The sequence below is a fragment of the Roseisalinus antarcticus genome, assembly GCF_900172355.1.
Classification (GTDB): domain Bacteria; phylum Pseudomonadota; class Alphaproteobacteria; order Rhodobacterales; family Rhodobacteraceae; genus Oceanicola; species Oceanicola antarcticus_A.
In genome coordinates this window covers 1-52,786 of sequence record NZ_FWFZ01000020.1, presented here as the reverse complement: position 1 = coordinate 52,786, position 52,786 = coordinate 1, and the positions used below count along the sequence as shown (strand labels likewise).

At 65.2% G+C, this 52,786-nt stretch carries 67 protein-coding genes, 1 tRNA gene and 1 pseudogene (1 of these 69 cut by a window edge); 17 read left to right on the top strand and 52 right to left on the bottom strand.

Annotation, left to right across the window (positions count from 1 at the left end; translation table 11 throughout):
- Window positions 1-550, bottom strand: partial view of a Gfo/Idh/MocA family protein gene (locus tag ROA7023_RS16240; protein WP_085880091.1) — the 5' portion only. It extends 377 nt beyond the left edge of the window; 550 of the gene's 927 nt are visible here — the first part of the coding sequence; its start codon is at window positions 548-550; its stop codon lies beyond the left edge, outside the window.
- Entirely contained in the window at window positions 550-2,292 is a 1,743-nt protein-coding gene (gene araD, locus ROA7023_RS16235; protein WP_085880090.1) for an L-arabinonate dehydratase, read from the bottom strand. Before araD ends, ROA7023_RS16240 begins: the two co-directional genes overlap by 1 nt.
- Before the next feature lie 210 nt (window positions 2,293-2,502).
- On the opposite strand from araD, the gene ROA7023_RS16230 reads away from it, so the two are divergent.
- The gene (locus ROA7023_RS16230; protein WP_085880089.1) at window positions 2,503-3,423 is read left to right on the top strand and encodes a LysR family transcriptional regulator; all 921 of its coding nucleotides are present in this window, start codon (window positions 2,503-2,505) and stop codon (window positions 3,421-3,423) included.
- 13 nt (window positions 3,424-3,436) lie between these two features.
- On the opposite strand, the gene ROA7023_RS16225 is transcribed toward ROA7023_RS16230, so the two are convergent.
- Entirely contained in the window at window positions 3,437-4,003 is a 567-nt protein-coding gene (locus ROA7023_RS16225) for a TetR/AcrR family transcriptional regulator (RefSeq protein WP_085880088.1), read from the bottom strand.
- 129 nt (window positions 4,004-4,132) lie between these two features.
- On the opposite strand from ROA7023_RS16225, the gene ROA7023_RS16220 reads away from it, so the two are divergent.
- From ROA7023_RS16220 to ROA7023_RS23915, 5 genes are all read left to right on the top strand, one after another.
- Window positions 4,133-4,591 carry a (2Fe-2S)-binding protein gene (locus ROA7023_RS16220; protein ID WP_085880087.1) on the top strand — a complete coding sequence of 153 codons (459 nt, stop codon included), beginning with the start codon at window positions 4,133-4,135 and terminating at the stop codon, window positions 4,589-4,591.
- Between the two features lie 5 nt (window positions 4,592-4,596).
- Entirely contained in the window at window positions 4,597-6,837 is a 2,241-nt protein-coding gene (locus ROA7023_RS16215; protein WP_085880086.1) for a xanthine dehydrogenase family protein molybdopterin-binding subunit, read from the top strand.
- Between the two features lie 209 nt (window positions 6,838-7,046).
- The gene (locus ROA7023_RS16210; RefSeq protein WP_234992269.1) at window positions 7,047-7,481 is read left to right on the top strand and encodes a hypothetical protein; all 435 of its coding nucleotides are present in this window, start codon (window positions 7,047-7,049) and stop codon (window positions 7,479-7,481) included.
- Between the two features lies 1 nt (window position 7,482).
- Window positions 7,483-7,812, top strand: coding sequence for a hypothetical protein (locus ROA7023_RS16205; RefSeq protein WP_085880085.1), 330 nt, complete (start codon window positions 7,483-7,485; stop codon window positions 7,810-7,812).
- A gap of 409 nt (window positions 7,813-8,221) precedes the next feature.
- The gene (locus ROA7023_RS23915) at window positions 8,222-8,878 is read left to right on the top strand and encodes a hypothetical protein (protein WP_143535597.1); all 657 of its coding nucleotides are present in this window, start codon (window positions 8,222-8,224) and stop codon (window positions 8,876-8,878) included.
- 192 nt (window positions 8,879-9,070) lie between these two features.
- Here the strand turns inward: ROA7023_RS23915 and ROA7023_RS16195 are convergent.
- The 4 genes from ROA7023_RS16195 to ROA7023_RS16180 all read right to left on the bottom strand — a co-directional run bounded on the left by ROA7023_RS16195 (window position 9,071) and on the right by ROA7023_RS16180 (window position 12,790).
- Window positions 9,071-9,147 (bottom strand) — tRNA-Arg (locus tag ROA7023_RS16195).
- 72 nt (window positions 9,148-9,219) lie between these two features.
- Entirely contained in the window at window positions 9,220-10,623 is a 1,404-nt protein-coding gene (locus ROA7023_RS16190) for a sensor histidine kinase (RefSeq protein WP_085880083.1), read from the bottom strand.
- A gap of 16 nt (window positions 10,624-10,639) precedes the next feature.
- Window positions 10,640-12,055, bottom strand: coding sequence for a dihydrolipoyl dehydrogenase family protein (locus tag ROA7023_RS16185; RefSeq protein ID WP_085880082.1), 1,416 nt, complete (start codon window positions 12,053-12,055; stop codon window positions 10,640-10,642).
- A 3-nt stretch (window positions 12,056-12,058) separates the two neighbouring features.
- Window positions 12,059-12,790 (bottom strand): TVP38/TMEM64 family protein, encoded by a 732-nt coding sequence (locus tag ROA7023_RS16180; RefSeq protein ID WP_085880081.1) that lies wholly within the window; start codon window positions 12,788-12,790, stop codon window positions 12,059-12,061.
- 337 nt (window positions 12,791-13,127) lie between these two features.
- Here ROA7023_RS16180 and rpmH point away from each other — a divergent pair, with 337 nt between their 5' ends.
- The 3 genes from rpmH to yidD are packed head-to-tail and all read left to right on the top strand — an operon-like array spanning window position 13,128 to window position 13,925.
- Complete coding sequence (gene rpmH / locus ROA7023_RS16175; protein WP_085880080.1) at window positions 13,128-13,262, top strand: 50S ribosomal protein L34; 135 nt, start codon at window positions 13,128-13,130, stop codon at window positions 13,260-13,262.
- Window positions 13,263-13,317: 55 nt separating this feature from the next.
- Window positions 13,318-13,707 carry a ribonuclease P protein component gene (gene rnpA / locus ROA7023_RS16170; RefSeq protein WP_085880079.1) on the top strand — a complete coding sequence of 130 codons (390 nt, stop codon included), beginning with the start codon at window positions 13,318-13,320 and terminating at the stop codon, window positions 13,705-13,707.
- Window positions 13,704-13,925 (top strand): membrane protein insertion efficiency factor YidD, encoded by a 222-nt coding sequence (gene yidD, locus ROA7023_RS16165; RefSeq protein ID WP_085880078.1) that lies wholly within the window; start codon window positions 13,704-13,706, stop codon window positions 13,923-13,925. The genes rnpA and yidD overlap by 4 nt, the downstream gene beginning before the upstream one ends.
- 68 nt (window positions 13,926-13,993) lie before the next feature.
- Here yidD and ROA7023_RS16160 read toward each other — a convergent pair whose 3' ends face one another.
- Window positions 13,994-14,551 (bottom strand): DUF3833 domain-containing protein, encoded by a 558-nt coding sequence (locus ROA7023_RS16160; protein WP_085880077.1) that lies wholly within the window; start codon window positions 14,549-14,551, stop codon window positions 13,994-13,996.
- Between the two features lie 102 nt (window positions 14,552-14,653).
- Here ROA7023_RS16160 and ttcA point away from each other — a divergent pair, with 102 nt between their 5' ends.
- The 7 genes from ttcA (at window position 14,654) to ROA7023_RS16125 (ending at window position 21,874) form a co-directional block, all read left to right on the top strand.
- Window positions 14,654-15,520, top strand: coding sequence for a tRNA 2-thiocytidine(32) synthetase TtcA (gene ttcA, locus ROA7023_RS16155; protein ID WP_085880076.1), 867 nt, complete (start codon window positions 14,654-14,656; stop codon window positions 15,518-15,520).
- A 144-nt stretch (window positions 15,521-15,664) separates the two neighbouring features.
- Window positions 15,665-17,131, top strand: coding sequence for a putative bifunctional diguanylate cyclase/phosphodiesterase (locus tag ROA7023_RS16150; protein ID WP_159458548.1), 1,467 nt, complete (start codon window positions 15,665-15,667; stop codon window positions 17,129-17,131).
- Window positions 17,132-17,357: 226 nt separating this feature from the next.
- A complete protein-coding gene (gene yidC, locus ROA7023_RS16145) occupies window positions 17,358-19,148 on the top strand; it encodes a membrane protein insertase YidC (protein ID WP_085880074.1) in 1,791 nt (596 codons plus the stop codon).
- A 110-nt stretch (window positions 19,149-19,258) separates the two neighbouring features.
- Window positions 19,259-19,906, top strand: a complete 648-nt coding sequence (gene yihA / locus ROA7023_RS16140) for a ribosome biogenesis GTP-binding protein YihA/YsxC (protein ID WP_085880073.1) — start codon at window positions 19,259-19,261, stop codon at window positions 19,904-19,906.
- Between the two features lie 30 nt (window positions 19,907-19,936).
- On the top strand, window positions 19,937-20,812 hold the full coding sequence (gene argB / locus ROA7023_RS16135; RefSeq protein WP_085880072.1) for an acetylglutamate kinase: 876 nt from the start codon (window positions 19,937-19,939) through the stop codon (window positions 20,810-20,812).
- A 5-nt stretch (window positions 20,813-20,817) separates the two neighbouring features.
- Window positions 20,818-21,363: a ferredoxin gene (locus tag ROA7023_RS16130; protein ID WP_306372499.1), complete on the top strand. Its 546-nt coding sequence runs from the start codon at window positions 20,818-20,820 to the stop codon at window positions 21,361-21,363.
- 10 nt (window positions 21,364-21,373) lie between these two features.
- Window positions 21,374-21,874 carry a SixA phosphatase family protein gene (locus ROA7023_RS16125; protein WP_085880071.1) on the top strand — a complete coding sequence of 167 codons (501 nt, stop codon included), beginning with the start codon at window positions 21,374-21,376 and terminating at the stop codon, window positions 21,872-21,874.
- Between the two features lie 7 nt (window positions 21,875-21,881).
- Here the strand turns inward: ROA7023_RS16125 and ROA7023_RS16120 are convergent, their stop codons facing one another.
- From ROA7023_RS16120 to ROA7023_RS15955, 34 genes and pseudogenes are all read right to left on the bottom strand, one after another.
- Entirely contained in the window at window positions 21,882-22,238 is a 357-nt protein-coding gene (locus tag ROA7023_RS16120) for a VOC family protein (protein ID WP_085880070.1), read from the bottom strand.
- Window positions 22,239-22,285: 47 nt separating this feature from the next.
- On the bottom strand, window positions 22,286-23,083 hold the full coding sequence (locus tag ROA7023_RS16115; RefSeq protein ID WP_085880069.1) for an amino acid ABC transporter ATP-binding protein: 798 nt from the start codon (window positions 23,081-23,083) through the stop codon (window positions 22,286-22,288).
- A gap of 10 nt (window positions 23,084-23,093) precedes the next feature.
- A pseudogene (locus ROA7023_RS25190) lies at window positions 23,094-23,750 on the bottom strand (amino acid ABC transporter permease); the annotation flags it as partial.
- 1,237 nt (window positions 23,751-24,987) lie between these two features.
- Complete coding sequence (locus ROA7023_RS16105) at window positions 24,988-26,196, bottom strand: amino acid ABC transporter permease (protein ID WP_085880067.1); 1,209 nt, start codon at window positions 26,194-26,196, stop codon at window positions 24,988-24,990.
- 167 nt (window positions 26,197-26,363) lie between these two features.
- Window positions 26,364-27,383 carry an amino acid ABC transporter substrate-binding protein gene (locus ROA7023_RS16100; RefSeq protein ID WP_085880066.1) on the bottom strand — a complete coding sequence of 340 codons (1,020 nt, stop codon included), beginning with the start codon at window positions 27,381-27,383 and terminating at the stop codon, window positions 26,364-26,366.
- A gap of 201 nt (window positions 27,384-27,584) precedes the next feature.
- The gene (locus ROA7023_RS16095; protein WP_085880065.1) at window positions 27,585-28,295 is read right to left on the bottom strand and encodes an ATP12 family chaperone protein; all 711 of its coding nucleotides are present in this window, start codon (window positions 28,293-28,295) and stop codon (window positions 27,585-27,587) included.
- Window positions 28,292-29,338, bottom strand: coding sequence for an RluA family pseudouridine synthase (locus ROA7023_RS16090; RefSeq protein WP_085880064.1), 1,047 nt, complete (start codon window positions 29,336-29,338; stop codon window positions 28,292-28,294). The genes ROA7023_RS16095 and ROA7023_RS16090 overlap by 4 nt, the downstream gene beginning before the upstream one ends.
- On the bottom strand, window positions 29,335-29,712 hold the full coding sequence (gene crcB / locus ROA7023_RS16085) for a fluoride efflux transporter CrcB (protein ID WP_085880063.1): 378 nt from the start codon (window positions 29,710-29,712) through the stop codon (window positions 29,335-29,337). The genes ROA7023_RS16090 and crcB overlap by 4 nt, the downstream gene beginning before the upstream one ends.
- 31 nt (window positions 29,713-29,743) lie before the next feature.
- A complete protein-coding gene (locus tag ROA7023_RS16080) occupies window positions 29,744-31,057 on the bottom strand; it encodes a replication-associated recombination protein A (RefSeq protein ID WP_085880062.1) in 1,314 nt (437 codons plus the stop codon).
- A 44-nt stretch (window positions 31,058-31,101) separates the two neighbouring features.
- On the bottom strand, window positions 31,102-31,704 hold the full coding sequence (locus ROA7023_RS16075) for an autoinducer binding domain-containing protein (protein WP_234992268.1): 603 nt from the start codon (window positions 31,702-31,704) through the stop codon (window positions 31,102-31,104).
- 338 nt (window positions 31,705-32,042) lie between these two features.
- Window positions 32,043-32,465, bottom strand: a complete 423-nt coding sequence (gene rplQ, locus ROA7023_RS16070) for a 50S ribosomal protein L17 (RefSeq protein ID WP_085880060.1) — start codon at window positions 32,463-32,465, stop codon at window positions 32,043-32,045.
- A 119-nt stretch (window positions 32,466-32,584) separates the two neighbouring features.
- Window positions 32,585-33,601, bottom strand: coding sequence for a DNA-directed RNA polymerase subunit alpha (locus ROA7023_RS16065; RefSeq protein ID WP_085880114.1), 1,017 nt, complete (start codon window positions 33,599-33,601; stop codon window positions 32,585-32,587).
- Between the two features lie 114 nt (window positions 33,602-33,715).
- Window positions 33,716-34,111, bottom strand: coding sequence for a 30S ribosomal protein S11 (rpsK, locus tag ROA7023_RS16060; RefSeq protein ID WP_085880059.1), 396 nt, complete (start codon window positions 34,109-34,111; stop codon window positions 33,716-33,718).
- Between the two features lie 15 nt (window positions 34,112-34,126).
- Complete coding sequence (rpsM, locus tag ROA7023_RS16055; RefSeq protein WP_085880113.1) at window positions 34,127-34,495, bottom strand: 30S ribosomal protein S13; 369 nt, start codon at window positions 34,493-34,495, stop codon at window positions 34,127-34,129.
- A gap of 244 nt (window positions 34,496-34,739) precedes the next feature.
- Window positions 34,740-35,132, bottom strand: coding sequence for a hypothetical protein (locus ROA7023_RS16050; protein WP_085880058.1), 393 nt, complete (start codon window positions 35,130-35,132; stop codon window positions 34,740-34,742).
- A 77-nt stretch (window positions 35,133-35,209) separates the two neighbouring features.
- Complete coding sequence (locus ROA7023_RS16045) at window positions 35,210-35,623, bottom strand: hypothetical protein (RefSeq protein WP_159458547.1); 414 nt, start codon at window positions 35,621-35,623, stop codon at window positions 35,210-35,212.
- 104 nt (window positions 35,624-35,727) lie between these two features.
- A complete protein-coding gene (locus ROA7023_RS16040; protein WP_085880056.1) occupies window positions 35,728-36,375 on the bottom strand; it encodes an adenylate kinase in 648 nt (215 codons plus the stop codon).
- Complete coding sequence (gene secY / locus ROA7023_RS16035; protein ID WP_085880055.1) at window positions 36,372-37,742, bottom strand: preprotein translocase subunit SecY; 1,371 nt, start codon at window positions 37,740-37,742, stop codon at window positions 36,372-36,374. The genes ROA7023_RS16040 and secY overlap by 4 nt, the downstream gene beginning before the upstream one ends.
- 103 nt (window positions 37,743-37,845) lie before the next feature.
- Complete coding sequence (gene rplO / locus ROA7023_RS16030) at window positions 37,846-38,319, bottom strand: 50S ribosomal protein L15 (protein WP_085880054.1); 474 nt, start codon at window positions 38,317-38,319, stop codon at window positions 37,846-37,848.
- Between the two features lie 201 nt (window positions 38,320-38,520).
- Entirely contained in the window at window positions 38,521-39,696 is a 1,176-nt protein-coding gene (locus ROA7023_RS16025) for a glycosyltransferase (protein ID WP_159458546.1), read from the bottom strand.
- Between the two features lie 186 nt (window positions 39,697-39,882).
- Window positions 39,883-40,665, bottom strand: a complete 783-nt coding sequence (locus tag ROA7023_RS16020) for an MBL fold metallo-hydrolase (RefSeq protein ID WP_085880052.1) — start codon at window positions 40,663-40,665, stop codon at window positions 39,883-39,885.
- 226 nt (window positions 40,666-40,891) lie between these two features.
- The gene (rpmD, locus tag ROA7023_RS16015) at window positions 40,892-41,080 is read right to left on the bottom strand and encodes a 50S ribosomal protein L30 (RefSeq protein WP_085880051.1); all 189 of its coding nucleotides are present in this window, start codon (window positions 41,078-41,080) and stop codon (window positions 40,892-40,894) included.
- Window positions 41,081-41,083: 3 nt separating this feature from the next.
- Window positions 41,084-41,659 carry a 30S ribosomal protein S5 gene (rpsE, locus tag ROA7023_RS16010; RefSeq protein WP_085880050.1) on the bottom strand — a complete coding sequence of 192 codons (576 nt, stop codon included), beginning with the start codon at window positions 41,657-41,659 and terminating at the stop codon, window positions 41,084-41,086.
- Window positions 41,660-41,846: 187 nt separating this feature from the next.
- Window positions 41,847-42,206, bottom strand: coding sequence for a 50S ribosomal protein L18 (gene rplR / locus ROA7023_RS16005; protein WP_085880049.1), 360 nt, complete (start codon window positions 42,204-42,206; stop codon window positions 41,847-41,849).
- An 11-nt stretch (window positions 42,207-42,217) separates the two neighbouring features.
- A complete protein-coding gene (gene rplF / locus ROA7023_RS16000) occupies window positions 42,218-42,751 on the bottom strand; it encodes a 50S ribosomal protein L6 (RefSeq protein ID WP_085880048.1) in 534 nt (177 codons plus the stop codon).
- 10 nt (window positions 42,752-42,761) lie between these two features.
- Window positions 42,762-43,154 carry a 30S ribosomal protein S8 gene (rpsH, locus tag ROA7023_RS15995; RefSeq protein ID WP_085880047.1) on the bottom strand — a complete coding sequence of 131 codons (393 nt, stop codon included), beginning with the start codon at window positions 43,152-43,154 and terminating at the stop codon, window positions 42,762-42,764.
- 13 nt (window positions 43,155-43,167) lie between these two features.
- Complete coding sequence (gene rpsN / locus ROA7023_RS15990; RefSeq protein WP_085880046.1) at window positions 43,168-43,473, bottom strand: 30S ribosomal protein S14; 306 nt, start codon at window positions 43,471-43,473, stop codon at window positions 43,168-43,170.
- Between the two features lie 13 nt (window positions 43,474-43,486).
- Window positions 43,487-44,050 carry a 50S ribosomal protein L5 gene (gene rplE / locus ROA7023_RS15985; protein WP_085880045.1) on the bottom strand — a complete coding sequence of 188 codons (564 nt, stop codon included), beginning with the start codon at window positions 44,048-44,050 and terminating at the stop codon, window positions 43,487-43,489.
- Complete coding sequence (gene rplX, locus ROA7023_RS15980; protein WP_085880044.1) at window positions 44,050-44,355, bottom strand: 50S ribosomal protein L24; 306 nt, start codon at window positions 44,353-44,355, stop codon at window positions 44,050-44,052. Before rplX ends, rplE begins: the two co-directional genes overlap by 1 nt.
- Entirely contained in the window at window positions 44,356-44,724 is a 369-nt protein-coding gene (gene rplN, locus ROA7023_RS15975; RefSeq protein WP_085880043.1) for a 50S ribosomal protein L14, read from the bottom strand.
- Window positions 44,725-44,801: 77 nt separating this feature from the next.
- Window positions 44,802-45,032, bottom strand: coding sequence for a 30S ribosomal protein S17 (gene rpsQ, locus ROA7023_RS15970; RefSeq protein ID WP_085880042.1), 231 nt, complete (start codon window positions 45,030-45,032; stop codon window positions 44,802-44,804).
- A gap of 3 nt (window positions 45,033-45,035) precedes the next feature.
- Window positions 45,036-45,242 carry a 50S ribosomal protein L29 gene (rpmC, locus tag ROA7023_RS15965; protein WP_085880041.1) on the bottom strand — a complete coding sequence of 69 codons (207 nt, stop codon included), beginning with the start codon at window positions 45,240-45,242 and terminating at the stop codon, window positions 45,036-45,038.
- Window positions 45,243-45,380: 138 nt separating this feature from the next.
- Window positions 45,381-45,986: a hypothetical protein gene (locus tag ROA7023_RS15960; RefSeq protein WP_143535596.1), complete on the bottom strand. Its 606-nt coding sequence runs from the start codon at window positions 45,984-45,986 to the stop codon at window positions 45,381-45,383.
- A gap of 48 nt (window positions 45,987-46,034) precedes the next feature.
- Window positions 46,035-46,655 carry a 2OG-Fe(II) oxygenase family protein gene (locus tag ROA7023_RS15955; RefSeq protein WP_085880039.1) on the bottom strand — a complete coding sequence of 207 codons (621 nt, stop codon included), beginning with the start codon at window positions 46,653-46,655 and terminating at the stop codon, window positions 46,035-46,037.
- 133 nt (window positions 46,656-46,788) lie between these two features.
- Between ROA7023_RS15955 and ROA7023_RS15950 the strand changes: the two genes are divergently transcribed.
- On the top strand, window positions 46,789-47,514 hold the full coding sequence (locus ROA7023_RS15950; protein ID WP_234992267.1) for a lysozyme family protein: 726 nt from the start codon (window positions 46,789-46,791) through the stop codon (window positions 47,512-47,514).
- 120 nt (window positions 47,515-47,634) lie between these two features.
- On the opposite strand, the gene rplP is transcribed toward ROA7023_RS15950, so the two are convergent.
- From rplP to ROA7023_RS15900, 10 genes are all read right to left on the bottom strand, one after another.
- Window positions 47,635-48,048, bottom strand: coding sequence for a 50S ribosomal protein L16 (gene rplP / locus ROA7023_RS15945; RefSeq protein ID WP_085880037.1), 414 nt, complete (start codon window positions 48,046-48,048; stop codon window positions 47,635-47,637).
- A gap of 12 nt (window positions 48,049-48,060) precedes the next feature.
- Window positions 48,061-48,777, bottom strand: a complete 717-nt coding sequence (gene rpsC / locus ROA7023_RS15940) for a 30S ribosomal protein S3 (protein WP_085880036.1) — start codon at window positions 48,775-48,777, stop codon at window positions 48,061-48,063.
- Entirely contained in the window at window positions 48,777-49,157 is a 381-nt protein-coding gene (gene rplV / locus ROA7023_RS15935) for a 50S ribosomal protein L22 (protein ID WP_085880035.1), read from the bottom strand. Before rplV ends, rpsC begins: the two co-directional genes overlap by 1 nt.
- A 3-nt stretch (window positions 49,158-49,160) precedes the next feature.
- Complete coding sequence (gene rpsS, locus ROA7023_RS15930) at window positions 49,161-49,439, bottom strand: 30S ribosomal protein S19 (protein ID WP_085880034.1); 279 nt, start codon at window positions 49,437-49,439, stop codon at window positions 49,161-49,163.
- Between the two features lie 3 nt (window positions 49,440-49,442).
- Window positions 49,443-50,285: a 50S ribosomal protein L2 gene (gene rplB / locus ROA7023_RS15925; protein ID WP_085880033.1), complete on the bottom strand. Its 843-nt coding sequence runs from the start codon at window positions 50,283-50,285 to the stop codon at window positions 49,443-49,445.
- A 159-nt stretch (window positions 50,286-50,444) separates the two neighbouring features.
- On the bottom strand, window positions 50,445-50,741 hold the full coding sequence (locus ROA7023_RS15920) for a 50S ribosomal protein L23 (protein ID WP_085880032.1): 297 nt from the start codon (window positions 50,739-50,741) through the stop codon (window positions 50,445-50,447).
- Window positions 50,738-51,355: a 50S ribosomal protein L4 gene (gene rplD / locus ROA7023_RS15915; protein WP_085880031.1), complete on the bottom strand. Its 618-nt coding sequence runs from the start codon at window positions 51,353-51,355 to the stop codon at window positions 50,738-50,740. The genes ROA7023_RS15920 and rplD overlap by 4 nt, the downstream gene beginning before the upstream one ends.
- Window positions 51,352-52,212, bottom strand: coding sequence for a 50S ribosomal protein L3 (gene rplC / locus ROA7023_RS15910; RefSeq protein ID WP_085880030.1), 861 nt, complete (start codon window positions 52,210-52,212; stop codon window positions 51,352-51,354). Before rplC ends, rplD begins: the two co-directional genes overlap by 4 nt.
- 16 nt (window positions 52,213-52,228) lie before the next feature.
- Window positions 52,229-52,540, bottom strand: a complete 312-nt coding sequence (gene rpsJ, locus ROA7023_RS15905; protein WP_085880029.1) for a 30S ribosomal protein S10 — start codon at window positions 52,538-52,540, stop codon at window positions 52,229-52,231.
- A 153-nt stretch (window positions 52,541-52,693) separates the two neighbouring features.
- Window positions 52,694-52,786 (bottom strand): EF-Tu C-terminal domain-related protein (locus ROA7023_RS15900; protein WP_143535595.1); only part of this gene is annotated, 93 nt, incomplete at its 5' end.

Below are 52,786 nucleotides of genomic sequence, written 5' to 3'. Positions count from 1 at the left end.
GCCGCGGAAAGATCGCGGTCAGCACGGACAGGGCATTGATGCCGGGATCGAAGACGCCGAGGCCGCCTGCGTCCCAGATCCACTCCTGGCCGGGATGCCAGCGGCGCACATCCTCCTTCCAGATGACTTCCACCTTTCGGATGGTCTTGTCCGCAAGCCAGCCCCTCGTGGCCTCGACCGCGTGGGCCTGCCGCGAATGCCAGGTGGCGAACAGCGTCACGCCCCGGGCCGCGGCCAGTGCGATCAGGTCATGGACCTCGGCCAGCGTGGCGCCGGGGGGCTTTTCCAGCATGACGTGCCGGCCGGCCTCCAGCGCCAACCGGGCATCGGCATGGCGCACCTGCGGCGGGGTGCAGAGCGAGACGACGTCGATATCCTCCCGCGCGGCCAGAAGCGCCGCGAGGTCGGGATAGGCGTCGACCCCCTCGACCGAGGCGTTGCGGCTGGCGGTCGCGGCGAGGGTCAGGCCGGGATTGGCCGCGATCGCCGGGATGTGCTGGTCCCGCGCGATCTTGCCCACACCGACAAGGGCGACGTTCAGCGGGGCCATCAATGGGATTCCTTGCCCACAGGCGCCCCGCGGCACCCCTTGAGGAAGTCGAAATCGGCGCCGGTGTCCGCGCCTTCCACATGGGTATGGAACAATTGCGCATAGCCGCCCACCGGCAGCTGGATCGGGTTCTGCCAGGCTTCGAGGCGCCGGGCGATCTCTTCGTCCGAAACGTCAAGGTGCAGACGGCGGTTCGGCACGTCCAGCTCGATCATGTCGCCGTCCTGCACGATGGCCAGGGGGCCGCCCGCCGCCGCCTCGGGCGAGGTATGCAGCACCACGGTGCCGTAGGCGGTGCCCGACATCCGCGCGTCGGAAATCCGCACCATGTCGGTGATGCCCTTGCGCAGGACCTTCGGCGGCAGCCCCATGTTGCCGACCTCGGCCATGCCGGGATAGCCCTTGGGCCCGCAGTTCTTCAGGACCATCACGCAAGTCTCGTCGATATCGAGCGCCTCGTCGTCGATCTTGGCCTTGTAGTCGTCGATATCCTCGAACACGACCGCCCTGCCCCGGTGGACCATCAGCGCCTCGGTCGCCGCCGAGGGCTTCAGCACCGCGCCCTGCGGCGCGAGGTTGCCACGCACGACGGCGATGCCGCCCGATTGCGCCAGGGCCTTGTCGGCGGGCAGGATCACGTCCTCGTTGTGGGAAATCACGTCCTTCACCTGGTCCCAGGCAGTCTCGCCCGAGACGGTCAGCGCGTCCTTGTTCAGCAGCCCCGCCTCGCCCAGCCGCTTGATGACGACCGGCAGTCCGCCGGCATAGAAGAATTCCTCCATCAGGTATTTGCCCGACGGCATCAGGTTGACAATGGTCGGCACGTCGCGGCCCAGCGCGTCCCAATCCTCGAGCGTCAGGTCCACGCCCACACGCCCGGCGATCGCCAGCAGGTGGATCACCGCGTTGGTCGACCCGCCGATGGCGGCATTGGTGCGGATCGCGTTGGCGAAGGCGTCCTTGGTCATCACGTCGGACGGCTTGAGATCGTCCTTGACCATCTGCACGATGCGCCGCCCTGTCAGCTGCGCCATCACCCGGCGACGGCTGTCCACGGCCGGGATCGCGGCATTGCCGGACAGCGCCATGCCCAGCGCCTCGGCCATCGACGCCATGGTCGACGCGGTGCCCATGGTGTTGCACGAACCCGGAGAGCGCGACATCGAGGCCTCGGCCTCGTGGAACTCCTCCGCCGACATCTCACCGGCCTTCACGGCTTCCGAGAATTTCCACAGATGCGTGCCCGAGCCCACCCGCTCGCCCGCGAAATAGCCGTTCAGCATCGGGCCGCCGGTCACCACGATCGAGGGCAGGTCTGTCGAGGCCGCCGCCATCAGCAGCGACGGCGTGGTCTTGTCGCAGCCGACCATCAGTACGCAGCCGTCCATCGGCTGGCCGCGCATCTGTTCCTCGACCGCCATCGAGGCGAGGTTGCGAAACATCATCGCCGTGGGCCGGAACGCCGATTCGGAGGCCGAGAAGGCGGGCACCTCGACCGGGAAACCGCCGGCTTCGAGGATACCCCAGCGCACGCGCTCCGCCAGATCCTTCAGATGGGCGTTGCAGGGCGTGAGTTCGGACCAGGTGTTCATGATCCCGATCACGGGCCGCCCGTCGAACATGTCGTGGGGCAGGCCCTGGTTCTTCATCCAGCCGCGGTGATAGATCGCGTCCCGGCTCGACCCCCCGAACCATTCCTGAGAGCGCAGTTTCCGGGGCCATTTCGCGGGGGTGAATGCCATTGGGGTGTTCCTCCTGGGGTGGCGGGACGGTCGCGGCCGAACCTGCCGACTTTGTGTGATGCTGTCCATGATCGCGCGGGCCCGTGCGCCTGGCAATTCGCCATCCTCTCGGACGCGGCGGGCCGGGGACCGATGTTCGCCGCCAAGGCTACGGGTGGCACCATATAACCTTCAATTGCAATTTTTCGACATCGGCATATCAATCCCGGCATGTCCGATCCCCTGAGCCGTCTGCAGCTGCGTCACTACCGGCTGATCCATGCCATCGCCGAGACCGGGCAATTGTCCCTCGCCGCCGACCGGCTGGCGATTTCGCAGCCCGCCGCGTCCCGGATGCTGGGCGAGGTGGAGCGTGACCTGCACGCAGAGGTCTTCGAGCGGCACCCCAAGGGGATGCGCCCGACGCCCATCGGCGGGGTGCTGGCCCGCCGCGCGGGGGCGCTGCTGTCCGATCTGGAGGTCACGGCCCTCGAGGTGCAGGCCTTTCGCGCGGGCCGCAGCGGCACCGTGCGCGTCGGCGCGGTGACCGGGGCGGCCGTGGGCCTCGTGGTGCCCGCGTTGCGCCGGCTGCGCGAGGACGTGTCCGACGCCGATGTCCATGTGCAGGTCGGCCCCAGCGTGCAGCTGATGGCCGCGCTGACGGAGGACAAGCGGGATTTCGTCCTGTGCCGGGTGCCGCCCGACGCGGACATGCGCGAGTTCGACGTGCTGGGCCGCCGGGCCGAAGAGACGCGGCTGGTGGTCCGCGCCGGCCATCCGCTGTCGGCGGCCGGGCCGCTGCCCTACGCCGCGATCGCGGGTTTTGCCTGGGTTGTGCAGGCGCGCGGCACCCCCCTGCGAGAGGCGTTCCAGGCCGCGTTGCGGGACGCACGCGTGGCCCAGCCCTCCGAAGTCATCAACACCACCTCGTTGCTGGTCACGATCGCCTGCCTGCACAGCACCGATGCGATCGCCCCGGTCTCACGCGAGGTGGCCCAGGTGATCTGCGGGCCTGCGCCGGACGGGCTGCGGACATTGCCGATGGCCACGCCGGTCGAGATGCCGCCCTATCACCTGATCCGCCGCAAGGACCGCCAGATCAGCCCATTGGCCGAACGGCTGCTGGGGATCATCCGACAGGCGCTCACCTGACCGGGTGGGCCCGCTACAGCGCCGTTCGGGTCAGCGCCAGGGTCGCAGCCTTCAGGGTGGCGAGGAAGATGGTCAGATCAGCCCGGTCAGTCATGGAATACTTGGCCTGGGCCGCGGCCGACGTGACGAAGCCCGCGATTTCGTCCCGGTTCGGCACGTCCGGCGGCAGGTCGGGAACGGTCTCGCGCAGCATGTCCGCGATCATCGCCCGCTTGCGCCGTTCCGCGTCCCGGGCCGCCTGCTGCGCGGCGGGCCCCTGGCCGGCCAGCACGTCGTCGGCATCCGGCGAGGCCTGCAACATGTCGAACACCTCCAGCACCGCGATCCGGAAATAGATGTCGAGCCGCGCGGCAAGTCCCGGCGCCTCTGTCCAGCCCGCCTGCACCCGGTCGCAGGTCACGTCGCCGAGGTGCCGGATCGAGGCCACGACGATCCCGTCCTTGCCCCCGAACCGGTCATAGAGCGTCTGCCGCGAAAGCCCGGCCTCCTCGGCGATATCGGCCATGGTCGCACGGCGCATCCCGTAGCGCACGAAGATGCGCACGGCGGCGTCGAGGATGGCGGAGTCCGGATCGGTCATCTGCGACACATGGCGAGGCAATCATTCCATTGTCAAATCCCCCGACTTGACATTTTTTCAAAATATGTAAATCTGTCAACAGCGCGGGCGATGGGTCCGGCTGGGTAGAGTTGTTCGAGGAGGTCACCCATGCGGATCACGGTCAACGGAACATCCCACGAGGTCGACGTCGAACCCGACATGCCCCTGCTGTGGGTCCTGCGCGACGAGCTGGGCCTGACCGGAACCAAGTATGGCTGCGGCATCGCCCAATGCGGCGCCTGCACGGTCCATGTGGACGGCCTTGCCGTGCGGGCCTGCCAACACCCGATCGGCACGCTCGACGGGGCCCGGATCACCACCATCGAGGGGCTCGGCGAGGAGGATTCCGTGCACCCGGTCCAGCGGGCCTGGATCGAGACCCAGGTCGCCCAGTGCGGTTACTGCCAGTCCGGCCAGATCATGCAGGCGATCTCTCTGCTCGAGGGGGATCCGAACCCCTCCGACGAGACCATCGACCGGTTGATGTCGGGCAACCTCTGCCGCTGCGGCACCTATCCCCGGATCCGCGCGGCCGTCCGGTTGGCGGCAAGCCGGATGGGGGCCTGAGCCACATGGGAACACTGCGCAAGGTCGGCCGCCGCGCCTTTCTGATCGGCTCCGCCGCCATTGCCGGGGGCGTGGCCTTCGGCACTTTCATGGTCGCCCGGCCACATGCCAACCCGCTGGAAGACGGGCTGGCCGAGGACGAGGCGACCTTCAACCCCTGGGTCAAGATCAGCGCGGACAGGATCACCCTGATCACCCCCCATGCCGACATCGGCCAGGGCGTGGTCCACATGCAGGCCACCCTGATCGCCGAAGAGCTCGACCTGGACCACGGCCAGTTCTTGACCGAGTATGGCCCCCCGTCCCCCGCCTATTACAACCACGCCTTCGCTGCCGAAGGCGCCCCTTTCCTGTCGACCGACACGAGCCTGGGCGCCGAGACCGCGCGGGCCGCGCTTGGCGCATTCGTCAAGGTCACGGGGCTTCAGGGCACCGGCGGGTCGACCTCCACCCCGGACAGTTTCGATAAGCTCCGCCAGGCCGGCGCCGTCGCCCGCGAGACGCTCAAGCTGGCCGCCGCCGAGGTTTCCGGCATCGCGGTCAATGAGCTGAAGACCGAGAGCGGGGCGGTTGTCCTGCCCGACGGGACCCGCCTGCCCTACACAGACCTCGCAGCCACCGCCGCGACGCTGGACCCGGTGCAGCAGGTCACGCTCCGGTCCCCGGACCGGTGGCGGCTGATCGGCAAGCCGTCGGAGCGGCGCGATGTGGTCGCCAAGTCCACCGGTCGGCAGCTTTACGGTATCGACCTGGAGGTGCCCGGCATGGTGCATGCGACCGTCCGGACGAACCCGCGCCGGGCCGCCATGCTGGGCTATGACGCGTCCGCGGCTCGCGACATGCCCGGCGTGCGCGACATCATCGAGATCACCAACGGCATCGCCGTTCTGGCCGACAACACCTGGCGAGCCTTCCAGGCCGCAAGGGCGGTGGAGATCGACTGGGCCCCCGCCCCCTATCCCCCCGAACAGGCCGACCATTGGGCCGAGGTCGCCCGGTCCTTCACCGAAGACAGGCTCGACCGGCTCTGGCGCGACATCGGCGACGCTGGGGCCGCGCTCTCGGCCGCAGAGGTAATCGAGGCCGAGTATCGCACGCCCTATGTCGCTCACCAGCCGCTGGAGCCACTCAATGCCATCGTCCGGGTGACGGACGACGGCGCCGAGGTCTGGACCGGTCACCAGACGCCGGGCTTCCTGCAACAGGTCGTGGCCGACGTGACCGGCCACGAGCCCGACGCCGTGGTCTTCCACAACCAGCATTCCGGCGGAAGTTTCGGCCACCGGCTGGAGCTGGACTTCGTCCGGCAGGCCGCCGAGATCGCAACGCGCCTGAGCGGCACCCCGATCAAGATGACCTATGCCCGCGAAGAGGACTTCGTGCAGGACTTTCCCCGCCATATCGGCATGGCCCGCGGCAGGGGCGCCATTCGCGACGGGCAGGTCCGGACGATTGACATCCAGGTGGCCGCCGTATCGGCCCTGCGGTCACAATTCCGGCGGCTGGGTCAGCCCTCTCCCGGGCCCGACCTGCAGATCCCGGCCGGCGTCTGGAACGCGCCCTACGGCAACCTGTCGGATTTCCGCGTCCGGGCCTATGCCGTTCCGGAACTCGCGCCGACATCCAGCTGGCGGTCGGTCGGCGCCTCGTCGGGCGGCTTCTACATCGAGAGCTTCCTCGACGAGCTGATCCGCGCCGCCGGCGCCGACCCGATCGACGAGCGCCTCCGCCTGATCGACTCGCCGGTCGCGGCCGAGGTGCTGCGCACCGTCGCCGAGATGTCGGACTGGGGCGCCCCCCTGGGCGAGGGCAAGGGCCGCGGCGTGGCCCTGGTGGAAAGTTTCGGCGTCCCGGTGGCCGAGGTTGTCGAGGTGACGAACACCCCCGACGGCATCCGCGTGGACAAGGTCTGGGTCGCCGCCGATGCCGGCATGATCGTCGATCCGGTCAATACGGAGAACCAGATCCAGGGCGGCGTCGTCTGGGGGCTCGGCCACGCGATCAATTCCGAGGTGACTTATTCCGACGGCATTGCGCAGCAGACCAATTACCACGCGGCCGAAGGCATGCGCCTCTACCAGACACCGCAGATCGAGGTCCGCACCCTGACCAACAACCGCACGGTCCGCGGCATCGGTGAACCGCCCGTTCCGCCCGCCGCACCGGCGCTGGCAAACGCGATCTTCGACGCGACGGGTCAGCGCCTGCGCGAGATGCCGTTCCACAACTTCATCCGCTTCGTCTGAGGGCCCGCCATGATCCGCACCTGTCTCGCCGCCCTCCTGTTGTCCGCCCAGCCGGCCCTTGCAGAGGGTGACGACCGGCCCGCGATCCCGCTTGCCCCCCCCCCGCATCCGCGACGCTCGCCGAAGGACAGGACGCCTGGGCCCGCATCTATGAGGTCACCAGCCACCCCCGCTGCGCCAATTGCCATGTCGGGCCGTCGAACGTCCCGATGTGGTCCGGGCCCTCCTACGGCGAGGCCCGCCCCCACGGCATGAACGTCAACGCCGGAGACAGCCGGATCGGCGTGGAATTCCTGCCCTGCGCCACCTGTCACGCCCAATCGGAGCAGCCCAATGACCTGCCCCACGCGGCCCCGCATGTGGGCCTGCCCTGGCAGCTGGCCCCCGTCGAATTCGAGTGGTTCGGCAAGACCAGCGCCGAAGTCTGCGCCCAGTTGTCCGACCCAGAGCGCAACGGCGGGCGCGACTGGATGGGCCTCGCCGAACACCTGGTCACGGACGCGGGGCACCACGGCTTTGTCCTCTGGGGATGGGCGCCGGGCGGCACCCGAGAGCCGGCCCCCTATTCCCTGGAGGATCACGTGAACGACGTTCTGATCTGGGGCGTCGCCGGCCAACCCTGCCCCGCCGATCCGGAGGATTGAGATGAAAGCCGCCGCCCGTTTCCTGATGCTCTCCGCCGCCCTCCACCTGGCCGCCGCCGCGACGATGGGCGCTGCGCTCGCCTCGGCCGTCCTGATCGGCGCGGGGCTTTTGTCCCTGGGGCTTGCGGCTGGCCTCTCCCGGGCGATGCGCGGACTTGCCTGGCTGACGTTCCTTCTTCTTCCGGCCGGGACAAGCTTTGCCATTTTCCTGGCCGCCACGCCGGAGATCGGCCCGGCACCGCTCTACTGGGCGATCGCCGCCTGCAACATCTGCGCCTCGCTGGGTCTGTTCGCCGCCCTCTGGCGCGATCCTCCCGCACGGAACGCCTGACGCCCCCGCCACCGCGCAGACAGACACCCCAGCGACCCCGCACAAATGCGGCCCGGCTTCAGCCATCGTCAGATCTGGAAGGGAAGGTTTGTGTCGAATATCGCGCATTTCCGACTCTTTCCGGCAAATTCCATGAATCCTGTCAGTGCGCCGTGCCAAACAATTCCGACCCAAATGCCGAGCATTTCTGACCCAGACCGGACCTTCGACGCTGAACGGGCGAGGGTTCGATGTGCGGACAAAGTGAGCTTTCGCTGCGGCTGCGCCAATGACCACTCTTGAATCTCAAAGGTCAGGCATAGATACACTGGCTTCGCAAACGCCTAGATCAATCAGAGAGCCGCGTTACAGCCCCGCTGTCGGCACCGACGAGGCGAAGCTGGTTACCTTGGACAATTAGGAACGAAAAATGAGATTATTTGGCGGCATTAAAGATACATTCAAAAAAAGTGAGGCAGCGGTTATCGTTCAAAACCTCTTGGAGATGCAGCAAAAAAGTGGGTTTTTTGATAACGACCCCGCGTCGTCTGCAACGAGCTTAGTTGATGCCGTATGGACGAAGAATCCCCATCTGTTCGATGGACGATTTGGCCAGAGACCGCACAAAATTTCACTAGCTGCTTCAGCATTTTCAAACGCAATAGACGTTCTTGAGATTGGGAACCCAAACAGCAACTGCTTTGCGATGTGCCTCGGTAACATCCTCAACGAGGTGTCCGTAAACGGTAAGCTGTATCCGTTGAACAATCTGGATATGGATTTGCTTGACACCGCCGCTAAAACTTTCACCCGAATTTCCGAAGAGTTCGCCGCGTCGCCGTTAGGTCAGGAGATCGACAACTTGATGAACCAAAACGAGGACGGCTGGGACGAATGGTTTGATCGATACAAAGTTGCTGCAGGGAAACAAAACCCGGTACTAGCACCTGATGAAAAGGGCTTTTCGTTGATCGACATTATGGATGATGAGCCAACCAAACGAGCCTTTCGTGATGGCGTTAACCCAGAACATCTGGGGAAGATGTTTGCAGAACAGTTCGACATTACAAAAATGGGTTTTAAATGATGCAGGGGCACAATTCCCGCAAAGCCGTCATTCGCCATCTCGCAGAAAACCGGAACTTTGGGCTCGTTCTTGCCGTTCGCTGCAATTTTCACGAATGACCGCCCGGCCCCGGCCTTCGGACGTAGCGCCTCGCTCTGGGTCAGCGATGTGACGCAAAAGTCGGTTTTGCTCGGCAACTGACAGATTGTTAAATGGCGCGCTGGGGAGGATTCGAACCCCCGACCCCCTGATTCGTAGTCAGGTACTCTATCCAACTGAGCTACCAGCGCCCGGATGAGGGCCGTTTAGCCCTCAGTGCAGGGCGATGCAAGAGGCTCGCGGAAATATCCAATGTGGTCCGATCACTCCGCCGCTTCGGCCGACAGGGTCGCGTCGGACTTGGGCAGGCGGATGATGAACTGGGTGCCGGTCTCGTCGGTGCGCTTGAGCTCCAGCCGCCCCCCGTGGCCGCGGATCAGATCGGCCGAGATCGCGAGGCCGAGGCCGGAGCCGCCCTTGCGGGCCCCCCCCTGGAACGGCTTGAACAGATGTTCGCGCGCCCGGGGCGGAAGGCCGGGGCCGGTATCCGTCAGGGTGATGCTCCAGGCAGCGTCATCTTCGGTCGCGCTGATGCAGATCTCGCCCGGCTTGCCCGTCGCCACGATCGCCTGCCGCGCGTTCCGCACCAGGTTGGCCACCACCCGGAACAGCTGTTCGGCATCGGCCCGCACCGTGAGCCCCAGCGGAATATCCTCCGAGAAGCTGATGTCGTGATCGCCCGCGGCCAGCCGCTCGCTGTCGATCACATCGGCCACCAGATCCGCTAGCTGCAGGCGGTTCAGCTGCGGCGGCGGCTCGTCCACCCGGCCAAAGGCGAGCGTGTTCTCGCAGAGGCTGACGGCGCGGGTGATCGAGCCCACCAGCTTGGGCGCCATGCGCTTGACCAGCGGATCGTCCGACCCTTCGATCCGGTCGGTGAAAAGCTGGGCCGAGGTCAGGATGTTGCGCAGATCGTGGCTGATCTTGGAGACAGCCCCCCCAAGCTGGGCGAGCCGTTCCTTCTGTTTCAGCGCCGAGGTCAGGTCCGTCTGCATCGAGGCCAGCGCCTCTTCGGCCTCGCGCAGCTCGCGGATGCCCGCGCCGGGGGTGACGATGTGCCGGGCATCCTCGGGGGCGGCGGCGTAGCGCTGCATCGACTGCACCAGCGTCTTGATCGGTTTGACCAGGATCGCCCGCACGGCCAGGAACAGCAGCGCGGCGGTGAAGATCGAGATGACCGCCGACAGCACCAGGATGCGCAGCCCGTAGTCCAGCATGGCGGTGCGCAGGGGGCCGGTCTCCATCGTGACCTCGATCAGCAGCCCGCCGTCCTGGACCGGGTTGCCCATCACCCGGATGATCCGGTCGGTGGGGTCGGCCAGCCGGGCCAGCGCGTCGCGGATCAGCAGCCAGGCCGAGGCATCGCGCATGTCGTAGGTGGCGTTGATCGGCTCGGGGATCGGCGAGGACAGCACAAGCTGGCGCACTTCGTCGCGCCGCAGCACGACGTTGAAGACGCCCGCATTGTCGAGCAGTTCACGCTCCAGGTCGGCGTCGATCATGTCGTCGGCCAGCAGGGCCAGAGAGGCGATCTGCGCCCGTTCCAGCCGCAGCAGAAGATAGTCTTCGCGGAACCGCGCGACCGACGGCACGAAGATCAGGACTTCTGCCAACATCACGAAGACCGTCGTCAGAACCAGGAACCGCCCGGAAAGCGAGTTCAGCATGATCTATCCGTTCGCCTCAGGGCAGCCACCTTTGGACAAGGCGAACCACGCGCTTCACTGTCGCGCTCTCGAAGAGCTTGGGTCCAAAATAGGCACCCGCCGCCCGTTTGTTAATCTCGCTATACGTCGGATAGGGCAGGACCGTGTTCGAAATCGCCTGCATCCTGAGATTATTGGCGATGGCCAGGGCCCAATAGCCGATCAATTCGCCCGCGGCATGGCCCACGATGGAGGCGCCCACGGGACGGCCGCGCACCACCATGACCTTGATCTGCCCGGTGGTCCGGCGCTCGGCGATGGCACGGTCGTTCTCGGCATAGTCCGACCGCACGACAGTCAGGTTGCGGCCGTGCTTCTTGCGCGCCTGCGCCTCGGTGAGGCCGACCTGCGCCAGCTCCGGGTCGGTGTAGGTGGCCCAGGGGATATGGTCGGTCCTGGCCTTGGCAGGCAGGCCCAGAACGGCCGAGCGGACGACGATTCCGGCGTGATACCCGGCCAGGTGCGTGAATTGCAGCCCGCCCGCGGCATCGCCCACGGCATAGACGCGCTTGTTGCTGACGGATTTCAGGTCGGCACCGACCTTCACCCCGCGCCGGTCATGGGCCACGCCGGCCTTGTCGAGGTCCAGCCCCTCGACATTGACCTTGCGCCCCACGGCCATCAGCAGATGGCTGCCGGTGATCTCGCGGTCGCCGGTGTGGACGGTCACGCCGCCGGTGGCGGAAACCCGCTCGGCCTGGGCGCCCTCTATGATCTCGACGCCCTCCGCGCGCAGCCGGTCAAGCACGATGGCCGAGTGCTCCGGATCGTCCTTCGCCAGCGCCGTCTGCCCCTCGATCACCGTCACCCGAGAGCCGAGCCGCACATGGGCCTGTGCCATCTCGATCCCGATATTGCCGCCGCCGATGATCAAAAGGTGCTCCGGCCGCGTGCGCAGGTCGAAAATCGTCTCGTTTGTATGCACCGTGACTGTGTCCAGCCCGTCGATCGGCGGCACGAACGGGCCGGACCCGGTCGCCACGACAAAGCGCCGCGCCGTGATGATCCGGTCGCCCGCCTGCACCTCGGTCTTCGAGATGAAGCGACCGAATTCCCGGATGACCTGAACGCCGAGGCCCTCGAACCGCTCCTGGCTGTCGGCCGGCGCGATTGTGGCGATGACGTCCGCGACGTGGTCCTTGGCGGCGGCGTAGTCGACGACCGGGGCCGCGTCGGCCACGCCGTATTGCGCACCCTGACCGAGTGCGTGCGCCTGTTTGCCGGCCGCGATCAGCGCCTTCGACGGCACGCAACCGTAGTTCAGGCAATCGCCGCCCATCTTGTGCCCTTCAAGCAGCACCACCCGGGCGCCCATCTGCGCGGCCCCGACGGCCACCGAAAGACCGCCGGATCCGGCGCCGATGATGCAGATGTCGGTGTCGATACGCTCCATCGGTCAGAGTCCTTTCTTGCCGCGCACGGCCTTGATCAGGATGGGCAGCGCGGCCAGCGCACAAAGCCCCAGGATCGGCAGCAGGATCTGCGGTTCGAACAGGATGCCGAGGTCGGGCCGCTCTCCGCGCTCGAACACCTCGCCGAGGCCCGCGCCCACGGAGGTATAGACCACGCCGCCGGGGATGATTCCCAGAAATGTCGAGATCGCGTAGCGCGACAGCGGCACCCCCACCAGCGCCGGCACCAGGTTGGCCACGAAGAACGGCACCGCCGGCACCAGGCGTATCAGGAACAGCATCGACCACTGGTTCTCGTCGATCCCGGTCTTGATCCGCTTCACCGTGCCCTCGCTCGCTTCCATCCGGTCTGCCAACCGCTCGCCAAGGCCCCAGCGGGCGGCGAGAAAGATGGCGATCGCGCCCAGCGTGGCGGCGGTCACATTGATCAGGGCGCCGGGGAAGGTCGCGAACAGGAAGCCCCCGGTCAGGGTGGCGACGCTGGCGCCGGGCAGCGAAAAGGCGACAATCGCGACATAGGCCGCCATGAAGGCCGCCACGGTGGCAAGGTAGTTGGCGTCCCGATAGGCGATCAGCGCCTCGCGATTCTCCGCCAGGGTCTGGAAACTCAGGTAGTCGCGCAGGAAGAACGCGCCGAGCCCGGCCACCACGAGAATGGCGGCCAATGGCAATCGGCGCAGGAGGGGGTTGGGCGAGGTATGCGGCATATCTGTCATCTGATCGGTCCGATGTGGCGTGTGCGTTGACAGACACATGGACCGTCGCGCCGGGAGGTCCTAGCGGTGTCACGCGGCCTTGATGCCTGCGCCGCGGATGTTTCAACCCGGCCCTGTCCCGGCGGGCCAACAAGGCCGGATTGTAACAATCCGCGGGGACAGGGACAGGGATTTGTTTCAGAATTCCCGCTTCGGGCGCGTTGACAGGCGTTGTGGTCGGCTTTATGGCCTGAGCTTCGAATTTCCTGTGGCCTCGATTCCCCGTCCTTCGGGCGGGGTCTCGGCCACGACAGCAGACTGAGCGACCAGAGCTCACCGAGACAGACGGAGATACGCTATGAAGCGCACGTTCCAGCCTTCGAACCGGGTTCGCAAGAACCGCCACGGCTTCCGCGCCCGCATGGCGACCAAGGGTGGCCGCAAGATCCTGAACGCGCGCCGCGCCCAGGGCCGCAAGAAGCTCAGCGCCTGAGCCCGTGCCGGGGGTGAACCACGCCCCGGGCCACGCCGCCACAGGATCCGCCAGGATGCAGGACCATGATGCCGCCGAGGGCCCGCCCACCGCATCTTCTGTTTGTCTTGAACGGCTGACCGCCCGGGCCGATTTCCTCCGCGCCTCCCGCGCGGGCTGGAAGGCGATGCCCGGCTTTGTGCTCCAGGGTCGGCGGCGCCAGCCCGGAGAGACCCGGGCGGACGTCATCCGCGTGGGCTTCACCTGCTCCAAGAAGGTCGGGAACGCCGTGGCCCGCAACCGCGCCAAGCGCCGCCTGCGCGAGATCGCGCGGCTCGACCTGCCCCGCCTCGGCCGCCCCGGTTGGGACTATGTCCTGATCGGCCGCCGCGACAGCACCGACGCCATGCCCTTCGAGACCCTGCGCCGAGACCTTGCCCGCGCGATCGAGGCCGTGCACCGATGACCTTCGCCGCCAGGATCGTCGCCCTGCCTGTCCGGGCCTATCGCCTGCTCTTCTCGCCCTGGGTCGGCCACGGCTGCCGCTACACGCCGACCTGCTCGGCCTATGCGCTCGAGGCGCTGGACCGGCACGGCGCCCTGAAAGGCAGCTGGCTCGCGGCCCGCCGCATCGGGCGGTGCCATCCCTGGGGCGGGTCCGGCATCGACAACGTTCCCGACTGACGGCACCGTCTGGCGCGACCGGGGCCCGTCAGGACCCACCGGGGGCCACTCCGCCGTCGAGGCCGGCCTCATCGGCGCTTTTCGAAACTGATCGAGACGTCGCCGATATCGACGCCGTAGCGCTGCATGTAGGCCCGGTTGAACAGGCGGTCATCGGATTGCAACCACATCCAGTCGTCGAAGGTGACGCGCTGGGTCCTGGTCGGCCCGTCCGCCGAGGGGATCGGCAGGTCAATGGTATAGCGCCAGTTGAACCTGTCGCCCTGTTCTTCGCCGATGGCCACGCCGACCACCCCCGGAGCGGTGCCTTCCCAGGTCTCCTCCCCGGTTTTGGTCAGGGTCCAGACCCGGCGCTCCGTCGCGCCGTCCTCGTAGGTGAAATCCTCTTGCAGGACCAGGCGCTCGCCGTCCCAATCCCCCTCGATCTCGACCACGAACTGCCGCCGGACGGTGCCGAAGATGTCCTGGAACTGTCCATGGGCGACCAGCTCTCCGTCGAAGAACTCCTCCAACTCCAGCTCGCGACTGCTCAGGCTCGGGTCGTCGAACGAGGGTTTGCCCGTGCAGCCGGCAAGCGTGGCGGCGGCGGCGGCGGCGGCGAGTGCAAGGATAAGGATAAGGCGCATATCAAGGGATCCGATCAATTTGTTACGCAACCTAGCCCGTCGAGGCCGGCCGCCAACGGCTGGGGTCTTGCCGGGTCACCTTCGCTGCTCTAACCCGGTCCCATGCTGGATACACCCGAGGACATTCATCCGCTCTTTCAGGGCGCCCCCGCGACCACGGAGTTCCGCAAGCTCCGCAAACGGCTCGTGCGCGAGACCCGCGAGGCGATAGAGCAATATTCCATGGTCGAGCGCGGGGCGCGGTGGCTGGTGTGCCTGTCGGGCGGCAAGGACAGCTACACCCTGCTGGCCATTCTGCACGAGCTGAAATGGCGCGGGTTGCTGCCCGTCGATCTGCTGGCCTGCAACCTTGACCAGGGACAGCCCGGCTTTCCCGCCACGGTGCTGCCGGAATTTCTCGACCGGATGGGCGTACCGCACCGGATCGAATACCAGGACACCTATTCCATCGTTGTCGACAAGGTCCCCGCCGGCCGCACGTATTGTGCGCTCTGCTCGCGGCTGCGGCGTGGCAACCTCTACCGGATCGCGCGGGAGGAAGGCTGCTCGGCCGTCGTCCTCGGCCATCATCGCGACGACATCCTCGAGACCTTCTTCATGAACCTCTTTCACGGCGGCCGGCTTGCGACGATGCCGCCGAAACTGGTCAACGAAGAGGGCGACCTGTTCCTCTATCGTCCGCTCGCCCATGTGGCCGAGGCCGATTGCGACCGATTCGCCCGCGCGATGAACTATCCGATCATTCCCTGCGACCTCTGCGGGTCCCAGGACGGGTTGCAACGGCAACAGGTGAAGCAGATTCTGGACGGATGGGAGAAGAATTCCCCCGGCCGGCGGCAAGTGATGTTTCGCGCCCTTATGAACGCCCGGCCCTCGCATCTGCTGGATCCGAAGCTGTTCGATTTCGCCGGATTGACCACAGGATCGCGCAACGACACGGATTCTTCGGAGATTTCAGCGCTCCGTTAACCTCGTACCAAGCCGCGGATGCCTAGTCTTGCTCCGATCGCCCCGTCTGCTCGGGGCACAGGGGACAGCATCCGGATGCACAAGGGCGCAGCGCACAGGATACGGGACGGCCAGAATCATGGTGCGCCGAGGCGTGGCCGTGCGATGACGATCATCCCGTTGCTGACGCTCGCGGGCTGGCTGGTGTCGCAGCAACCGGGGTTCCTGATCGCCGCCTTCCTGTTGCCCGCGATCCTCGCGGTCAGCATTGACCGGGGGGCCGGCCGCCGGGGCCCCGAAACCGATCCGCTGACCGGCCTCGACACCCGCTCCGGGCTGATCGCCAACCTGGACGACGACCTGCGCGGCACCGCGCAGAGGGGCTGCCAAAGCGCCGTCGTCGTGCTGGAGATCGAGGATTTCAAGCTGCTCGAGGAACGGGTCGGCCGCGCCGGCCTCGAAGCCGTGCTGATCGAGATTGCGCGGCGGCTGATCTCCGGCGTGCGCGATTCAGATACGTGCGCGCGGCTCGACGGGCAGACCTTCGCCGTGGCCCTCGCCGCCATGCGCGACCTCTCCGAAGAGCAGGCCGAGGCGGTCCCGAGGCGGCTGCAACTGGCCCTGTCGCGGCCCGTGGCGCTCGGCCAGCAGGTTGTCCACCCGACGTTCTCGGTCGGCTACGCGCTCAGCCGCAAGGTCATGCAACCCGATGGCGAGCGCATGTTGCAATCCGCGACCCTTGCGATGCTCGAGGCGCAGCGCTCCGGCTTGGGCACGGTGCTGGGCTATGACGCCGCGATGAAGACACGGATCGAGACCCGAGAGGCCCTTCTGCGAGAGGTCCGCACCGCGCTGGTGCGCGGCGAGGTGCGTCCCTTTTTCCAACCCCAGGTCTGCACCCGAACCGGCAAGGTCACCGGATTCGAGGCGCTTGCCCGATGGCATTCGCCGTCCCGCGGGATGGTCTCCCCGGCGGAATTCCTGCCCGCGATGGAAGCGGCGGGCCTGATGGAGGAACTCGGTCACGTGATGCTGAACAGCGCCCTCGCGGCGCTGCGCGACTGGGACAGGACCGGCCTCTCCGTGGACCGGGTCGGGGTCAATTTCTCCACCGCCGAATTGCGGCAGCCCGGTCTGGCGAACCGGGTCGCGCAGGCGCTCGAACGGTTCGACCTGGACCCCTGTCGGCTTTCGGTCGAGGTTCTCGAAACCGTCGTCGCCGGAGGCTCCGACGACACGGTGGCGAACACTCTGACCGGGCTCGCCAAGCTTGGGTGCCGGCTGGACCTCGACGATTTCGGGACCGGCCACGCGTCGATCACCACGATTCGGCAGTTTCCGATCCACCGGATCAAGATCGACCGCTCGTTCGTCACCAACATCGACCGCGACCCCGAACAGCACAAGATGGTCTCGGCCATCCTGACGATGGCCGAGCGTCTGGGGCTCGAGACGCTGGCCGAAGGTGTCGAGACCGAGGCCGAATGGGACACGCTCGCCTCCCTCGGATGCGACCACATCCAGGGCTACTGGATCGCGCGGCCGATGCCGCTGTCGGATGTGGCCCCCTGGGTCAAGGGCCTTGCTGACCGCGGTGCGGGATCGGCCAAGAGCGCCCGCAAGATCGGCTGACCGGTCCACAAGCCTGTGCGCCCCGGCCCGGCGCCGCCCCCGGGGCTGACCGCGGCAATCCGCGCACCCGCCAGCCCGGCCTGGTCCGAACCCTTCAAAAGCCGGGTTTCCGAGCTCTTGTGCCGAAGCTTTGAGGCCATGCCCCCTTGACCTTTGGGGCGATGGACGGTTGAACCGCGCCAGCTTTCCCGACACTCATGTCACAAGCGGCCAAGGGGCGGAACAGATGGACGAGCAGAACAGAAACCTCATTCTGGCGACCGCGCTCAGTTTCCTCGTCATTCTCGTGTGGTTCCTGCTGTTCCCGCCACCGGAGCAACCCACCGGCCCCGACGGTCAGCCCCTGACGGCCGAACGCGTCAGCCCCGATACCACGCCTTCCGCCGACCCCGCCCTGCCCCCCGGCGTCTCGACCGCCGACTCGGCCGAACCCACGACCGATGTCGCCCCCGTCCCCGAGGCCACCCGGGTCACCATCGACAGCCCCCGCCTCGTCGGGTCCATCAACACCGCCGGCGGCCGGCTGGACGACCTCTCCCTGCCCGGCTACCGCGAGACACTGGACCCCGAGAGCCCGCTCGTGCGCCTGTTGCAGCCGGTGGGCAGCGAAAATCCCTATTACGCCCTGCACGGCTGGATCGCGGTCGAGGGCGCCACGCCCGAGCAGGTGCCCGTGGACGACACGATCTGGACCATCGAGGATGGCGAGACGCTGTCGCCCGGCTCCCCGGTCACGCTGCGTTGGGACAACGGCGCGGGCCTGGTCTTTCACAAGTCGATCTCGGTGGACGACGATTACATGTTCACGGTCACGCAGACCGTCGACAATACCTCCGGAGAGCCGGTCAGTCTGCGCCCCTACGGTCAGGTCCGCCGCCATGGCGAGCCCGACACCGTCAACTTCTTCATCCTGCACGAAGGCGTCGTTCGGATGTCGGACGGCGAGCTGGAAGAGATCAAGTACGACGATGTCTCCGCCCTTTCTCCGGAAGAGAGCCGCATCGACGTGAATGAAAACGGATGGCTGGGCTTTACCGACAAGTACTGGATGACCACTCTGATCCCGGAGCCCGGATCTGAATTTCGCTCGGTCGCGCGCACGATCAACGGGATCTTCCTGACCGAGAGCGTCTATCCCACCGTCACCGTCGCCCCCGGCGACTCGGTCAGCGCCGAAAGCCAGCTTTTCGCCGGCGCGAAGGAATGGGAGACGATCCGCGAATACGAGGCCACCGGGATCCAGGGCTTCATCGACTCGATCGACTGGGGCTGGTTCTTCTTCCTGACCAAGCCGATCTTCGCGCTGCTGCACTGGCTGAACGGCGCGATCGGCAACATGGGCTGGTCGATCATCGTGCTGACGCTGGTCATCAAGGCGGTCCTGTTCCCGCTGGCCTACAAATCCTATGCCTCCATGGCCCGGATGAAAGAGCTTCAGCCCGAGATGGAGAAGCTCAAGGAGCAGGCCGGCGACGATCGCCAGAAGCTTCAGCAGGGCATGATGGAGCTCTACAAGAAGAACAAGGTCAACCCGGCCTCGGGCTGTCTGCCGATCCTCTTGCAGATCCCGATCTTCTTTTCGCTCTACAAGGTGATCTTCGTCACGCTGGAGCTGCGCCACGCGCCCTGGATCGGCTGGATCAAGGACCTTTCCGCGCCTGACCCGTCGTCGATCCTGAACCTCTTCGGCCTGCTGCCCTTTGCCGCGCCCGAGCCGGGATCGCTGGTCGCGATCATCTCGCTGGGTGTGTTGCCGATCCTGCTGGGCATCTCCATGTGGCTGCAGCAAAAGCTTAACCCGGCGCCGCCGGACCCGACGCAGCGCATGATCTTTGCGTGGATGCCGTGGGTGTTCATGTTCATGCTGGGCTCGTTCGCTTCTGGCCTCGTGCTCTACTGGATCGCGAACAACACCATCACGTTCACGCAGCAATATCTCATCATGCGCTTCCACGGCTACAAGCCGGACATCCTGGGCAACATCAAGGGCGGTCCAAAGGCCGAGGCCAAGAAGTAGCCACGCGGCAAAACGATCGCCGGCCGGGGCTGACCCCCTCGCCGGCGATTGACGGCAGCGGCGCCGCAGCCTAGCGTCCGGCCTCGCCTCATTGGCCCCCGGAGACCCCCATGGCGCTGCCCTTCCCCCCCGCCGACCCCGATCCGCAGGACGTGGAGGCCGGACGCCTGCTCTTTGCCGGCGAGGTCGAGTTCCTGAAGGGCGTCGTCGCCATGTCCGGGCTGCCACCCGCGGACCGGCCCGAGGTCTGTTTCGCCGGCCGTTCCAACGTCGGGAAATCGTCTCTGATCAACGCGCTGACGGGCCGCAAGGGGATCGCGCGGGCGTCGAACACGCCCGGACGGACGCAGGAAATCAACTTCTTCACCCTGGGCGACAGCTATTACCTCGTGGACCTGCCGGGCTACGGCTATGCGAACGCGCCGGTGCAGGTTGTCGCGAAGTGGCAGGCGCTGCTCAAGCAATATCTCCAGGGCCGCCAGACCCTGCGCCGGGCCTTCGTGCTGATCGACGCGCGGCACGGCGTCAAGGCGGTGGATGAAGAGATCATGGCCCTGCTCGACTCGGCTGCGGTGACGTTCCAATGCGTGCTCACCAAGACCGACAAGGTGAAGGCCGCGGACCGCGACCCCGTGCTGGCGCAGGTCCGCGCGGCGTTGGCCCGGCATCCGGCCGCCTTCCCCGAGATCGTGCTGACCTCGTCGGAAAAGGGCGACGGCATCGCCACGCTGCGCGGCATCGTGGCCGGGATCGACTGAGGCACCGGGATGGAGACAAGGACGCAGAAGATGGATCGTGACTGGATCGCAACCGCCCGGACGCTCAGCGAGGCGCTGCCCTACCTGCAGCGCTATTCGGGCGCCGTGGTGGTCATCAAGTTCGGCGGCAACGCCATGGGTGACGACGCCGCCATGGCGGAATTTGCGCGAGATATCGTGCTGATGCGGCAGGTCGGGGTCAATCCGGTTGTGGTTCATGGCGGCGGCCCCATGATCAACGAGATGCTCGCCAAGCTCGGCATCGAGAGCAAGTTCGTGCGCGGCAAGCGCGTGACCGACAAGGAGACGGTCGAGGTCGTCGAGATGATCCTCTCGGGGCTCGTGAACAAGCGGATCGTGCAGGCGATCAACGATCAGGGCGGCCGGGCCGTGGGGCTGTCGGGCAAGGACGACGACCTGCTGGTGGCCGTCGCCGACGATCCGGAGCTGGGCTTCGTCGGCCGGCCGGTGGAGATGAACGTCGAGGTGCTGCGCGACCTCTTCAAGGCCGGGATTATCCCCGTCGTGGCCCCCGTCGCGACAGGAATGGAGGACAACGAGACCTTCAACGTGAACGGCGACACCGCCGCCGGGGCTATCGCCGGGGCGCTGCGGGCGGATCGCCTTCTGCTGCTGACCGATGTGCCCGGCGTCAAGGATGCCGAGGGCAAGGTGGTCACGCAGCTATCGCCTGAGCAGGTCCGCCAGATGACGGCCGACGGCGTCATCGCCGGCGGGATGATCCCGAAGACCGAAACCGCCCTCGCCGCGCTGGAGGCCGGGGTGCGGGCCGTCGTCATCCTCGACGGGCGGCTGCCGAACGCCTCGCTGCTTGAGCTTTTCACGGAATACGGCGCGGGCTCGATGATCCGGGAGAGCAGCATGGAACCCCGGGTGAAGCCGTAACGATCGTGAGTGACACGGCCATCGCCCTGACCGAGATCGAGACCGCCGCCGCCGCGTCGGCCCTGGAGGTTGCGGGCCTTGTCGAACCCGGGCCGCAAGACGGGCTGGCAGAGGCCGGGACGCTCGCGCTGCTGTCACCGGCAGAGCCCGCTTTCTGGGCCCGGTTCACGGCCTCGGCCGAGTATGCCGACGGCGCACCCGACCCGCTGGACCGCTGGTCGCGGCGGGTGATCGACGCGCTCGCCGAGGCCTTCGGCGCCACGGCGCTCTATCCCTTTGGCGGCCCGCCCTGGCACCCGTTCATCGGCTGGGCACAGCGGTCGGGGCGGGCCCATGTCTCGCCGGTCGGACTGATGGTGCATGACCGGGCGGGGCTGTTCCTGTCCTATCGCGGCGCTCTGGCCTTGCCCGCGCGGCTGCCCGCGCAGGCGCGGCCCCCGGCCCCCTGCGATGGCTGTGCCGCGCCCTGTCTGACCACATGTCCGGTCGGCCAAGGCCGGCGACCGGCCGCCCAATCCGCGTTTCACATGGAGGCATTCGCCGGTGGCTAGGCTTATTCTGATGCGGCACGCGAAATCGGATTGGGACGACCCCTTTGCCGAGGATCACGCGCGGGTGCTGAACCGGCGCGGCCGTGTCGCCGCCGCCACCATCGGGCGCTGGCTCGCCCGGAATGGCCATGTTCCGGATCTGGTGCTCTGCTCGGACGCCGCAAGAACGGTCGAGACCTGGGAGCGGGTTTCAGCGGAACTTCCCGGGGCCGCCTCCGAAACTCCGGAGGTCAGTCGCATCGCCGCGCTCTACCATGCCGGGCCGGACGTGATGTTGGCGGCCCTGCGCCGCGCCGGGACGGCCGGGAGTGTCGCAATGGTCGGCCACAATCCCGGGATCGCCGCTTTCGCGATGGGCCTGGTCGCCGGCCCACCCCCGCATCCGGAGTTCTTCCGGTATCCGACCGGCGCGGTCCTGGTGGCGGATTTCCCCGTGGCCCAGTGGCGCGATTTGACGCCGCGAACCGGTCAGGTTGTCGATTTCGTTGTCCCCCGCGACCTGGAGACGTAGCTCCGGTTCAGTCCTTGCTCTGGAATGACATGTGCAATCCACCGGGCAGGGCGAGGAAATAGATCCGCTCGCCATGGGCCTCCATCGGACCCTGGGGGGACAGGCCGTTGCGCCTGGCTTCCTCGGCCGTGGCATCGGCATCCTCGACCACGAGCTGAAGCATGGTGCCCGCGGGCATGCCCTCGCCCTCGTGCCAGACCTCGACCCAGCTTTTCTGATCGTCGGTGGTGAAGATCGCCCCGGGCATGCCGGCCGCTTCGGGAAAGTCGGTCGGAGAGAGGCCGAGACCCCGGAACGCGGTCGCGATCCCCTCCGCCTGCTCGGGCGGTGCGACATGGGCGAAACGAATACCGAGCAGCGCCATCTTGTCCCCTCCGTTGCGCTCGCCCGCAGCGCCGCGGGCGGATCGGGTCAGTGACCGAGGATCTGGCTGAGGAACAGCTTGGTCCGGTCGCTTTGCGGGTTGTTGAAGAACTCCTTGGGCTCGTTCTGTTCGACGATCTGGCCCTGATCCATGAAGATCACGCGGTTCGCCACGGCCTGGGCAAAGCCCATCTCGTGCGTGACGCAAAGCATGGTCATGCCCTCTTCGGCGAGCTCGATCATGGTGTCGAGCACCTCCTTGATCATCTCGGGGTCGAGCGCCGAGGTCGGCTCGTCGAACAGCATGATCCGCGGCTTCATGCACAGCGAGCGGGCGATGGCGACGCGCTGCTGCTGACCGCCCGAAAGCTGGCCGGGGTATTTGTTTGCCTGATCCGGGATCTTCACCTTTTCAAGGTAGTGCATCGCCGTCTGTTCGGCCTCGCGCTTGGGCGTCTTGCGGACCCACATCGGCGCGAGGGTGCAGTTCTCGAGGATCGTCAGATGCGGGAAGAGGTTGAAATGCTGAAAGCACATCCCGACCTCGGACCGGATCTTGTCGATGTTCTTGATGTCCGAGCTGAGCTCGGTCCCGTCCACGATGATCTTGCCCTGCTGATGCTCTTCCAGCCGGTTGATGCAGCGGATCATCGTCGACTTGCCCGACCCGGAGGGTCCGCAGATCACGATTCGCTCGCCGCGGTAGACCGTGAGGTTGATGTCGCGCAGGACATGGAACGATCCGAACCATTTGTTCATCCCCGTGACCTCGATGGCCACCTCGTCGGAGATTTTCATCGCGCTGCGGTCGATATTCGCAGACGTATCTGTATCGATTGCGGTCATGGCGGTCTCCTTAGCGGTGCTCGCGGTTGAGCTTTTTCTCGAGCGAGAGGGAATAGCGGCCCATGCTGAAGCAGCAGGCAAAGAACAACAGGCCGATGAAGGCGAACAGCTCCCAGTAGATGCCGTTCCAATCGGTCGAGGATCGGATCGAGTTGGAAAGCCCGATCGGATCGAGCAGGCCGATGAAGACGACCAGCGTCGTGTCCTTGAACAGGCCGATGAAGGTATTGACGATCCCTGGGATCGAGATCTTCAGCGCCTGCGGCAGGACGATCAGCCGCATGGATTTGGCATAGTCCAGCCCGAGCGCGTCAGCGGCCTCGTACTGCCCCTTGGCCAGAGCGGCCAGACCGCCCCGCACGACCTCGGCGATATAGGCCGAGGCGAAGAGCGTCACCATGATGATCACGCGCAACAGCAGGTCGAAGTTGCTGCCCGGTGGCAGGAAGTAGTTCAGCAGAAGCTGGGCGGTGAACAGCCAGACGATCAGCGGAACGCCCCGGATCAGCTCGATGAACGCCACCGAGACCTTGTTGATCAGGAACAGGTCCGACTGCCGTCCGAGCGCCAGCAGGATGCCCAGCGGCAGGGACAGAATGATCCCGGACAGGCCTATGATAAGCGCCAGCATGAAGCCGCCGAACTCGCGGCTTTCCACCGGCGTCAGGCCGATCCGGCCCATTTCGGTATAGGTCTGGCTGACCACGTCCTGCACCGACTCCAGCTCGGATATCGCCCCCGGCGTGGTGGCGCTTTCCTGCAGCCGTTCGATCTCTTCCAGGCGATCGGGCAGCTGTTCGATGTTGAGCAGCAGCGCCTCGGTGTCCGACCGCTCGCTCTGCATGATGTTGATCTGCGACGAGATCTCGTTGACCTCGTTGCGCATCTCCGTCAACCCGTCGACCGCGTTCAGGAAAGTCGCGCGAACGGTGTTGAGCGCCGGATCGCGGGCCGCGGCGGAGGCAGCGTGCTGACCCTCTTCCTCGGCGCGCTCGCGCAGGCCGGGGCCGATCTGGTCGGTCTCGGGATCGACGCCCTCTTCCTCGTAGAAGGCCAATTCGGCGGTCTCTCTGGCGATCTCGACCGCCTCCTCGATCGGGGCGAACGCCTGCGCCTTGATCGCTTCGAGCTCTGCGATCTCGTCCCGCACCGACTCGCGGCGGGTTTCAAGGCCTGTCAGCTCGGGGCCAAGCGTCTCGAGCCGCGCAGTCGATTCCGCTACGACCTGATCGACCCGCATATTGCCCACGACACGGTGGATCGAATCGTTGAGGGTGGGCACCGCGAACAGCCACCAGAGGATCGCGAACACGATCCCGGCGATGCCACCGAGGATCGAGCCGCCGATCCGAGAGCCGACCATCCAGGCGAGATATCCCACGACCAGACCCGCGATCACCAGGATCGGAACCCAGAACGACCCGCCCCAGAGCAGCCAGGGCATCAGGAACGGATAGAGCGCCGTGAACCACAGCATCTGCGAGGGCAACCTGTCAGAATAGAGGATCGGCGCCACGGCGACGAAGAAAAGGATGAAGGTCAGGTTCGGCCGCCAGTAGAGATCTGCGGGATAGAATCCGTAGATCAGCTGGATCCCGCGTTCCTGAAGCACCGCCCAGCAGGCGCCGCCGCCGCCGGTGGCGCCCGTCGCCAGGAATACCTCGCGGCATTCGTTCAGCGACCGCGCATCCCAGACCGAGTTGAAGAACCACGGGATCAAGCCGGAGAGGACCGCATAGAGTACGTAGAGGGAGATGACCGTGAGGATCACGTTCAGCGGGCTGGAGAGCAGATTCTCGCGAACCCATTTGATCGGTCCACTATGGCTGACAGGCGGTTCCTGCTGGGGCAGCATGTCGGCGCGTACATAGCTCAGGGCGTGTTGATGGCCTGTTTCGCTCATATTACCGCTCCTTGAGCTTGACGCTGGCGTTGTAGAAGTTGCCGACGCTCGCGATGGCGAGGCTGACGATGAGGTAGAACAGCCCGAGAAGAAGCATCCCCTCCAGCTCGCGCCCGGTCTGGTTGATCGTGATCCCGCCGAGGGTCGCGCGCGCATCCATGTAGCCGACCGCGATAGCCAGAGAGCTGTTCTTGGTCAGGTTCAGGTACTGCGAGATCAGCGGCGGCACGATGACCCGCATCGCCTGGGGCAGCACCACGAGGTTCATCGTGCGGCCGGGCCGCAGGCCCAGGGCCGAAGCGGCCTCTGTCTGGCCCCCGGACACGGCCAGGATGCCGCCGCGCACGTTCTCGGCGATGAACGACCCGGTATAGAGCGACAGCGCGAGCCACAGCGCGATCAGCGAGTTCCGCACCAGCAACCCGCCCTCAAACCGGAATCGGCCGGTTTCGGGATAGTCGAGCGTGACCGGCCCGCCGAGGATGAAATAGGCGATCAGGCTGGGCAGGATCAGCAGGCCGAGAGAGATCCAGAGGACCGGGAGGATCTCGCCGGTCGCTTCCTGACGCCTTCTGGCGAACATGCGAAATCCGATGATGGCGACGATCGACAGGATGAAGATGATCACCAGCGCGAGGGAGCCGTCGCCCCAGACCGGCGCGGGGGTCCAGGTGCCCTGTCGGGTGATCGCGATGGAGTTGAACAGCATGCTCGCCTCGCCACCGGCGAAATCGCGCGGGTGGGGGGTGCTTTCGCTGACGATGGCGAAGATCAGCACGATCCACAAAAGCAGCGGCACGTTGCGGAAGCCTTCGACGTAGACGGCCACGAGACGCGCGACGATCCAGTTCTTGGAGAGGCGCAGCACGCCCGCGATCGTTCCGATCACGGTGGCAGTGATGCAGCCGATGAAGGCGACCAGAAGCGTGTTCAGGATACCGACGACCGCGGCACGGCCATGGGTGCTCTGGCTGTCATATTCGATCAGCAACTGGTTGATGTCGTAGCCAGCGGGCTGGCCGAGAAATCCGAAATCGAAGTCCCGCCCAAGGGCTTCGAGGTTCTGGATGGTGTTCGAGACAAGCCACCAGACACCGGCGACAATCAGGATCAGCGCCACCGTCTGGATCGTGATCGACCGATAGCGCGTGTCGTATATGAGCTGAGAGAGCCGAAACCCTTCGGCCTGCGGTTCCGAAATCGCCGACATGATGTCCCCCTGATTTCCGTTTCTCTTTCGGCGTCGTGAGCGGGCTGAACCCGAGACTCACACCGGTGGTCGGAAACTCTGTACTGGTCCTGATGATGTCCCGGTCGCAGCGCATGCGCTGATAGAAGAAGGGCCCCGCGCGGTGGCGGAGCCCTTCAGGAAGCGATTTACCGGAACGGCGGCGAGTACAGCAGGCCGCCCTCGGTCCACAGCGCGTTCAGGCCGCGGGCCAAGCCGATCGGCGTCGATTCGCCGATGTTCGCCTCGAAGATCTCGCCGTAGTTGCCGCCCGCGAGGATCGCGTTCACGGCCCAGTCGGATTCGAGACCCAGCATCGCGCCCAGATCACTGTCGGTGCCCAGCAGGCGGTTCACTTCGGGGTTGTCGCTGCCGTCGGCTGCGAGCTGCTCGACGTTGGCCGAGGTCACGCCCAGCTCTTCAGCGGTGAGCAGTGCGTTCACCGTCCACCGCACCACGTCACCCCAGTCGTTGTCGCCATGGCGCACCAACGGGCCGAGCGGCTCTTTCGAGATGATCTCGGGCAGGATCACGTGATCGCCGGGGTTCTCGAACGAAGCGCGCGTGGCAGCCAGCCCCGAGGCGTCGGTCGTGTAGGCGTCGCAGGCGCCGGCGAGGTATTGCTGCTGAGCTTCCGAGTTGGTTTCGACCGGAACCGGCTCGTATTCCATGTTGTTGATCCGGAAGAACTCCGCCAGGTTGAGTTCCGTCGTCGTGCCCGTCCGGATGCAGACGGTGGCGCCGCTGAGTTCCTTGGCCGATGTCACGCCCAGTTCGCGCAGAACTATGAAGCCCTGACCGTCGTAGTAGGTCGTGCCGGTGAATTCGAACTTGAGGTCGACGTCGCGGCTGAATGTCCAGGTCGTGACCCGCGACAGCATGTCGACCTCACCAGAGGCCAGCGCGGTGAAACGGGTCGAAGCGGTGGTCGGCACGAATTCGACCGCGGTGGGGTCCCCGAGGACAGCGGCGGCGACGGCACGGCACATTGCCACGTCGAACCCTTCCCACACACCGTTGGCGTCGGGCGTGGAAAAGCCGGCCAGACCGGTGGTGACGCCGCAGTTGAGCGTCCCACGGGCCTTTACGTCATCGAGTGTCGCTGCCGAAGCCGCGACGCTGGCGAGGCCCGCGACTGTCATTGCTCCGAAGAAAACGGATGCTTTCATATAAAGTCTCCCTGTCATTGCCCTCGATTTCGTCCCGAGGACTTGCTTTTGCTCATCCTTGCGGATGACTTTTGTCTGGGCAGAAGCCCTGACCATCGCAAGAATGGAGGTAAATAGCGGCTCAGGTCAAGGCGCAGTGTGCCGCGTTCGGCACCAGTTGCACGGTCTTTTGGCCAAAAGAGAGGCTTGGTGACCTCGAAATCAGCGTTCGGCGAGTTGAAAGAACTCGGCGGCCCGCAGGAAGGCGGCGCGCTTGTTCTCAGCTGACTCGGCCGCTTCCTCATCCTCGCCCCATTGCTCGATCTGCCAGTCCTCGTCGATCCGGCTGATGGTCCAGACGTCGTCCGGGATGCGCACCCGTGCGGTCACGGCAAAGCCGAGGACCAGCGAGCCCGACAGGCCCACGAGGTCGGAAAAGGCCGTGAGGCGGAACGGATCGAAAGCGCGCACCTGGCCGTCCAGGCGCTGCAGCGCCGCCGCGTCCTGGGGGATATGCATGACGCCGGGAACCGCGACCAGCCGGGCCCCCAGCGCCTCGGCCGCCCAGTCGAGCAGCGGATCCCAGGCCTCGGCCTGACGGTCGGCCAGCCTTTGCGGCGCCGCCGCGCGATAGCACAGAAGGTCGGTGCCGCCGTAATCCGAGATCAGGCCCGCGACCTCGTCGAACTGCGGGATCACCTTGTCGATGGCCGCGTTGGCCGCGCGGGTCGCGGGCATGATGCGCGGGTCGATGACCTCGGGGGCGGCGTCCCACTCGGCGGCGACCGCGTCGGCCATGGCCCGCGTCGGCAGATGCAGCGGCGCCTTCGCCGGGGTCCGCACCGGGCGGCCGTCGAGCGTGATGGCGAAGGCGTCGCCCTCCTCGACCACCTGCGCGGATTTCCAGAAACGCTTGAAGGCCCACTCGGTCATTGCAGATCCTCGTCGAACGGGTCGAGGGGGGCCTCCTTCGGCGACCAGCCGACATAGTCCCAGGTCCGCGCCATGTGCTCGGGCAGCGGCGCGGTCAGCGTCAGCCGCCGGCCGGTCACAGGGTGGGTCAGCGTCAGCGAGCGGGCGTGCAGGTGCAGCTTGCGGCTGATCTCTCCGCCAAGGCCCGCGCCCCAGCCATCGCCCAGATTTTCCTGGCCAGAGCCGCCGTATTTGCCGTCGCCCGCGATCGGATGGCCAAGCTCTGCCATATGGGCGCGCAGCTGATGGGTGCGGCCGGTCAGGGGCACCAGCGCGACCCAGGCGGCACGGCGGGCAAGCGTCTCGATCACCGCGTAATCAGTCAGGGCCCCTTTCGCGTCGGGGGTCCTCGAGACCTCGTCGGGATGGATACAGCGCATCTTCTCGTTCTCTCCGCGGGCCCCATGACCGGGCATCTTGACGAGACCGTACTTGATCGTGCCCATGCGCGGATGGGGGACGCCCGCGACGGCCGCCCAGTAGATCTTGCGCGTCTCGCGAGAGCGGAACGCGTCGGTCAGGCTTTTCGCGACCATGCGTGTCCGCGCCATCAGCAGGACCCCCGACGTGTCCTTGTCGAGGCGATGCACCAGGCGCGGCTTGTCCTCCAGCCCGAATTTCAGCGCCTCGGCCAGCCCGTCCACATGCCGGGTCTGTTTGCTGCCGCCCTGGGTGGGCAAGCCCGGAGGCTTGTTCAGCGCGATGATGTGGTCGTCGCGATAGATGACGCAGTCGCGGATCATCTCGGCATCCTGCGCCGAGGGGCCGTCCTGCCCCGGCAGGGGCGCCGGGCGCGAGTCGGGTAGCGGCGGCAGGCGGATCTGTTGTCCCGCGGCGATCCGGGTGTTCGATTTCACCCGTCCGCCGTCGAGGCGCACCTCGCCCTTGCGGCACAGCTTTTCGATCGTCCCTTGGGTCAGTTGCGGGAAATGCCGCCGGATCCAGCGGTCGATGCGCTGGTCGCCGTCATCCGAGGCGACTGTCAGGGTCTGCACGCCGGTCATGCGAGGCTCCGTGCGATCCACATGCCGGCCAGAAGCGCGGCAAGGGAGAGGGTGACTGAGAGCACGACGTAAAGCGCCGCCTGCGCGGGCTGACCGCGATCCCAGAGGGTGATCGTCTCCAGCGAGAAGGCCGAGAACGTCGTGAAGCCGCCCAAGACGCCTGTCATCAGGAACGGGTTGAGATGGGTCAGCCCGCGCCGGGCGAGCAGCAGGAACAACGCACCCATCAGAAAGCTGCCGAGGATGTTGACGGTCAACACGCCCAACGGGAAGCCGCCAAAGCCGAAGGCCCGGGTCACGCCGACGCCGGTCAGATACCGCGCCGCCGCCCCCAGAGCGCCGCCCACGGCGACCTGAAGAGTGGTCAGAAACATGGATGCTCTGTCATGCGGGTGGCGTGGGATGTCAAGTTTGCCGCTTCGCGCGGAGTTTGCCGAAATACTCCAGCCGCTTCTTCAGTTCGCGTTCGAAGCCGCGGTCGACGGGGGTGTAATAGGCCCCCCGCGCCATGCCGTCGGGAAAGTAGTTCTGCCCGGAAAAGCCGTCCTCGGCATCGTGATCGTAGGCATAGCCCGCGCCATAGCCCTGCTCTTTCATGAGCTTGGTGGGCGCGTTGCGGATGATCTTGGGCGGCGGCTCCGATCCGGTCTGGCGGGCGGCGGCCATTGCCGACTTGAATGCCGCATAGCCCGCGTTGGATTTCGGCGCGAGCGCGAGGTAGGTGACCGCCTGCCCCAGGGCCAGCTCGCCCTCCGGCGAGCCAAGCCGCTCGTAGGTCTCCCAGGCGTGCAGGCAGATCGTCTGCGCCTGTGGATCGGCCAGGCCGATGTCCTCGACCGCCATCCGGGTGATGCGCCGGGCAAGATAGCGCGGGTCCTCGCCCCCCGTCAGCATCCGCGCGAACCAATAAAGCGCCGCATCCGGATCAGAGCCACGAACGGATTTGTGAAGCGCCGAGATGAGATTGTAGTGGGCCTCCCCGGATTTGTCGTATTGCGCCGCCCGCCGCGACAGGCGGGTGGTCAGGCGGGCTGTGTCCAACTCGCCCTCGACCTGCCATCCCATGACCTGTTCGGCGAGGTTCAGAAGGGCCCGGCCATCGCCATCCGCCATCTCCAGCATGGTCTCTCGCGCGGCCGGATCGAGCGGCAGGGGCCGGCCCATCTCGGCCTCCGCCCGCCGGGCGAGCAATTCGAGTGCCGCGTGGTCCAATCGTTCAAGCACCAGCACCTGGGCGCGGCTCAGCAATGCGGCGTTCAGCTCGAAGGAGGGATTCTCGGTCGTGGCCCCCACAAGAAGGATCGTGCCATCCTCCATATGCGGCAGGAAGCCGTCCTGCTGCGCCTTGTTGAAACGGTGGATCTCGTCGACGAACAGCAGGGTGCCCTGCCCGTTGCCCCGCCGGATCCGCGCCGCTTCGAAGACCTTCCGCAATTCCGGGACACCGGTGAAAATCGCACTGATCTGGACGAAATGCAGATCGGTCTCGTGAGCCAGAAGCCTTGCGATTGTGGTCTTCCCCACGCCCGGCGGGCCCCAGAAGACCAGCGACGAGAGCGCCCCCGACACCAGCATCGTTCCCAGCGGCGCCTCGGGGCCGAGGACATGATCCTGGCCGATCACCTCTGCCAGAGCCTGCGGTCGCAGGCGATCGGCCAGCGGGCGCGGGGCGGCGGCGCTGCGGTCGACAGTCGGGTTGTTGTCAAAGAGATCGGCCATGGAGGGGAGATAGGCCCGGTCTGGCCGAATGGGAAGCGGCGCCGTCAGATCAGACGGTAGGTCTGCGCCCGGCGAACCGCCTCCGCCGTGGTTCGCGCCATGAGGGCGACCCGCGCCGATTTCAGGCGGGCCTTGAGCGCACTTTCCGAGATTTGAAGCTTTGCCGCAGCCTCTGCATGGCGCTCACCCTCCGAGATCCGGCGCAGTGCGTTGGCTTGCGCCAGGGTCAGCGCCTCGGGCGGCGATGTGATGTCATGCAATTGGCGGACGATGGTCGCGAAACGTCCCATTTCGAGGTCCGAGAATTCGCGCCGGTCATGAGCGATGGAGACGAGGCTGCGACTGTTCATGCTGCCCAGCGCGGCGGAAGCACCGAACGCCAGCCCGTGGGCCCTCGCCTGGCCGAAGATGTCGAAAGGGTCGGGGATGTCGACCGCACTCCACCGCGTCAATCCGCTGTGGCTATAGCCCCAGGCGACGATTGGGTCGCGCAGGATATAGACCTCCCGCTCGTAGGTTCGGATCCAGGCGCCATGGAAGGTCTTTTCCTGCAACAGAGGCGACGCGTTCCTGATGTGCAGCGCGAAGAAATATCCCTTCGGCGCCAATGCCGTCAGATCACGTTTGCAAGCTTCGAGGATTTGCATGACCGACATATCCTCTTGGACATGTTGCCTCGACGTCGGTCAACCTTAAATTGCATTACGCCAACGGAAGGTACGATCATGACTCAAGCTCAATACGACCGTGACATTGTCCGAACGATGCGCGAGATGGACCCGAACGATCTGAAAACACTACTGGAATTCATTCTGCCCAGTCGGGGCGGACATGGCAGCTGGACGGGCGACTCACGCAGGCCCGTGCAATCCTGAGGACCGGTTCAGCCCCGTTTGCGGATTTCCCGGAACAACCGGAAGACATGTTCGAAACAAAAAAACCCCACCATGGGTGGGGTTTTTCCATTGCAGAGATAGGAAGGCGCCTACGCGTCTTCGTCCATGGCTTCAAGCCGCGCCCGATCGCCCGCACCCTTGGCGGCGGCGTCGCGATCTACTAGCTCGATGATCGCCATCGGAGCCATGTCGCCGTAGCGGAAGCCCGCTTTCAGCACCCGGACATAGCCGCCTTTGCGTTCTGCATACCGCGGGCCGAGAACCTCGAACAGCTTGACCACATAGGCGTCCTGCTTGAGCCTTGCACGGGCCTGGCGGCGCGCATGCAAATTTTCCGGGCCATGCTTGCCGAGCGTGATGAGTTTGTCGACGATACGCTTGAGCTCCTTGGCTTTCGGCAGGGTCGTCTTGATCTGCTCATGTTCGATGAGCGAGCCTGCCATGTTCGCCCAGAGCGCCTTGCGGTGCTCGTGCGTTCGGTTGAGGCGGCGGTATCCGCGAGCGTGACGCATTTTCTATCTCCTAAGCTTTTGCTTTGTCTGGCCGATGATGCGTGTCATCGGCTCTCCTTGGGGCGGGATTGCCCGGGGTGTTGGGTAGGATGGGTGATATCACCCATCCTACTTCTAGATCAGAACTGGTCCTCGAATTTCTTGGCCAGGTCTTCAATGTTTTCCGGCGGCCAGTCTTCGACATCCATTCCAAGGTGAAGTCCCATACCGGACAGGACTTCCTTGATCTCGTTCAGGGATTTCCGGCCGAAGTTCGGCGTGCGTAGCATCTCGGCTTCGGTTTTCTGGATGAGATCACCGATATAGACGATGTTGTCGTTCTTGAGACAATTCGCTGACCGCACGGACAGCTCCAACTCGTCCACTTTCTTCAGAAGCAGCGGGTTGAACTCCAGCCCGTCCTCGTCGGAAAGCGCCTGTGCACTTTCGGGCTCGTCGAAGTTGACGAAGATCGACAGCTGATCCTGGATGATGCGCGCGGCATAGGCGACCGCATCGTCCGGGGAAAGCGACCCGTCGGTCTCCACCTTCATGGTCAGCTTGTCATAATCCAGAACCTGGCCCTCACGGGTGGGTTGGACATCGTAGCTGACCTTCTTGACCGGCGAGTAGATCGCGTCGATCGCGATCATGCCGATGGGCGCGTCTTCCGGCTTGTTCTTCTCAGCCGCGACGTAGCCTTTGCCCTGATTGACCGTCAACTCCATGTAGAGGTCGGCGCCTTCATCGAGGTGACAGATCAGATGATCCTTGTTCAGGATCTCGATCCCGGCCGTTTCGGAAATATCACCCGCCGTGACCGCGCCAGGGCCCTTGGCCTGAACCGTCAGGCGCTTGGGCCCTTCGACGTCCATCCGGATCGACACGCCCTTGAGGTTGAGGACGATATCCGTCACGTCTTCCGCAACACCGGACACGGACGAGAACTCGTGCAGCACGTTGTCGATCTGCACAGCGGTGATCGCCGCGCCCTGAAGCGAGGAAAGCAGCACGCGCCGCAATGCATTGCCGAGGGTGAGGCCAAAGCCCCGCTCGAGCGGTTCCGCGACCACGGTCGCGACGCGCATGGGGTCGTTGCCGGGTTTCACCTCCAGCTGGCTGGGTTTGATCAGCTCGGCCCAATTCTTGTGGATCATGCGTCCCTCCATTCCTGTCCTGCTTCCATGACCAAGAAGCGAGACTCCCGAGGTTTCAAAATGACGTATTGGGGCCGTGCACAACCGCACGGCCCCAGTATGCAAAGTGTCGGATCAGACGCGCCGGCGCTTCGGCGGGCGGCAGCCATTGTGAGCGATCGGCGTCACGTCGCGGATCGACGTGATATTGAAGCCGGCAGCGGCGAGCGCACGCAGGGCACTCTCACGGCCCGACCCGGGGCCTTGCACTTCGACTTCGAGCGTCTTGACGCCATGTTCCTGCGCTTTCTTGCCCGCGTCTTCGGCGGCCATCTGGGCGGCATAGGGCGTCGATTTGCGCGAGCCCTTGAACCCCATGGTGCCGGCCGACGACCAGGCGATCGCATTGCCCTGCACGTCCGAAATCAGGATCTTGGTGTTGTTGAACGAAGAATTCACATGCGCCACACCGGCGGCGATGTTCTTGGAGACCTTCTTCTTGGTGCCTCCGCGACGGGTATCACGTGCCATGTTTGCGAGCCTCCCTTATTTCTTCTTGCCGGCAATGGCCTTTGCGGGGCCCTTGCGCGTGCGCGCGTTGGTGTGGGTCCGCTGACCGCGAACGGGGAGGTTGCGGCGATGACGCAGGCCGCGGTAGCAGCCGAGGTCCATCAGACGCTTGATGTTCATCTGCGTCTCACGGCGCAGATCGCCTTCGACGGTGAAGTTCGCGTCGATATGCTCGCGGATGGCCAGCACCTCGGAATCGGACAATTCGTTGACGCGGCGGGACAGGTCGATGTTGACGGCCTCGCAAATGGTCTTTGCGGAGGAGGGGCCAATACCGGTGATATAGGTGAGGGCGATCGGAACCCGCTTTGCAGTGGGGATGTTCACGCCGGCAATACGTGCCAAGGTCGTCATTCCTTTCGTTGCGGGCCCGTCGTTCCAGGCCCTTTTTTCACAACAGAGGCCCGCGTGAGCCGCGGGCCGATGTCATCTCGAGGTGATCGGTGAAGCGCCGGGTGCGACCCGGATTCCAGCCGTGATTCTCCCTGTGGGGATGGGGCTAATTATGGGTTGACGACCGGTGCGTCAACCCCCTGTCAAGAGGTTTGCAGCTCCCCCCCCCGGGGTGCCGTCGCAATCGCCCCCGCGCTCAGTCGCAGCGGTAGAAGACCGTCGCTTCGCCTGTGCCGCCCCCGCTCATGGACCACAGGTAGACGATGCCGTCCTCGCCCTGGAAATCCGCGATCACGAAGACGTCGGGAAAGACGCCCGGGCCCGGCTCCATGCAATAGCCGGGCCGGATCGCGAGAGCGTCGTCGGCCCAGTCGAGCTCAACCGGAGTCTCGAATTCGCAATACCACTCGATCGCCGACATGCCGTCGGGCGTCAGGACGGTCCGATCCTCGCCCTGAAGCGTCATCATCGCGCCCGGCGCATTGGCATCATACAAGGCGCAGGCCGCGGGATCATCGACAAGAACGGGCTCTGCATTCAGTGCAGCGGGCAGGATCAGGGCGGCAAGGGCGGCAAGTGATCGGACCATCAGTCTCTCCGTTTCGGTTCTTGGCGTCATCGGCCTGTTCACGGGTGCTGCCGAGGTCCGGCGGCGCCGCCGACCTGTCAGTTGTCGCAGGTGTAAAAGACCGTGGGCGCGTCGTCGCCCTGCTGCCAGACCCGGATTTCACCGGGCACTTCCGGATAGCTTTCGATCACGAACACCGTCGGAGAGATGTGTTCGCTGGACTCGCAATAGCCCGGGGTGATCTGCCGCCGCCAGTCGCTCCAGTCGAAATCCAGCTCGTCGGCAAAGACACAGTCGATCTCGTCGCCGGACATCGCGATCGAGGTCAGGGCCATCGCCTGCCCGTCGACGACAACGCGAATGATGTGCAGCTCGGGATCGACATCGACCATCCACTGGCAGGCCGCGGGATCGCTGACGAGGATGCCCTCGTTGGCCATCCCGGCCACGGGCGCAGCCGCGAGTGTCAGCGCGAGCGTCGGGCGCAGCAGCATTGATCGCATCGATGTCATGAGGGTCCTCGACGTGTTGTTTCGGCCAAGGTGCGGGGGGCCATGGCCAAAGTCAATCGCCAGTCACGACCCCCCTCGACCGGCGCAAGCCAGCGGCCCGGGCGTCACGCGTCGAGGGTCTCGGCGATCTCGCTGGCGACCTCGTCGATCTCGCCCATGCCGTCGACGCCGCGCAGCAGGCCCTTTACGTAGTAATAGCCCAGCAGCGGCGAGGTTTGCTTGTAATAGGCCATGAGCCGGGTCTTGAGGCTTTCGGCATTGTCGTCGGCCCGGCGCTTGAATTCCGTGCCGCCGCAGTTGGAGCATTTGCCATGGGCCGGGATCGGCTTCGTCTCGTCGTTGTAGACCTCGCCGCAGGTTGCGCAGGTAGACCGCGCCGAGATCCGGTTGACCAGCTCTTCGTCGCGGACGCGGATCTCGACCACGCAGTGCAGTGTCTGGCCAAGGTCGGCCAGCAGTGCACCCAGGGCATCGGCCTGCGCCAGCGTCCGGGGAAAGCCGTCGAAGATGAAGCCGCCGGGCGCGGTCACGGTCGTCAGCTGTTCGCGGATCAGGCCGATGACGATCTCGTCGGTGACAAGGTCGCCGCGGTCCATCACGTCGGCCACTACCTTGCCCATCTCGGTTCCCGAGGTCCGCGCCTCGCGCAGCATGTCCCCGGTGGACAGCTGAACCATCTTGCGGTGGTCGACCAGACGCCGTGCCTGGGTCCCCTTTCCTGCCCCCGGGGGGCCCAGCAGTATGATGTTCATTTGCGGGCCGGTCCTTTGCGTTTCTTGGTCCCCTGCCCGCTGCGACGGCCGCGCAGCTGGCTCTTTTCGATCAGGCCTTCGTACTGGTGGGCTAGCAGATGCGACTGCACCTGCTGGATCGTGTCCATGCCGACCGAGACGATGATCAGGATCGAGGTCCCGCCGAAGTAGAACGGAATCGCCAGTTGGGCGCGCAGGATCTCGGGCAGCAGCGCCACGAGGGCGAGATAGCCGGAGCCGAGCACCAGCAGTCGGGTGACGACATAGTCCAGATACTCGGCCGTCCGCTTGCCCGGACGGATGCCGGGAACAAAGCCGTTCTGGTTCTTGAGGTTGTCCGCCACGTCGTCTGTCTTGAACGCCACTTCCTTGGTGTAGAAGTAGGTGAAGAACACGATCATGGCGCCGAAGAACAGCAGGTAGAGCGGCTGGCCGGGGCCGAAATAGGCCAGGATCGTCGACATGACCGGACCGGCATCGCCGCCCGAGAAGGTCGACAGGGTCGTCGGCAGCAACAGCAGCGCCGAGGCGAAGATCGCGGGGATGACACCGGCCGGGTTGACCTTGATCGGAAGGTGGGATGAGCCGCCGTCATAGACCTTCATGCCGACCTGGCGGCGCGGATACTGGATGTGGATCTTTCGCAGCGCCCGCTCCATGAAGACCACGAAGGTCAGCACCGCGATGACCATCAGGATCACCCCGATGATGACCGCCGGCGAGATCGCGCCCGAGCGGCCCTGCGACAGGAATTGCGCCAGCGCGGCCGGCACCTCGGCGATGATGCCCACGAAGATGATGAGCGAAATGCCGTTGCCGATCCCGCGCGAGGTGATCTGCTCGCCCAGCCACATCAGGAACATCGTGCCGCCCACAAGCGTGATGACGGTCGAGGCCCGGAAGAACAGCCCCGGATCGGAGGCAAGGTCCCCCGCCTCCAGCGAAACGGCCAGCCCGTAGGCCTGGAAGGTCGCAAGCAGGACGGTGCCGTAGCGGGTATACTGGTTCAGCTTCTTGCGGCCGGCCTCACCCTCTTTCTTGAGATTCTTCCAGGGCTCGTACATCGAGCCCAGCAGCTGCACGATGATCGAGGCCGAAATGTATGGCATGATCCCGAGGGCAAAGATGCCCATGCGGGACAGCGCCCCTCCGGTGAACATCGACAGGATGCCGCCGATGCCGGCCGCCGCCTCGTCCATGAACTGCCGCAGGGCGGTGCCGTCGATCCCCGGAACGGGGATATAGGTGCCCAGGCGGTAGACCATGAGAAGGCCGATGGTGAATAGGATGCGCTGCCGAAGCTCGGTGGCCTTGCCGAAGGCCCCCCAGCTCATGTTCGACGCCATTTGCTCTGCTGCTGATGCCATGGGCGCTCTCTTGTCAGGGTCACACCGCCGGACCGGGGACCGGTCGGCGGTGCGAGATAGGTTCGGTCGAGATGTAAGGGGCTTTGACGCCCCTCACAACCGCTCAGGCTTCGGCAACTGCCGGAGCCGCGTCGACGGTGAGCGAACCACCGGCCTTTTCCACCGCGTCGATCGCACCCTGCGACGCGCCGGTGACGGAAATCGTGGCCTTTGCGGAGAAGTCGCCCTTAGCCAGGACGCGCACGCCGTCCTTCTTGCGACGCACGAGGCCGCTTTCCACAAGGCTGTCCTCGGTGATGTCGGTGCCGAGCTTGCCGGCGTCGATGAATTTCTGGATCAGACCCAGGTTCACCACGGCAAAACTCTTGCGGTTGCGGTTGTTGAAGCCGCGCTTGGGCAGACGCTGGTAAAGCGGCATCTGGCCGCCCTCGTAGCCCTTGATGGCCACGCCCGAGCGGGATTTCTGACCCTTGATACCACGGCCGCCCATCTTGCCCTTGCCGGAACCGGGGCCGCGCGCGACGCGCATACGTTTCTTGGAGGCACCGGGGTTGTCCCGGAGATCGTTCAGTTTCATGTCGCTTCCTTTCGAGCCGGAAACGCCCCCGAAGCGAGATGGGCGCACACGGCATACATGAGTTGAGTCGGGACCGCACAGGTCCACCGGGGGCCTATACGGCCTTGCGCGGGGGGGATCAAGCCTTGCGCCGCGTTGCCCGCCCGGGCGGGGCCGCAAACCGCCCGCGACGCACCGCCGCCGCCGTCCCGGGCGCACCCGTCAATGCGGGGCGCGAGCGTCTGTCGCCAGGGCTTCGATCTTGTCGACGGCCTCATCCATTGAGCGCATCCCGGCCATTTCCGCCGCGACCCTCGCGGCGGCGGCGCGGATCTTTTCGTCGACGAGGACACGCTCCATCGCGGCTCGCAACGTCTCCACCTCGCTGTCATAGACAGAGATCCCCGCCCCCGACGCCTCCAACGCACGGGCGTTGGCCGGCTGGTCGGCGAAGAGCGGCACGACCACTTGTGGCAAACCGGCCGCAAGGGCGCCGATGAAGGTGCCCGACCCTCCATGATTGACCACGGCGCTGGCATGCTCGAAGACCTCGGCCTGGGGGATGAACGTCTCGACGAAGACGTTGTCGGGAATGGTCCCCAGCATCTCGTGTTGCATGATCGGCCCGGTGGTGAGCAAAGCCTGGACCGGCAGTGTGGACACGGCCTCGAGGGCTCGGAGATAGGTCTTCCGAACCCGCTCGGAACGGCCCGAGACCGTGCCCAGGGTGATATAGAGCAGGGGCCGGCCGTCCGTCGGCTTCCAGGCGGGCATCTCGGCCGACGCCTTGGTGGCGGAGCCGAGGGGGCGCACGCGCAACGGTTCATGCTGCCCGTCGTCCAGCGCGAACCGGTCGACCGCCTCGGGAAAGGAGGTGAACGCCTGTTCCGCCGCCCATCCCGCCCCCGCGTCCGGCGAGAGGCCGGCCTCGACCCGCAGGCGGTCGATGGCGGAGAAATAGACGTCCCGGTGAGTATCGTAGAACTGGTCGGACATGATGCCGATCCGCGCGGATTTCAGCCCCGCCTTCTGCGCGGCGACGAGGCCCACGGGTGCGGCGCATTCGCGCAGGATCAGGTCCGGCTGCCATTCCTCGATCAGGGTCATGACGCGGGGCATGGCCGCTTTCGGAGTGATCCCGCCGAACAATTCCCCGAACGCCACCAGAAGGGCGCCGTGGGCGTCGGCCGCGTCGAGCCTTTCCCAGACCGCCTTGGTGTCTTCCTCGGGCGGCTCGTCGACCACGAAAAGCTCCAGCCCAGCCTTCTCCAAGGCCGGCCGCGCCGCTTCGGTGCTGGCAAAGCGCACCTCTTGGCCCCGGTCCCGGAGCGCCTGACCGTAGCGCAGCAGCGGCAACAGATGGCCGGACAGATGTGTCGACGTGAAGACAAAGCGCATCATGACCCCTTTCGGCCCGGGACCCAGACGCATCCCGTAGCTCATTTCCCATGGGTCAAATCTCCCGGACGTTTCCGCGACTTTGGCCCCTCTCAAGAGCCCCGTAAAGGTAGTCCGGGAGCGGCACACAAAACGCCCCGGCCTTACGACCGGGGCGTTCGATGCCGAAAGCGACGAGCGGAGACGTCAGCCCAGCTCGCCCGGTGCGTACCAGCCGCCCATCTTGACCGTCGTGGCATCGCCCGCGAGGGTCGCGAATTCTTCGGGATCCTGCGTCCCGCCGTCCCGACCACGGTAATGATAGGGATAGACATAGGTCGGCCGGAAGTCCTGCACGGCGCTGGCCGCGGCCTCGGCGTCGATGGTGAACGGCAGGTTCATGCACAGGAAGCAAAGGTCGATGTCGGTCAACGCCCGCATCTCGGGGATGTCCTCGGTGTCGCCGGAGATGTAGACCCGGAACCCGTCGATGGTCATGACATAGCCGTTGTCACGCCCCTCGGGGTGAAAATTCTCGCGCCCCTCGGTGATGTTGTAGGCCGGGATCGCGTCGATGGTGACGCCGTTCCAGGTGGTGCTCTCGCCGTTGGCGATCGCGGTCGCCATCATGTCCTCGGGCAGCATCCCGGCGACGGCGGGGTTCACCACCAGGGTCGTGCCTTCGCCCATCAGCGCGGCCAGCGTGTCGGCGTTGTAGTGGTCGCCATGCTCGTGGGTGACGACGATCAGGTCCGGCGCCGGAAAGTCGGCATAGGCAGAGGCGTCGCCGACCGGGTCGGAATAGATCACACCGGCGGGCGTCTCCATGACAAAGGAAGCGTGGGCGACGGGATGCACTGTTATCGCGCCGTTGGCAGTCTCGAACATGTCGGACGCGTGGGCTGCGGCACGGGCCGCGAAGGGCAGCACGGTGATCACGCCGGCGCCTGCGGCGGCTGTCGCGAGAAAGGTGCGTCTGGTCTGGGTCATGTCACATCCTGTAGTTTCGATCTCTCCTACGGGAGGTAACGCGTTCGTGGGCCGCTTCAATCACATCTCCGTCATGCCAATGCGGCGGGGGGCAGGCCCGGCGCTTCGACCGGCCCGCGCTCCCTGCCGCTGAAACCCCTGCCGCTGAAACGCGAAGCGCCCCGGCACGGCGGCCGGGGCGCTTTGCTTGTCCTTGTCCCTGTCGGGCCGTGTACCTCGGGTGCGGTCAGCCGCGCTCTTCGATGATCTCGACCAGATGCGGGATCTTGGCGACCATGCCGCGCACGGAAGGGGTATCCTCCAGCTCGCGGGTCTTGTGCATCTTGTTCAGGCCCAGACCGATGAGGGTCTTGCGCTGGATCTCGGGACGGCGGATCGGAGAGCCGATCTGCTTGACGACGATGGTCTTAGCCATGGATCAGGCCTCCTCGGCGACTTGGGTGGACTCGGCCGGGGCCTCGTCACGCTTGGGCAGGATGTCCGACACCTTCTTGCCGCGACGCTGGGCAACCGCGCGGGGCGATTGCTCTTTGGTCAGGCCGTCGAGGGTGGCGCGGATCATGTTGTAGGGGTTCGAAGAGCCGACCGACTTGGCGACCACGTCCTGGATGCCCAGCATCTCGAACACGGCGCGCATCGGACCACCGGCGATGATGCCGGTACCCTGGGGGGCGGTCCGCATCACGACGCGGCCCGCGCCATGGCGACCTTCCATGTCGTGGTGCAGGGTGCGGCCCTCACGCAGGGCGACGCGGATCATCTGGCGCTTGGCCTGCTCGGTGGCCTTGCGGATGGCCTCGGGGACCTCCTTGGCCTTGCCCTTGCCAAAGCCGACGCGGCCCTTCTGGTCGCCGACGACGACGAGCGCGGCGAAGCCGAAGCGCTTGCCGCCCTTGACGGTCTTGGAAACCCGGTTGATCGCGACAAGGCGATCGGAGAATTCGGGGGACTCGTCGCGATCGCGCCGGCCTCGGTTGTTCGGTTCTCTTGCCATTTGGCGTCCTTTCGTCAGCGCGTCCGCGCCACTTGTTGGTCAATCGAAGTGAGCCCGAAAGCTCCCCGATCATCGAGGCGGGGCGACCCGCCTGCCATCTGCAGTTGCCGAGGTGCGCATCAGCTGCGCACCCCGGTTCGTTTTCGGGCGCAGGGTGCGCAGATGATGCGCACCTTGCCGCCGGCGATCAGACCTTCAGGCCGCCTTCGCGGGCAGCCTCGGCCAGGGCCTTGATCTTGCCGTGGTAGAGGAACCCGCCACGGTCGAACTGCGCCTCGCTCACACCGGCGGCCTTGGCGCGCTCGGCGATCGCAGCGCCGACCTTCGCGGCTGCTTCGAGGTTGTTCTTGCCGATGATGCCCAGGTCCTTCTCGAGCGAGGAGGCCGAGGCCAGGGTCACGCCCTGCACATCGTCGATCAGCTGAACGCTGATGTTCTTGTTCGAGCGGTGCACGGACAGGCGGGGACGCCCGACCGAGACCTTGCGAAGTTTGTTCCGGACGCGCAGGCGGCGCTTCAGGAACAAGGTGCGCTTGTTGTTTGCCATCTCTGCGGTCCTTACTTCTTCTTGCCTTCCTTGCGGAAGATATACTCGCCCGCGTACTTGATCCCCTTGCCCTTGTAGGGCTCGGGCGCACGCCATTCGCGAATGTTGGCTGCAACCTGGCCGACAAGCTGCTGATCGATGCCTTCGACAACGATCTGCGTCTGCTTCGGCGCGGTCACGGTCACCCCTTCGGGCACTTCGAAATTCACGTCATGCGAATAGCCCAGGTTCAGCTTCAGGACATTGCCCTGCATCTGCGCCCGGTAGCCCACGCCGTTGATCTCGAGCTCTTTCTTGAAGCCGTCCGACACGCCGGTGACGAGGTTCGCCACCATGGTGCGGGACATGCCCCATTGCTGACGGGCGCGCTTGGACTTGCCGCGCGGCGTCACCAGCACCCCGTCGTCGCCCACCGTGAGCGTCACGTCGTCGGTCGCGGTGAACGTGCGGGTGCCCTTGGGGCCCTTCACTTCGACGGTCTGGCCGGAGACGGAAGCCGAAACCCCCGACGGCAGCTCGACCGCTTTCTTGCCAATACGAGACATCGCCTTCTCCTCAGAATACGGTGCAGAGCACTTCGCCGCCGACATTGGCGGTTCGTGCGTTTGCGTCCGACATCACACCCTTCGGGGTGGAGACAATCGACACGCCGAGGCCCTGACGGACCGTCGGAATGTCCTTCACGCTCATGTAGACGCGACGGCCGGGCTTGGAGACCCGCTTCACTTCGCGAATGACGGGCGTACCCTCGTAGTACTTCAGGCTGATCTCGTAGGCCGGGTGACCTGACTTGTCGGTCGCGGACTCGTAGCCACGGATGTAGCCCTCGTCAGCCAGCACATCGAGCACCCAGCCGCGCAGCTTGGAGGCGGGCGTCATCACGGTGGACTTGCCGCGCATCTGGCCGTTGCGGATACGGGTCAGCATATCGCCGATAGGATCGTTCATATCTCTGCCCTCCTTACCAGCTGGACTTCACGAGGCCGGGGGCCTGACCGTTCGAGCCAAGCTCGCGCAGGGCGATCCGGCTGACCTTGAGCTTGCGATAATAGGCGTGCGGACGCCCCGTAAGCTGGCAACGGTTGTGAAGACGGGTGGGCGAGGAGTTGCGGGGTAGCTTGGCAAGCTTGAGCCGAGCCTTGAACCGCTCTTCCATCGGTTTGCTTTCGTCGTTCGCGATCTCTTTCAGAGCAGCGCGCTGAGCGGCGTATTGTGCAACCAGCCGCTGACGCTTCTTCTCGCGTTCGATCATGGATTTCTTGGCCATGTCTTGTGTCCCCTCAGCTGTTGAACGGCATGTTGAAATGCTTCAACAGCGCTTTGGCTTCCGCGTCGGTCGCGGCGGTGGTGCAGATGACGACGTCGATACCCCAGACTTCATCGACCTTGTCGAAGTTGATCTCGGGGAAGACGATGTGGTCCTTGATGCCCATGGCGTAGTTGCCGTGGCCATCGAACGACTTGCCGGGGACGCCGCGGAAGTCGCGGACGCGCGGCAGAGCCACTGTGATCAGGCGGTCGAGGAATTCGTACATCCGGTCACCGCGCAGGGTCACCTTGGCGCCCAGCGGCATGTCTTCACGGACCCGGAAGCCGGCGATCGACTTTCTTGCCTTGGTGACGACGGCCTGCTGGCCCGAGATCGTGGTCAGGTCGTCGGCCGCTGTCTTGGCCTTCTTGCTGTCCCGAACGGATTCGGCGCCGGCGCCGATGTTCAGGACGATCTTGTCCAGACGCGGCGTCTGCATGGCGTTCTTGTAGCCGAACTCTTCGATCATCGCGGGCTTGATGGTGTCCCGGTAGACCGTCTTGAGACGGGGGGTGTAGGTGCCTGTATCAAGCATCAGATCGCGTCTCCCGTGGTCTTGGCAAAGCGGACCTTCTTGCCGTCCTCGATGCGGAAGCCGACGCGGGTCGCCTTGCCATTGCCGTCGACCAGCGCGAGGTTGGAAAGGTCCAGCGGCATCGCCTTGGGCTGACGTCCGCCCTGGTCGGATTGCGATTGCTTGGTGTGGCGGATGGCGATGTTCACGCCGTCGACAACGGCCTTGCCGGCCTTGGGGCTCACGCTGGAGACCTCGCCGGTCTTGCCCTTGTCCTTGCCCGCGAGGACAACGACCTTGTCGCCTTTACGGATTTTCGCGGCCATTTACAGCACCTCCGGAGCGAGCGAGATGATCTTCATGAAGTTCTTCGCGCGCAGCTCACGAACCACGGGCCCGAAGATCCGGGTGCCGATCGGCTCGTTGTTGTTGTTGAGGATGACGGCGGCATTGCGGTCGAAGCGGATCGCTGTCCCGTCCTCGCGGCGCACTTCCTTGGCGGTGCGAACGACGACGGCCTTGCGGACATCGCCCTTCTTCACACGGCCACGCGGAATGGCTTCCTTGACGGAGACGACGATGATGTCGCCGACCGATGCGTAACGGCGGTGCGAGCCGCCGAGGACCTTGATGCACTGAACTCTCCGAGCACCGGAGTTGTCAGCCACATCCAGATTGGTCTGCATCTGGATCATTTGGTTTCTCCCGACCTGTGGGGCCGCCTTTGGCGGACATGGACCCCAGGGTTTCGCTCAAACCGGGTGTGAAAGCCTCAGGAGGCGATCACCTCCCAGCGTTTCGTTTTCGATTTCGGCGCACATTCCTGGATGCGGACCATGTCGCCGACGTTGAAAGTGTTGTTCTCGTCGTGGGCCCGGTACTTCTTGGACTTGCGGACGGTCTTTTGCAGCAGAGGGTGCTTGAAGCGACGCTCGACCGACACGGTGACGGTCTGGGCGTTCTGGTTGCTGGTCACGGTGCCTTGCAGGATACGTTTGGGCATCTATCAGGCCTCCGCAGCGGCCGAGACGGCCTTTTCGTTCAGGATGGTGCGCACGCGGGCGACGTCCCGGCGGACGGCACGCATACGGGCAGTATTGGTCAGCGAACCGGTGGCCTGCTGAAAGCGCAGGTTGAACGATTCTTTCTTGAGGGCGAGCAGCTGGTCACGCAGCTCCTCCGCGCTTTTTTCGCGCAGGTCAGTGGCGGTCATGCGCCTGTTCCTTCTGTCAACATCACCGGAGGGCCCCGCGATGGCGGGTCACCCTGATTCCCGATGGAGTGTGGATGCGCCATTCATATAGAGCGAAGGCGACTAGGGAGCAAGGAGTAAGTGCGAGGTCCGCCTCGTTCATTCTGAGTACGGCAAGAGATCAATGTCGAGCCTTTCACTCATAGCGTTTAGCAAGATCTTGACACCGACAAGGATGATGTAGGGCTCTGGCAAGACAACAGGACCAGCCTGGAAGTACCGACTACGATATGGCTTGTCGTAGACCTCATCAAGAATATGGAGTTGCCCCTCAAAGAACCGCCAAGACAAATGGGGACTTGGACTGCCCGGTTCCACGTATCTCTCCACAACTTCAGTTGGGGTCGTGAGGTGTTTGGTATTGGCCCAAACCAACCTTTGAAAAGCACTTTTGTCGATCAGCTGCGAGACTTGTTCAAATGCACCGACGATGTTGTGACTATACTTCCTCAAGGTCTTTTCAGAAGAGCCCGCGCCTCGCAGCATCGACTTGAAAGTTAGTTCGGTTGCCAAGCCCGTCATCTGCATGACGGGCCCTGCAAAAATGAGCGTTGGGTATGTACATCCATCAAGGGAATAGATTGCGGTGGCAGCCTTCATATAGGACGCCGCAAAACGCGCGTATCCCGACATTGCTTCTACAGTCTCGACAGATTTTGATGTCGGCCATGCTTTGCGCAACCCGATTTCACTTTCATAGCTCATCGGTCGGCCCGGTCTAGAGCACCTATCTGCCAACCCGCGACCATCCCATCATCCCCACCGGTAGTTGAAACTGACCGAGATCCGTTCGTCCTCGGCCATGTTCATCGGGACCTCGTGGCGCAACCAGCTTTCCCACATCAGCACGTCGCCGACCTCGGGCGCGACATAGACGAAGGGACGCAGCTTGCGACGGGCGTCCTTCTTGCGGGTGGGTGCGGCCATCATCATCGGCAGGCGCGGGTCCTCGAGCTTCAATGCGCTGGTGCCCGTCGGCATCGCTACGTAGGTGGTGCCGCTGATCACCGAATGCGGGTGGATATGCGAGGAATGGGTGCCGCCCTCGGGCAGGATGTTGATCCAGATGTCCTCGAGCTTGAGTTTCTTTCCATCGAGGTCGAACTCCAGATCCTTCGCGAAGGCCGCCACATGCTTGTCGAGCACCTTGATCAGGTCCGCGAATATGGGCGAGCGCCAGCCCAGGTCGGTCAGCGAAGCATAGCTGGTATAGCCGGGATAGCCGTTCTTTTCGCACCAGTCCTGCCCCGCCTCGTCATCCTCGGCGATCGAGAGGCACGACGCCTCGAGCTCGGCCGCATCGACGGGTTTGCCCAGCTCGGACAATTGCGCTCGGTAGAGGCGGGTGACGAACAGCGATGTGATCTCGGCCATGTGGTCCTCCGGTCTGCGGCGCCGGTGTCGCATTGCGGGGGACGGGCGGCAAGGGAATCTCAACCCCGATCGGTCATGCTGTGCGCACAACAGGCTTCAGAACGAGGTGCGAATGGGGTGTCTGCGATGGTGCATGACGTGGTTGATGCTGTCGGCGGGTCCAGGGGCGGCGCAGGTCGGGTCGCTGTTCGATCCGGTGGCGGCGCAGGCCCCGGTGATCGCGATGATCGCCCCCGACGGCGCGGCCCGGGGCAGTGCCAGCCTGTTCGCCGACAGTGACCGGGCGGCGAGCTATTTCGCACCCTGGCCGGAGCGGGAACGTGCCGCGCACCGCAGCGCCCCCGCTCCGATCCTCCAGGGGCCGGCGTCGGGCACGCCGGTGGCGCGGCTGCGCGATCTGATCGCCTCGGCCGAGGCCGGGCCGGCGGGCTACGACGCGGTGCAGTACGGTGCCCGGATACGCCCGCCCAAGCCGCCAACGCAGATGCGGCTGAGCGAGATCTATGCCTGGATCGCCGCCACGCCCGGCCAACCTCACGCCATCGGCCGCTACCAGTTCATCCCGGCCACGCTGAAGCGCCTGGTGCGACATCAGGGGATCGGCACGGACCAGCTGTTCAGCCCCGCCATGCAGGACAGGCTCGCCGATCAATTGCTGCGCGAAGCGGGTATCGAGGATTTTCTGGCCAGCCGCATCGGTCGGGTCGCCTTCATGAACAAACTCGCGCGGATCTGGGCCGGCCTGCCCAACTCTACGGGGCGGTCGCACTACCACGGGCATGCCGGCAATGCGGCGACAATGACCTGGGCGCGGTTTGAGCAACAGATGACGCAGATCTTCCCCGCTAGCGGCGCCTGACCCCGGGCCCCGCCGTTTGGAAAGCCCCCCCCGAGACGTCAAAAGGCCCCCGGCATGTGGATGCCGGGGGCCTTCTTGATGATCTCGTGATCCGCCGGACAAAGAAGGTCCGGCCGGGGCTTACCAGTCTTCGCGGACCACGGTGCGGGTCTTGATCGGCAGCTTCATCGCGGCAAGGCGCAGGGCCTCGCGGGCGATGTCGTCGTTCACGCCGTCAATCTCGAACATGATCCGGCCGGGCTTGACCTTGGCGGCCCAGAAATCGACCGAGCCCTTGCCCTTGCCCATACGAACTTCGACGGGCTTGGAGGTCACCGAGGTATCCGGGAAGATCCGGATCCAGACGCGGCCCTGACGCTTCATGTGACGCGTCATGGCACGACGGGCAGCCTCGATCTGGCGGGCTGTGATCCGCTCGGGCTCCATGGCCTTCAGGCCGTAGGTGCCGAAGTTCAGGTCGGAGCCGCCTTTGGCTTCGCCCTTGATCCGGCCCTTGTGGAGCTTGCGGAACTTGGTGCGCTTCGGTTGCAGCATCTTGTTCTCTCCTTAGCGGTCGCGGCGCGGGCCACCGGCGCCGCGCGGGGACGGACCGTCCTGCAGCTCCTGGGCCTTGCGGTCGCGGGCTTGGGGATCGTGCTCCATGATCTCGCCTTTGAAGATCCAGACCTTGATCCCGATGATGCCGTAGGGCGTCACGGCCTCGGTGGGCGCATAGTCGATGTCGGCCCGAAGGGTGTGCAGGGGCACGCGGCCCTCGCGGTACCATTCGGTCCGGGCGATCTCGGCGCCGCCGAGGCGGCCCGCGACATTGACCCGGATGCCAAGCGCACCCATCCGCATCGCATTCTGCACCGCGCGCTTCATTGCACGGCGGAAGGACACACGACGCTCAAGCTGCTGGGCAATGCTTTCACCAACCAGGGCGGCGTCCAGTTCGGGCTTGCGCACTTCGACGATGTTGAGGTGCAGCTCGCTTTTCGTCAGGTTGGCAAGCTTCTTTCGGAGCACTTCGATGTCCGCGCCCTTCTTGCCGATGATGACGCCGGGCCGCGCGGTGTGGATCGCCACGCGGCACTTGCGGTGCGGACGTTCGATGATCACGCGGGAAATCCCGGCCTGCTTGCACTCTTTCTTGATGAACTCGCGCATCTTGAGATCTTCGAGCAGCAGATCACCGTAATCCTTGGTGTCGGCGTACCAGCGGCTGTCCCAGGTGCGGTTGACCTGAAGGCGCATGCCAATCGGATTGACCTTGTTACCCATTAGGCTTGCTCCTCGACTTGACGCACCGTGATGGTGATTTCGGCGAACGGCTTCACGATCTTGCCGAACCGGCCACGGCCACGGGGACGGCCCCGCTTGAGCGTCAGGTTCTTGCCCACATAGGCCTCGGCGACGATCAGTTCATCGACGTCCAGGTTGTGGTTGTTCTCGGCGTTGGCGATCGCGGACTGCAGGCACTTCTTGACGTCCTGCGCGATGCGCTTCTTCGAGAAGGTCAGGTCCGTGAGGGCCTTTTCAACCTTCTTGCCGCGGATCATGCCGGCCACCAGGTTAAGTTTCTGCGGCGACGTCTTCAGCATCCGGGTCTTGGCCCGGGCTTCGTTGTCGGCCACGCGGCGGGGGTTTTTATCCTTGCCCATGACTTACTTCCGCTTCGCTTTCTTGTCGGCCGCGTGACCGTAGTAGGTCCGCGTCGGTGCATATTCACCGAACTTCTGGCCGATCATGTCCTCGGACACGTTGACGGGGATGTGCTTGTGGCCGTTGTAGACGCCAAACGTCAGACCCACGAACTGGGGCAGGATCGTCGAGCGGCGCGACCAGATCTTGATGACGTCTTTTCTTTCGGACTCACGGGCCTTCTCGGCTTTCTTGAGAACGTAGGAATCGACGAACGGGCCTTTCCAAACAGAGCGAGACATATCTTAGCGCCCTTTCTTCTTGGCGTGACGCGAGCGGATGATCAGCTTTTGCGACGCTTTGTTCTTGTTCCGGGTTCGGGCGCCTTTGGTCGGCTTGCCCCATGGCGTCACCGGGTGACGGCCGCCCGAGGTCCGACCCTCACCACCACCATGCGGGTGATCGACCGGGTTCATCACGACACCGCGGACAGACGGCCGCTTGCCATAGTGACGGTTCCGACCGGCCTTGCCGAGGTTCTGGTTCGAATTGTCGGGGTTCGACACGGCACCGACGGTGGCCATGCATTCCTGGCGCACCATCCGCAGCTCGCCCGAGCTCAGCCGGATCTGGGCGTAGCCCCCGTCGCGGCCGACGAACTGGGCATAGGTGCCCGCGGCGCGCGCGATCTGGCCGCCCTTGCCGGGCTTCAGCTCGATGTTGTGGACGATCGTGCCGATCGGCATGCCCGAGAACGGCATCGCGTTGCCCGGCTTGATGTCGACCTTTTCGCCCGCGACGATCTTGTCACCGACAGCAAGCCGCTGCGGCGCCAGGATGTAGGCCTGTTCGCCGTCCATGTACTGGACCAGGGCGATGAAGGCCGTGCGGTTGGGGTCGTATTCGATGCGGACGATAACCGCCTCGACGTCGCGCTTGGTGCGCTTGAAATCCACGATACGGTAGAGGCGCTTTGCCCCACCGCCGCGGCGACGCATGGTGATCCGTCCGGTATTGTTCCGGCCGCCGTTCTTCGTCAGACCCTCGGTGAGGGCCTTGACCGGGCGACCTTTCCAAAGCTCCGAACGGTCGATCAGAACCAGCCCTCGCTGGCCAGGCGTCGTCGGTTTGTACGACTTGAGTGCCATGTTTACTGTCTTTCCGTTGCTTTGCGGACGGGCCATCGTGGCCAGACCGGCAGTTCCAAGGGCCCCGAAGGTCCCCTATCTGGCGGGCGGGCGCGGGACGCTCCCCCGAAATACACGCAGCCCCGGAGATCACCGGGGCCGCGCGGATGGCGCTCTCTATTAGAGGCCGGTGGTCACGTCAATGGTGTTGCCCTCTTCGAGGGTGACGTAGGCTTTCTTGACGTCTTTCCGACGGCCGGGCTGGCCGCGGAATCGCTTCACCTTGCCTTTGGTGATGGTCGTGTTGACGGCCTTCACCTTCACACCAAAGAGCTCCTCGACGGCCTCCTTGATCTGCGGCTTGTTGGCGGCGATCGCCACTTCGAACACCACCGCGTTGGCCTCGGATGCCATCGTGGTCTTTTCGGTGATCAGCGGCTTGACGATGACGTCGTAATGCTCTGGCTTCGCGGTCATTTCAGTCGAGCCTCCAGGGCCTCGACGCCCGCCTTGGTGAGCACGAGCGTGTCACTGCGGAGGATGTCGTAGACGTTGGCGCCCATCGAGGGCAGCACGTTGATGGTTTCCAGGTTCTGGGCGGCGCGGGCAAAGCCCTCGTTCACCTCGGCCCCGTCGATCACAAGCGCCCGCTTCCAGCCGAGGTTCTTCAGCTGCTTGGCCAGCGCCGAGGTCTTGCCGTCGGCCTCGGCCGATTCGAGCACGACCAGCTCGCCCGCCTTCATCTTGGCCGACAGCGCATGGCGCAGGCCCAGCTTGCGGAACTTCTTGGTCAGCTCGTGGCCGTGGCTGCGCGGGGTCGGGCCCTTGTAGACACCACCCGAGCGGAAGATCGGCGCGTTCCGGTCACCGTGGCGTGCGCCGCCGGTGCCCTTCTGGCGATAGATCTTCTTGGTCGAGTAGGACGTCTCGCGCCGGGTCTTGACCTTGTGGGTGCCGGCCATGGCGTTGTTACGCTGCCAGCGGACGACACGGTGCAGGATGTCGGTGCGGGGCTCGAGACCGAAAAGCGCCTCGTCCAGATCCACCGATCCGGCCGATCCGCCGTCCAGATTGATCACGTCGAGTTTCATTCGTCGCCTTCCTTCTTCTCGGGCTCAGCAGAGTCTTCGGCTGCAATCTCGGATTCAGCGGCCTTGAGCGCCTCTTCCTGAGCGGCGGCTTCCTCGGCCAGACGCGCCTCTTCGGCGGCCTTGGCTTCGGCTTCGGCCTGGGCCGCGGATTCTTCGGCCAAACGCTTGGCTTCTTCACCGGCGGACCGAAGCGCGGCGGGGTAGATCACGTTCTCGGGGATCGGCTTCTTCACCGCATCCTTGATCGTGACCCAGCCACCCTTGGAGCCGGGGACCGCGCCCTTGACCATGATCAGGCCACGGTCGGCGTCGGTCTTGACCACTTGAAGGTTCTGCGTGGTGACCTTGGCGGCGCCCATGTGGCCGGCCATCTTCTTGCCTTTGAAGACCTTGCCGGGGTCCTGACACTGGCCGGTGGAGCCGTGCGACCGGTGGCTGATCGACACGCCGTGCGTGGCGCGCAGGCCGCCGAAATTGTGCCGCTTCATGGCACCGGCAAAGCCCTTGCCGATCGAAGTGCCCGAGACGTCGACGAACTGACCCTCGAAGTAATGGTCGGCGGTGATCTCCTCACCCACGTCGATCATGTTCTCGGGGGCCACGCGGAACTCGGCGATCTTGCGCTTGGGTTCCACATTCGCCTTGGCGAAGTGGCCACGCATGGGGGCCGAAGTCCGCTTGGCCTTGGCTCTTCCGGCGCCGAGCTGAACGGCGGAATAGCCATCCTTATCGGCGGTCCGCTGGGCCACGACCTGCAACTTGTCGAGTTGGAGAACGGTCACGGGAATCTGCTTCCCGTCTTCCTGGAAGATACGGGTCATCCCGACCTTCTTGGCGATGATTCCAGAGCGCAACATGTCTCTCGTGCTCCCCTTAAACCTTGATCTCGACGTCGACACCGGCAGCCAGGTCGAGCTTCATCAGCGCGTCCACGGTCTGCGGGGTCGGGTCGACAATGTCGAGCAACCGCTTGTGCGTACGGATTTCCCACTGGTCACGGGATTTCTTGTCGATGTGCGGGCCACGGAGAACCGTGAACTTCTCGATCTTGTTGGGCAGCGGAATCGGGCCCCTCACGCTCGCGCCGGTGCGCTTCGCGGTCTGGACGATTTCCTGCGTGCTGGCATCCAGCACCCGGTAATCGAAGGCCTTCAGCCGGATCCGGATGTTTTGGCTCTGTGCCATATCTCATCAGCCTTTCGCGGCAGTCTTCCCAAAGAGGTGGACCAGCCCAATTGCCGGCCCACGTAAGGGGGTCTTGTTATTGGCTGGGCGCCCCGCAGGGGGCGCCCGGAACGTCGGGACCGGGCGCGATTGTCCGCGCCCGGTGTCTGGGGGTCAGACGAGGATCTTGGAGACCACGCCGGCGCCGACGGTGCGGCCGCCTTCGCGGATCGCGAAGCGCAGGCCGTCTTCCATCGCGATCGGGGC

Bases quoted from the DNA above. Each gene is read 5' to 3' on its own strand.
- ttcA (WP_085880076.1), top strand. From the start codon at position 14,654: ATGCTGGATACACCCGAGGACATTCATCCGCTCTTTCAGGGCGCCCCC.
- ROA7023_RS16180 (WP_085880081.1), bottom strand. From the start codon at position 12,790: ATGACAGATATGCCGCATACCTCGCCCAACCCCCTCCTGCGCCGATTG.
- ROA7023_RS16020 (WP_085880052.1), bottom strand. From the start codon at position 40,665: ATGACCCAGACCAGACGCACCTTTCTCGCGACAGCCGCCGCAGGCGCC.
- argB (WP_085880072.1), top strand. From the start codon at position 19,937: ATGGATCGTGACTGGATCGCAACCGCCCGGACGCTCAGCGAGGCGCTG.
- ROA7023_RS16185 (WP_085880082.1), bottom strand. From the start codon at position 12,055: ATGGAGCGTATCGACACCGACATCTGCATCATCGGCGCCGGATCCGGC.
- rnpA (WP_085880079.1), top strand. From the start codon at position 13,318: ATGCAGGACCATGATGCCGCCGAGGGCCCGCCCACCGCATCTTCTGTT.
- yidC (WP_085880074.1), top strand. From the start codon at position 17,358: ATGGACGAGCAGAACAGAAACCTCATTCTGGCGACCGCGCTCAGTTTC.
- ROA7023_RS15955 (WP_085880039.1), bottom strand. From the start codon at position 46,655: ATGGCCGAGATCACATCGCTGTTCGTCACCCGCCTCTACCGAGCGCAA.
- rplC (WP_085880030.1), bottom strand. From the start codon at position 52,212: ATGTTGCGCTCTGGAATCATCGCCAAGAAGGTCGGGATGACCCGTATC.
- ROA7023_RS15950 (WP_234992267.1), top strand. From the start codon at position 46,789: ATGACGTGGTTGATGCTGTCGGCGGGTCCAGGGGCGGCGCAGGTCGGG.
- secY (WP_085880055.1), bottom strand. From the start codon at position 37,742: ATGGCATCAGCAGCAGAGCAAATGGCGTCGAACATGAGCTGGGGGGCC.
- rplF (WP_085880048.1), bottom strand. From the start codon at position 42,751: ATGTCTCGTATTGGCAAGAAAGCGGTCGAGCTGCCGTCGGGGGTTTCG.
- ROA7023_RS16215 (WP_085880086.1), top strand. From the start codon at position 4,597: ATGGGAACACTGCGCAAGGTCGGCCGCCGCGCCTTTCTGATCGGCTCC.
- rpsH (WP_085880047.1), bottom strand. From the start codon at position 43,154: ATGAACGATCCTATCGGCGATATGCTGACCCGTATCCGCAACGGCCAG.
- ROA7023_RS15960 (WP_143535596.1), bottom strand. From the start codon at position 45,986: ATGAGCTATGAAAGTGAAATCGGGTTGCGCAAAGCATGGCCGACATCA.
- rpsQ (WP_085880042.1), bottom strand. From the start codon at position 45,032: ATGCCCAAACGTATCCTGCAAGGCACCGTGACCAGCAACCAGAACGCC.
- rpsN (WP_085880046.1), bottom strand. From the start codon at position 43,473: ATGGCCAAGAAATCCATGATCGAACGCGAGAAGAAGCGTCAGCGGCTG.
- ROA7023_RS16075 (WP_234992268.1), bottom strand. From the start codon at position 31,704: ATGCAAATCCTCGAAGCTTGCAAACGTGATCTGACGGCATTGGCGCCG.
- rplO (WP_085880054.1), bottom strand. From the start codon at position 38,319: ATGAAACTGAACGATCTCCGGGACAACCCCGGTGCCTCCAAGAAACGT.
- yidD (WP_085880078.1), top strand. From the start codon at position 13,704: ATGACCTTCGCCGCCAGGATCGTCGCCCTGCCTGTCCGGGCCTATCGC.
- ROA7023_RS16090 (WP_085880064.1), bottom strand. From the start codon at position 29,338: ATGACCGGCGTGCAGACCCTGACAGTCGCCTCGGATGACGGCGACCAG.
- ROA7023_RS16120 (WP_085880070.1), bottom strand. From the start codon at position 22,238: ATGGCGCTGCTCGGTATTCGTTTCGCCCATGTCGCACCGCCCGAGCAG.
- ROA7023_RS16050 (WP_085880058.1), bottom strand. From the start codon at position 35,132: ATGGTCCGATCACTTGCCGCCCTTGCCGCCCTGATCCTGCCCGCTGCA.
- rpsJ (WP_085880029.1), bottom strand. From the start codon at position 52,540: ATGGCACAGAGCCAAAACATCCGGATCCGGCTGAAGGCCTTCGATTAC.
- ROA7023_RS15920 (WP_085880032.1), bottom strand. From the start codon at position 50,741: ATGACCGCGAAGCCAGAGCATTACGACGTCATCGTCAAGCCGCTGATC.
- ROA7023_RS16160 (WP_085880077.1), bottom strand. From the start codon at position 14,551: ATGCGCCTTATCCTTATCCTTGCACTCGCCGCCGCCGCCGCCGCCGCC.
- ROA7023_RS16210 (WP_234992269.1), top strand. From the start codon at position 7,047: ATGTGGTCCGGGCCCTCCTACGGCGAGGCCCGCCCCCACGGCATGAAC.
- ROA7023_RS16045 (WP_159458547.1), bottom strand. From the start codon at position 35,623: ATGACATCGATGCGATCAATGCTGCTGCGCCCGACGCTCGCGCTGACA.
- rpmH (WP_085880080.1), top strand. From the start codon at position 13,128: ATGAAGCGCACGTTCCAGCCTTCGAACCGGGTTCGCAAGAACCGCCAC.
- rpsC (WP_085880036.1), bottom strand. From the start codon at position 48,777: ATGGGTAACAAGGTCAATCCGATTGGCATGCGCCTTCAGGTCAACCGC.
- ROA7023_RS16230 (WP_085880089.1), top strand. From the start codon at position 2,503: ATGTCCGATCCCCTGAGCCGTCTGCAGCTGCGTCACTACCGGCTGATC.
- ROA7023_RS16105 (WP_085880067.1), bottom strand. From the start codon at position 26,196: ATGTCGGCGATTTCGGAACCGCAGGCCGAAGGGTTTCGGCTCTCTCAG.
- ROA7023_RS16065 (WP_085880114.1), bottom strand. From the start codon at position 33,601: ATGATCCACAAGAATTGGGCCGAGCTGATCAAACCCAGCCAGCTGGAG.
- araD (WP_085880090.1), bottom strand. From the start codon at position 2,292: ATGGCATTCACCCCCGCGAAATGGCCCCGGAAACTGCGCTCTCAGGAA.
- ROA7023_RS16150 (WP_159458548.1), top strand. From the start codon at position 15,665: ATGACGATCATCCCGTTGCTGACGCTCGCGGGCTGGCTGGTGTCGCAG.
- ROA7023_RS16025 (WP_159458546.1), bottom strand. From the start codon at position 39,696: ATGCGCTTTGTCTTCACGTCGACACATCTGTCCGGCCATCTGTTGCCG.
- ROA7023_RS23915 (WP_143535597.1), top strand. From the start codon at position 8,222: ATGAGATTATTTGGCGGCATTAAAGATACATTCAAAAAAAGTGAGGCA.
- rplR (WP_085880049.1), bottom strand. From the start codon at position 42,206: ATGGCAAACAACAAGCGCACCTTGTTCCTGAAGCGCCGCCTGCGCGTC.
- rplX (WP_085880044.1), bottom strand. From the start codon at position 44,355: ATGGCCGCGAAAATCCGTAAAGGCGACAAGGTCGTTGTCCTCGCGGGC.
- rpsK (WP_085880059.1), bottom strand. From the start codon at position 34,111: ATGGCACGTGATACCCGTCGCGGAGGCACCAAGAAGAAGGTCTCCAAG.
- ROA7023_RS16100 (WP_085880066.1), bottom strand. From the start codon at position 27,383: ATGAAAGCATCCGTTTTCTTCGGAGCAATGACAGTCGCGGGCCTCGCC.
- ROA7023_RS16095 (WP_085880065.1), bottom strand. From the start codon at position 28,295: ATGACCGAGTGGGCCTTCAAGCGTTTCTGGAAATCCGCGCAGGTGGTC.
- ROA7023_RS16225 (WP_085880088.1), bottom strand. From the start codon at position 4,003: ATGACCGATCCGGACTCCGCCATCCTCGACGCCGCCGTGCGCATCTTC.
- ROA7023_RS16190 (WP_085880083.1), bottom strand. From the start codon at position 10,623: ATGCTGAACTCGCTTTCCGGGCGGTTCCTGGTTCTGACGACGGTCTTC.
- ROA7023_RS16220 (WP_085880087.1), top strand. From the start codon at position 4,133: ATGCGGATCACGGTCAACGGAACATCCCACGAGGTCGACGTCGAACCC.
- rplE (WP_085880045.1), bottom strand. From the start codon at position 44,050: ATGCTTGATACAGGCACCTACACCCCCCGTCTCAAGACGGTCTACCGG.
- rpsE (WP_085880050.1), bottom strand. From the start codon at position 41,659: ATGGCAAGAGAACCGAACAACCGAGGCCGGCGCGATCGCGACGAGTCC.
- ROA7023_RS16040 (WP_085880056.1), bottom strand. From the start codon at position 36,375: ATGAACATCATACTGCTGGGCCCCCCGGGGGCAGGAAAGGGGACCCAG.
- ROA7023_RS16125 (WP_085880071.1), top strand. From the start codon at position 21,374: ATGCGGCACGCGAAATCGGATTGGGACGACCCCTTTGCCGAGGATCAC.
- rplV (WP_085880035.1), bottom strand. From the start codon at position 49,157: ATGGGCAAGGATAAAAACCCCCGCCGCGTGGCCGACAACGAAGCCCGG.
- ROA7023_RS16080 (WP_085880062.1), bottom strand. From the start codon at position 31,057: ATGGCCGATCTCTTTGACAACAACCCGACTGTCGACCGCAGCGCCGCC.
- rpsS (WP_085880034.1), bottom strand. From the start codon at position 49,439: ATGTCTCGCTCTGTTTGGAAAGGCCCGTTCGTCGATTCCTACGTTCTC.
- rplP (WP_085880037.1), bottom strand. From the start codon at position 48,048: ATGCTGCAACCGAAGCGCACCAAGTTCCGCAAGCTCCACAAGGGCCGG.
- rpmC (WP_085880041.1), bottom strand. From the start codon at position 45,242: ATGACCGCCACTGACCTGCGCGAAAAAAGCGCGGAGGAGCTGCGTGAC.
- rplN (WP_085880043.1), bottom strand. From the start codon at position 44,724: ATGATCCAGATGCAGACCAATCTGGATGTGGCTGACAACTCCGGTGCT.
- rpmD (WP_085880051.1), bottom strand. From the start codon at position 41,080: ATGGCTAAGACCATCGTCGTCAAGCAGATCGGCTCTCCGATCCGCCGT.
- rplB (WP_085880033.1), bottom strand. From the start codon at position 50,285: ATGGCACTCAAGTCGTACAAACCGACGACGCCTGGCCAGCGAGGGCTG.
- crcB (WP_085880063.1), bottom strand. From the start codon at position 29,712: ATGTTTCTGACCACTCTTCAGGTCGCCGTGGGCGGCGCTCTGGGGGCG.
- rplD (WP_085880031.1), bottom strand. From the start codon at position 51,355: ATGAAACTCGACGTGATCAATCTGGACGGCGGATCGGCCGGATCGGTG.
- rplQ (WP_085880060.1), bottom strand. From the start codon at position 32,465: ATGCGTCACGCTCGCGGATACCGCCGCCTCAACCGAACGCACGAGCAC.
- yihA (WP_085880073.1), top strand. From the start codon at position 19,259: ATGGCGCTGCCCTTCCCCCCCGCCGACCCCGATCCGCAGGACGTGGAG.
- ROA7023_RS16205 (WP_085880085.1), top strand. From the start codon at position 7,483: ATGAAAGCCGCCGCCCGTTTCCTGATGCTCTCCGCCGCCCTCCACCTG.
- ROA7023_RS16115 (WP_085880069.1), bottom strand. From the start codon at position 23,083: ATGACCGCAATCGATACAGATACGTCTGCGAATATCGACCGCAGCGCG.